Annotated in this window: 45 protein-coding genes (1 of these 45 only partly in view); 31 read left to right on the top strand and 14 right to left on the bottom strand. The window is 48.5% G+C overall.

All coding sequences use genetic code 11. The features are described 5' to 3' along the window. Window positions 1–247 carry the beginning of a glutamate synthase-related protein gene (locus ACYQ2M_RS02420; protein WP_459914717.1) on the bottom strand. 1,388 nt of this gene lie to the left of the window's left edge, so 247 of the gene's 1,635 nt are visible here — the first part of the coding sequence; the start codon lies at window positions 245–247; its stop codon lies beyond the left edge, outside the window. Further along, entirely contained in the window at window positions 211–1,341 is a 1,131-nt protein-coding gene (locus ACYQ2M_RS02415) for a class II glutamine amidotransferase domain-containing protein (RefSeq protein WP_459914716.1), read from the bottom strand. The genes ACYQ2M_RS02420 and ACYQ2M_RS02415 overlap by 37 nt, the downstream gene beginning before the upstream one ends. Window positions 1,342–1,472: 131 nt before the next feature. Between ACYQ2M_RS02415 and glnE the strand changes: the two genes are divergently transcribed. From glnE to gcvT, 17 genes are all read left to right on the top strand, one after another. Beyond that, the gene (gene glnE / locus ACYQ2M_RS02410) at window positions 1,473–4,331 is read left to right on the top strand and encodes a bifunctional [glutamate--ammonia ligase]-adenylyl-L-tyrosine phosphorylase/[glutamate--ammonia-ligase] adenylyltransferase (protein ID WP_459914715.1); all 2,859 of its coding nucleotides are present in this window, start codon (window positions 1,473–1,475) and stop codon (window positions 4,329–4,331) included. A 169-nt stretch (window positions 4,332–4,500) separates the two neighbouring features. After that, window positions 4,501–6,201, top strand: a complete 1,701-nt coding sequence (locus tag ACYQ2M_RS02405; protein WP_459914714.1) for a long-chain-fatty-acid--CoA ligase — start codon at window positions 4,501–4,503, stop codon at window positions 6,199–6,201. A 733-nt stretch (window positions 6,202–6,934) separates the two neighbouring features. Further along, window positions 6,935–8,272: an NAD(P)/FAD-dependent oxidoreductase gene (locus tag ACYQ2M_RS02400; protein WP_459914713.1), complete on the top strand. Its 1,338-nt coding sequence runs from the start codon at window positions 6,935–6,937 to the stop codon at window positions 8,270–8,272. Window positions 8,273–8,373: 101 nt separating this feature from the next. Beyond that, entirely contained in the window at window positions 8,374–9,141 is a 768-nt protein-coding gene (locus tag ACYQ2M_RS02395; RefSeq protein ID WP_459914712.1) for an electron transfer flavoprotein subunit beta/FixA family protein, read from the top strand. 136 nt (window positions 9,142–9,277) lie between these two features. Beyond that, a complete protein-coding gene (locus ACYQ2M_RS02390; RefSeq protein WP_459914711.1) occupies window positions 9,278–10,237 on the top strand; it encodes an electron transfer flavoprotein subunit alpha/FixB family protein in 960 nt (319 codons plus the stop codon). Between the two features lie 22 nt (window positions 10,238–10,259). Continuing rightward, a complete protein-coding gene (locus ACYQ2M_RS02385) occupies window positions 10,260–11,744 on the top strand; it encodes a sigma-54 interaction domain-containing protein (RefSeq protein ID WP_459914710.1) in 1,485 nt (494 codons plus the stop codon). Window positions 11,745–12,411: 667 nt separating this feature from the next. Beyond that, the gene (locus ACYQ2M_RS02380) at window positions 12,412–13,677 is read left to right on the top strand and encodes an ABC transporter substrate-binding protein (RefSeq protein ID WP_459914709.1); all 1,266 of its coding nucleotides are present in this window, start codon (window positions 12,412–12,414) and stop codon (window positions 13,675–13,677) included. 111 nt (window positions 13,678–13,788) lie between these two features. Further along, window positions 13,789–14,523 (top strand): ABC transporter ATP-binding protein, encoded by a 735-nt coding sequence (locus ACYQ2M_RS02375; RefSeq protein WP_459914708.1) that lies wholly within the window; start codon window positions 13,789–13,791, stop codon window positions 14,521–14,523. Between the two features lie 94 nt (window positions 14,524–14,617). After that, window positions 14,618–15,325: an ABC transporter ATP-binding protein gene (locus ACYQ2M_RS02370; protein ID WP_459914707.1), complete on the top strand. Its 708-nt coding sequence runs from the start codon at window positions 14,618–14,620 to the stop codon at window positions 15,323–15,325. 26 nt (window positions 15,326–15,351) lie between these two features. Beyond that, entirely contained in the window at window positions 15,352–16,377 is a 1,026-nt protein-coding gene (locus tag ACYQ2M_RS02365) for a branched-chain amino acid ABC transporter permease (RefSeq protein ID WP_459914706.1), read from the top strand. A gap of 6 nt (window positions 16,378–16,383) precedes the next feature. Continuing rightward, window positions 16,384–17,418: a branched-chain amino acid ABC transporter permease gene (locus ACYQ2M_RS02360; RefSeq protein WP_459914705.1), complete on the top strand. Its 1,035-nt coding sequence runs from the start codon at window positions 16,384–16,386 to the stop codon at window positions 17,416–17,418. 261 nt (window positions 17,419–17,679) lie between these two features. Beyond that, entirely contained in the window at window positions 17,680–20,100 is a 2,421-nt protein-coding gene (locus ACYQ2M_RS02355; RefSeq protein WP_459914704.1) for a GcvT family protein, read from the top strand. Window positions 20,101–20,336: 236 nt separating this feature from the next. Further along, a complete protein-coding gene (locus tag ACYQ2M_RS02350; RefSeq protein WP_459914703.1) occupies window positions 20,337–21,107 on the top strand; it encodes an electron transfer flavoprotein subunit beta/FixA family protein in 771 nt (256 codons plus the stop codon). A 108-nt stretch (window positions 21,108–21,215) separates the two neighbouring features. Further along, window positions 21,216–22,166 carry an electron transfer flavoprotein subunit alpha/FixB family protein gene (locus ACYQ2M_RS02345; protein ID WP_459914702.1) on the top strand — a complete coding sequence of 317 codons (951 nt, stop codon included), beginning with the start codon at window positions 21,216–21,218 and terminating at the stop codon, window positions 22,164–22,166. Between the two features lie 319 nt (window positions 22,167–22,485). Next, the gene (locus ACYQ2M_RS02340; RefSeq protein ID WP_459914701.1) at window positions 22,486–24,492 is read left to right on the top strand and encodes a (Fe-S)-binding protein; all 2,007 of its coding nucleotides are present in this window, start codon (window positions 22,486–22,488) and stop codon (window positions 24,490–24,492) included. 163 nt (window positions 24,493–24,655) lie between these two features. Then, the gene (locus tag ACYQ2M_RS02335) at window positions 24,656–25,051 is read left to right on the top strand and encodes a universal stress protein (protein WP_459914700.1); all 396 of its coding nucleotides are present in this window, start codon (window positions 24,656–24,658) and stop codon (window positions 25,049–25,051) included. A gap of 92 nt (window positions 25,052–25,143) precedes the next feature. Continuing rightward, window positions 25,144–27,813: a glycine cleavage system aminomethyltransferase GcvT gene (gene gcvT, locus ACYQ2M_RS02330; protein ID WP_459914699.1), complete on the top strand. Its 2,670-nt coding sequence runs from the start codon at window positions 25,144–25,146 to the stop codon at window positions 27,811–27,813. Window positions 27,814–28,105: 292 nt separating this feature from the next. On the opposite strand, the gene ACYQ2M_RS02325 is transcribed toward gcvT, so the two are convergent. Further along, window positions 28,106–28,591: a methylated-DNA--[protein]-cysteine S-methyltransferase gene (locus tag ACYQ2M_RS02325; protein WP_459914698.1), complete on the bottom strand. Its 486-nt coding sequence runs from the start codon at window positions 28,589–28,591 to the stop codon at window positions 28,106–28,108. 517 nt (window positions 28,592–29,108) lie between these two features. Between ACYQ2M_RS02325 and hutH the strand changes: the two genes are divergently transcribed. Both hutH and ACYQ2M_RS02315 read left to right on the top strand, forming a co-directional pair. After that, entirely contained in the window at window positions 29,109–30,641 is a 1,533-nt protein-coding gene (gene hutH / locus ACYQ2M_RS02320) for a histidine ammonia-lyase (RefSeq protein ID WP_459914697.1), read from the top strand. 407 nt (window positions 30,642–31,048) lie between these two features. Continuing rightward, window positions 31,049–31,723, top strand: coding sequence for a hypothetical protein (locus tag ACYQ2M_RS02315; RefSeq protein ID WP_459914696.1), 675 nt, complete (start codon window positions 31,049–31,051; stop codon window positions 31,721–31,723). 256 nt (window positions 31,724–31,979) lie between these two features. Here ACYQ2M_RS02315 and ACYQ2M_RS02310 read toward each other — a convergent pair whose 3' ends face one another. From ACYQ2M_RS02310 to ACYQ2M_RS02285, 6 genes are all read right to left on the bottom strand, one after another. Further along, the gene (locus ACYQ2M_RS02310) at window positions 31,980–33,179 is read right to left on the bottom strand and encodes a Wadjet anti-phage system protein JetD domain-containing protein (RefSeq protein WP_459914695.1); all 1,200 of its coding nucleotides are present in this window, start codon (window positions 33,177–33,179) and stop codon (window positions 31,980–31,982) included. Between the two features lie 76 nt (window positions 33,180–33,255). After that, window positions 33,256–36,624: an ATP-binding protein gene (locus ACYQ2M_RS02305; RefSeq protein WP_459914694.1), complete on the bottom strand. Its 3,369-nt coding sequence runs from the start codon at window positions 36,622–36,624 to the stop codon at window positions 33,256–33,258. Next, window positions 36,617–37,243 carry a DUF4194 domain-containing protein gene (locus ACYQ2M_RS02300; RefSeq protein WP_459914693.1) on the bottom strand — a complete coding sequence of 209 codons (627 nt, stop codon included), beginning with the start codon at window positions 37,241–37,243 and terminating at the stop codon, window positions 36,617–36,619. Before ACYQ2M_RS02300 ends, ACYQ2M_RS02305 begins: the two co-directional genes overlap by 8 nt. Before the next feature lie 148 nt (window positions 37,244–37,391). Beyond that, entirely contained in the window at window positions 37,392–38,831 is a 1,440-nt protein-coding gene (locus ACYQ2M_RS02295) for a DUF3375 domain-containing protein (protein ID WP_459914692.1), read from the bottom strand. 1 nt (window position 38,832) lies between these two features. Beyond that, the gene (locus ACYQ2M_RS02290) at window positions 38,833–39,951 is read right to left on the bottom strand and encodes an XRE family transcriptional regulator (RefSeq protein WP_459914691.1); all 1,119 of its coding nucleotides are present in this window, start codon (window positions 39,949–39,951) and stop codon (window positions 38,833–38,835) included. Window positions 39,952–40,171: 220 nt separating this feature from the next. Further along, a complete protein-coding gene (locus ACYQ2M_RS02285) occupies window positions 40,172–40,483 on the bottom strand; it encodes a hypothetical protein (protein ID WP_459914690.1) in 312 nt (103 codons plus the stop codon). Between ACYQ2M_RS02285 and modA the strand changes: the two genes are divergently transcribed. From modA to ACYQ2M_RS02255, 6 genes are all read left to right on the top strand, one after another. Continuing rightward, window positions 40,470–41,258: a molybdate ABC transporter substrate-binding protein gene (gene modA / locus ACYQ2M_RS02280; RefSeq protein WP_459914689.1), complete on the top strand. Its 789-nt coding sequence runs from the start codon at window positions 40,470–40,472 to the stop codon at window positions 41,256–41,258. The genes ACYQ2M_RS02285 and modA overlap by 14 nt on opposite strands. Next, complete coding sequence (gene modB, locus ACYQ2M_RS02275; protein WP_459914688.1) at window positions 41,255–41,956, top strand: molybdate ABC transporter permease subunit; 702 nt, start codon at window positions 41,255–41,257, stop codon at window positions 41,954–41,956. The genes modA and modB overlap by 4 nt, the downstream gene beginning before the upstream one ends. Before the next feature lie 244 nt (window positions 41,957–42,200). Then, the gene (modC, locus tag ACYQ2M_RS02270; protein ID WP_459914687.1) at window positions 42,201–42,917 is read left to right on the top strand and encodes a molybdenum ABC transporter ATP-binding protein; all 717 of its coding nucleotides are present in this window, start codon (window positions 42,201–42,203) and stop codon (window positions 42,915–42,917) included. Window positions 42,918–43,419: 502 nt separating this feature from the next. Further along, window positions 43,420–45,078 carry an AMP-binding protein gene (locus ACYQ2M_RS02265; protein ID WP_459914686.1) on the top strand — a complete coding sequence of 553 codons (1,659 nt, stop codon included), beginning with the start codon at window positions 43,420–43,422 and terminating at the stop codon, window positions 45,076–45,078. A 216-nt stretch (window positions 45,079–45,294) separates the two neighbouring features. Then, window positions 45,295–45,435, top strand: a complete 141-nt coding sequence (locus ACYQ2M_RS02260) for a hypothetical protein (protein ID WP_459914685.1) — start codon at window positions 45,295–45,297, stop codon at window positions 45,433–45,435. 399 nt (window positions 45,436–45,834) lie between these two features. Then, entirely contained in the window at window positions 45,835–46,098 is a 264-nt protein-coding gene (locus ACYQ2M_RS02255) for an NAD-dependent epimerase/dehydratase family protein (protein ID WP_459914684.1), read from the top strand. Window positions 46,099–46,219: 121 nt separating this feature from the next. On the opposite strand, the gene gloA is transcribed toward ACYQ2M_RS02255, so the two are convergent. Next, window positions 46,220–46,603, bottom strand: coding sequence for a lactoylglutathione lyase (gene gloA, locus ACYQ2M_RS02250; protein WP_459914683.1), 384 nt, complete (start codon window positions 46,601–46,603; stop codon window positions 46,220–46,222). A gap of 448 nt (window positions 46,604–47,051) precedes the next feature. On the opposite strand from gloA, the gene ACYQ2M_RS02245 reads away from it, so the two are divergent. The 6 genes from ACYQ2M_RS02245 (at window position 47,052) to hutC (ACYQ2M_RS02220) (ending at window position 51,382) form a co-directional block, all read left to right on the top strand. After that, window positions 47,052–47,399: an ArsR/SmtB family transcription factor gene (locus tag ACYQ2M_RS02245; protein WP_459914682.1), complete on the top strand. Its 348-nt coding sequence runs from the start codon at window positions 47,052–47,054 to the stop codon at window positions 47,397–47,399. A gap of 361 nt (window positions 47,400–47,760) precedes the next feature. Further along, window positions 47,761–48,168, top strand: a complete 408-nt coding sequence (locus tag ACYQ2M_RS02240) for a thioredoxin family protein (protein ID WP_459914681.1) — start codon at window positions 47,761–47,763, stop codon at window positions 48,166–48,168. A gap of 4 nt (window positions 48,169–48,172) precedes the next feature. Beyond that, window positions 48,173–48,874, top strand: coding sequence for a cytochrome c biogenesis CcdA family protein (locus tag ACYQ2M_RS02235; RefSeq protein ID WP_459914680.1), 702 nt, complete (start codon window positions 48,173–48,175; stop codon window positions 48,872–48,874). A 33-nt stretch (window positions 48,875–48,907) separates the two neighbouring features. Beyond that, window positions 48,908–49,282, top strand: coding sequence for a rhodanese-like domain-containing protein (locus tag ACYQ2M_RS02230; protein WP_459914679.1), 375 nt, complete (start codon window positions 48,908–48,910; stop codon window positions 49,280–49,282). 277 nt (window positions 49,283–49,559) lie between these two features. Then, window positions 49,560–50,312, top strand: coding sequence for a sulfite exporter TauE/SafE family protein (locus ACYQ2M_RS02225; RefSeq protein ID WP_459914678.1), 753 nt, complete (start codon window positions 49,560–49,562; stop codon window positions 50,310–50,312). Between the two features lie 293 nt (window positions 50,313–50,605). Next, window positions 50,606–51,382, top strand: a complete 777-nt coding sequence (gene hutC, locus ACYQ2M_RS02220; protein WP_459914677.1) for a histidine utilization transcriptional repressor HutC — start codon at window positions 50,606–50,608, stop codon at window positions 51,380–51,382. A 201-nt stretch (window positions 51,383–51,583) separates the two neighbouring features. On the opposite strand, the gene ftcD is transcribed toward hutC (ACYQ2M_RS02220), so the two are convergent. The 4 genes from ftcD to ACYQ2M_RS02200 form a co-directional block, all read right to left on the bottom strand. After that, window positions 51,584–53,200, bottom strand: a complete 1,617-nt coding sequence (ftcD, locus tag ACYQ2M_RS02215; RefSeq protein WP_459914676.1) for a glutamate formimidoyltransferase — start codon at window positions 53,198–53,200, stop codon at window positions 51,584–51,586. A gap of 102 nt (window positions 53,201–53,302) precedes the next feature. Next, on the bottom strand, window positions 53,303–54,061 hold the full coding sequence (hutC, locus tag ACYQ2M_RS02210; protein WP_459914675.1) for a histidine utilization transcriptional repressor HutC: 759 nt from the start codon (window positions 54,059–54,061) through the stop codon (window positions 53,303–53,305). Continuing rightward, window positions 54,061–55,533: a trimethylamine methyltransferase family protein gene (locus ACYQ2M_RS02205; RefSeq protein ID WP_459914674.1), complete on the bottom strand. Its 1,473-nt coding sequence runs from the start codon at window positions 55,531–55,533 to the stop codon at window positions 54,061–54,063. Before ACYQ2M_RS02205 ends, hutC (ACYQ2M_RS02210) begins: the two co-directional genes overlap by 1 nt. A 266-nt stretch (window positions 55,534–55,799) precedes the next feature. Continuing rightward, window positions 55,800–57,242, bottom strand: a complete 1,443-nt coding sequence (locus ACYQ2M_RS02200; protein WP_459914673.1) for a trimethylamine methyltransferase family protein — start codon at window positions 57,240–57,242, stop codon at window positions 55,800–55,802. Between the last annotated feature and the right edge of the window lie 429 nt (window positions 57,243–57,671).

The following is a 57,671-nucleotide window of genomic DNA, read 5'->3' as shown; positions in this document are numbered from 1 at the left end:
ACGCCTCCTCAATGGAGGTTTTTTGTTTAATACCATACCAGGTTTCAAACCCGGACAATTTTCTTGCAGCCGGGTCCAGGGAGGTATCCAGGTTTCTTTTTCTGAAAACATCAAGCTTTATGGCCTGCACAGGGCAGACAGCGGTACATTGACCGCACAGGGTACACCGGTCCTTTTTCCAGTTGATCCGCCAGGGCAGATCGCTGAGGCTTAGAGAGGAAGGCGTAATGGTTCTGTTTGACGACATATTTTTATCTCCTGACGATCGGGGCCGACAATGGCGGTATCAAGGTGCATGGGTTGAAGGTCTTTACTTTTATCCCGGTCCGGAATCACGGCATCCAGGCCGCAGATTTCCGAAGAAAAGGCAAAGAAACCGGGCCTGCCCCCCACAACACCGGGCCGTAACTTTTTTCTGTCCTGGGCCATAAAAAGGGTGTTGTCGGGCAGTGTTCCGATGACGCAATTGGGGCCATCAATGATCAGCTGTCGGCATGTTTTTTTAAGATGTTTCAAGAACTCCGTGTCGGCATGGGCATCGATGCCTTTGTCCTGCAGGGGCGTAATGACATGCTTGTAGGCATCCAGACCAAGACCAAGACCCTGCATGGTGTAATGAAGGATATGGGCAAACACCTCGGAATCGGACTGATACCCCATGTAGCCGGGGAAATCCCGAGTGGAAAGGAAATCACGGATGGGAATAAAAGCTGTATTTTCACCATTGGTCATAGTGGAAAATCCCTCAATGAAAAAGGGATGACAGGCATAGAGGTTAATGGCGTAATTGGTGTTCTGACGTCCCTGGGCCATGATGGTCCTTGCCTTGAGATCCTTTCTGTCAAGCCCCAGGTACCGGGCGATCTGCATGGGATCACCCAGCTCTTTTATCATGATGGTGTCCGGCCAGAAGGAGTAGACGATCATGTCTTTTCTCTCCTCCCCCATTTCACGGATTTTCAAACGCATGTTCATAAGGCGCAGGGCAAGTTCCGTCTTGTCAAAGAGTTCCCATGATTCAGGATACTCATAGGCCCTGATGAGGTATACCCCCCGTTTCGGGGTTCCCTCAAGGGGTTGTTTGGGGATCTTGATGTTCATCTTGTATTTGGTCATGAACCCATTATCCATCATGAACAAATCCAGCTTTCGTATACCCTCTTCACTGAAAATACCCGACAGGATAGGTGCATCCTTCATCTCTTCAAAAGGGCCCCCAAGATCTCGAAGTAGAATCCCCACGCCTGATCCATCATGCCCCTCTTTCATTACATTAAGGGCTTTTATGGCAACCATGGGAGATACGGGCTCTTTGCTTGTAAGTGCAAACAAACGGCACATTCTCTTTTTCTCCTTGTTATTTTCACATGTTTGAGCGATATATAAGCTGTTAAATATAAGCAATTTTTGATTTTTTTTCAATCAATTTCTTCCCCAACGCTTTCTGTTGGTGAATTTACGTGGGGTCAACCTTGGATTCCTGCATTGAACAGGCAGCTGCTTTAAAACAATCACTTGAGACATCCTTGAAGGCGCATCACCTTGCCCTTCCCGGGGAACCACAGTTTTTAAAGGAGCTGGATACTGTCCTTATGTTCAGCCGCTTCATTGCCACCACCCTAACGCAAACGCCTGCCCTTTTAACGAATCTTTTTCATTCCGGAGACCTTCAGCGCCCCTACCCTGCCAACACATATAATACAAATCTGCGATATGCCATTGAAAATGCAGAAGAATCAGACAGTCTCCAAAGCATTTTAAGCCACCTGAGAATGCGTGAAATGGTACGCATTGCCTGGCGAGACATCAATAACACCGCTGCCTTTGAAGAAACCCTTGCCGATCTTTCCGCCCTTGCCGATGCCTGTGTGCAAAAAGCCATGGATCATTTATATGAAACTCTGTGTGCCATCCATGGCGTTCCTGTGGACAACAACGGTATCCCCCAGAAAATCATCGTCCTTGGCATGGGTAAACTCGGGGCCGGGGAGCTCAATTTTTCTTCGGACATTGATCTGATATTTGCCTTTCCCCAGGAAGGCCGCATGAAAAATGCCGTTAGAATGCAAACCTGTGAACTGTTTTTCACAAAACTGTGCCGAGAGTTCCTGGCAATATTTAACACGGCTGCCAGCGGCCAACCCATTTTCAGAGTGGATACCCGGTTAAGACCCTTTGGGGAAAATGGTCCCCTGGTGATGAACTCTGATGCCATGGAGATCTATTACCAGACCCAGGGCCGGGAGTGGGAACGATATGCCCTGATCAAGGCCCGCCCCATGGCAGGGGATCTTCGTGCAGGGCAGGCACTCCTCAATCGACTGAAACCCTTTGTATTTCGGAGATATCTTGATTATGGCACATTTGATGCTTTCCGGGACATGAAAAGACGAATCACCATGCAGGTCCGGGACAAGCACCTCAAAAACAATATAAAGCTGGGAGCCGGGGGCATAAGGGAAATTGAATTTTTCGGACAGCTCTTTCAGCTTATCCGGGGAGGGGTCGCCCCCCAACTACAGGAAAAAAAGATCTTAAAGGTGCTGGAACTCCTTGTGGAAGAACGTCTCATTGATGACAAAACGGCCCGGGACCTTAAAAGCGCCTACATGTTTTTGCGCACCGTGGAACATAGACTCCAGGAATATGACGACCGCCAGACCCATGACATCCCCGAAGATGAAACCGCAAGATACCGCCTGGCCCGGGCCATGGGTTTTGACATCTGGACAACCTTTAAAGCAGAACTGGACCATCACATGGGCACCGTCCATGTTCATTTCAACCGCCTGCTGGTTTCCAGGGAAAATGGGAAAAAAGAGATCAGGACAGACGATTCCTTTATATATCTGTGGGAAAATATTAATGATCCCCAGTCTGAGATACAACATCATCCCCTGCCGGGATATAACACACCGGAAAAAGTCATTGAGCTGTTAAAATCCCTTGCCGAACACCCCAACACCTGCAAATTGACCCATACCGGAAGACGCAGACTCAATGACCTGATTCCTCTGATCACCCGCATTGCAGGGGAATATCCAAATGGGGAAATCCTCCTTCTCCGGCTCATATCCCTGATCACCGCCATAGAGCGACGCACCTGCTATCTTTCCCTGCTCCTTGAAAATCCATCCGTCATTACCACCCTGGCCACCCTGGCCTCCAAAAGCCCCTGGATCATCTCTTTTCTTTCACGGCATCCGGCCCTGCTCGATGAACTCCTTGATCCCAAAGCACTTTACCGACCACCGGACCGGGAATTTCTGGAAAAAGATCTGGCCCACCGCATGGCCTCAATTCCCCCGGAAGATTTTGAATTTCAACTGGAGGAGCTTTGCATCTTTAAACAGAGCAGCACCCTCAGGGTGGCAGCGGCAGATGTCAGCGGGGACTATCCTTTAATGAAGGTAAGTGATGCCCTCACCGACATTGCTGAAACGGTTCTGAGACGAGTTCTTCTCATTGCCTGGCAACAGACGGCAAAAAGATATGGACATCCATCGGGGATAACCGCTTCCCCGGATTCCACACCGGGATTTGCCGCCATTGCCTATGGAAAGCTGGGGGGAATCGAACTGGGATACAAATCGGATCTTGATATGGTTTTCATTCATGGTGCCTCTGAAGGCAGCACCACAGAGGGGACGCGCAGCATCGAAAACATGCGATTCTACAGCCTGCTGGGCCAGCGAATCATCAATATGCTCACCGTGCATACCCCGGCGGGAACCCTTTATGAGCCTGACATGCGCCTTCGGCCCAGCGGTCAGTCCGGAATGATTGTCAGCCACATTGATTCCTTCCGGGAGTACATGGAAACACAAGCCTGGACCTGGGAACATCAGGCCATTATCCGGGCCCGTCCGGTGGCAGGGGATCCCCTTCTGCAGGAACAGTTCAACAAGATCCGCCAAGGGGTAATCATGCGGCAACGTAACCCCCAAACCCTGCAACAGGAAATCCGGGCCATGCGCCAGCGCATGGCAGCCCAATCCCCCGGTGATTTATCCCGAACCAATGACATTAAACAGGGAAAGGGCGGCATTGTGGACATCGAATTCCTGGTGCAGTTTCTGACCTTGAATCACGCCTGGCAACACCCTGCCCTGACCCGATGGACAGACAATATCCGTTTGATTGAAACCCTTGAAAAAGAACTTATATTGACCGGCGATCAGGCAAAACTGCTGAAAAAAACTTATATTGCCCTTCGCAAAACCCTTCACCGGCTTGACCTCCAAGAAAAAAAGGAGCGGCGCCAGCCCGATGGTCTCCAGTCCCAGGCCCAGGCCGTGTCTGATCTGTTTGAACAATTTCTTCATGATTGATAATAATACCCTTCAGCCCCCGTCACCCCGTGTGAGCAGTGCTTTGACACGCCATGGTCACGTTTTTTTTGGGGTTGGCCATAAAATCGGCCACTCTGGGGATGAGTCATACCCCCATTTTCGTACAACCTGATGGGGTTAGTCATCGAATAACAAGGAGCATTTAAGAATGACCAAAACAACCTGGGATACCCCCTTCTGGCCTAAGGGAGTACCCCATACCATATCTGATTATCACCTGCCTCTATACCGCATTTTGGACCATGCGGCAGTCAAATATCCCCAACATACATTTACCCTGTTCCAGGGAAAGAGCAGAACCTATGCCCAGGTAAAAGACACGGCAAACAGAGTTGCCAATTTTCTGGCCCGGTACGGCATTAAAAAGGCAGATCGCGTCGCACTGTTTCTACCCAATATTCCCCAGTTTCCCGAGATTTTTTTTGGTATACTAAAAGCAGGTGCCGTTTGCGTAAACTGCAACCCCATGTATACGGCATCGGAACTCAACCACCAGCTGAGCGACTCCGGAGCAAGGGTGATCTTCTGTATGGAGCACCCTTCTTTGTATGACAAAACCGTCACGGCCATAGCAGACACAGAGGTTAAAACCATAGTAACATGCAACATCTCTTCTTACCTGCCCGCCGGCCTGGCCTTCATGGGCCGTATGCTTAACAAACTCCCCAGAATAAAACATCTAGCCGGGCATTTAAAATTTGATGACATTGTGGCAGAGGCTGCCCCCACCCCACCGATGGTAACCATCGACCCGGAAAAAGACACAGCGGTAATGCTCTACACCGGCGGCACCACCGGTGTTCCCAAGGCTGCGGAACTGACCCATGCCAATTTGATCTATAACTTAAAGGCGGCCCACGCCTATTTTCGCATGGTGCATGAACCCGGTGAACCCCCGGAACCCTTTCGCCCCGGGGGAGCACATACTACTCTTGGGGTACTGCCTTGGTATCACAGCTTTGGACTGACAGGAGCCCTGCTTTTAACCGCATTCACCGGCAACCGGATCCTGTGCATTCCTGATCCCCGGTCCGGAAAACCGCCCTTCACAGATGTCCTTAAAACCATTGCAAAGTTTAAACCCACTTACATGGCTACAGTTCCCACGTTGTTTGTGGCCTTTAACACCCATCCCCGATTAAAAAAATACGATCTTTCTTCCATCAAAGGATGTCTGTCTGCAGGTGCACCGCTACCCCCCGAGGTATGCCAGCAATTTGAAGAAAAAACCGGTGCCATTATTTTTGAGGCCTATGGACTAACCGAAACCGCCCCTTGTGTCTGTGCCAATCCCTCAATAAAAGAAACCCGGAAAATCGGCACCGTTGGTTTTCCCCTGCCCGGAACCCAGGTTAAAATTGTTGACGTGGATACCGGCACAACGATTCTCCCACCGGGGGAAGAAGGAGAGCTTGCCGTGTGTGGTCCACAGGTAATGAAAGGATACTGGAAAAAGCCCCAGGCCGATGCCGAAGCTTTCAGAATTTTGGATGGTAAAAAATTTTTTCTCACCGGTGACATCGCAGAAATTGACCAAGAGGGTTATCTTTCCATAACCGATCGCAAAAAAGACATGATTCTTGTCAGTGGATTCAATGTCTACCCAAGAGAAGTAGAGGATATTCTTTACACCCATCCTGCTGTGGCCCTTGTTGCAGTGGTGGGTATTCCCGACGAAACCAGAGGAACAACGGTGAAGGCATTTATTAAACTCAAACCGGATCACCCCCTTACCGAAAAAGACGTCATCGCATTTTGCAGGGAAAAAATGACCGGATATAAAAGGCCCAGAAGAGTTGAATTCGTTGAAGAAATCCCGATATCCAGTGTGGGAAAAGTACTGAGATGAGTACTGCGGAATGAGATGACAAGCCAGAAATCCCAGTAATGGAAAAAACGAGATTGGGGGCGTGATCACAACATAAGGGTGGGGTCAGGCTTGCGTTATTGACACTTTTGTTGGAATATGCCTTGAAACACAAATAATTGTCAAAAACACAAATCTGACCCCGTCGACCCGCCAACAATGACGAGTAGCCCAAGTTATGACCAAGCCCGAGATTGATAACAACCTCGTAAGGGCCAATTCTTATAAACGTTACTATTCGGTGCCGGATGGCCTCGGAATATGTCCGGGGCTGAAAAACATAAAAATCTATGGATTTAAATAAATACTTTCTTTAAATTGCATAATACATTAATTTTAAAAACCCAAATTAACATATTTTCTGTTTTTTTATCTTGACACCCAACTTATCATTAGTATATCTGGTTTCAGATATCCCTATGGAAGCATTCTCAATCCGGGGGGCCAGACCACAAAAAGCTTCAATAAAAATTGGCATAAAATTTGCTTACTAAAATTATAACAATGCTGCCTTTTTTACTATGCGCATCTTTCAACCCTCACCCCATGACCTGCACAGACCATGGGACATGCCAACGGGTGGCCCCGGATGCAATAATGAAAATTCAGCAGAGAATGTGCTTTCTGAATGCGGATACCAAAAGGTATGTAATCCGCCACCCTAATTGGTTAACCGCACTTTTTTAAACGTATTCAGTGTAAGGAGAACAGGAAAATGAACAAAAAGTATGATGCCATAATTATCGGCGCTGGCGTTATTGGATGCCCCATTGCCTATGAGCTTTGCAAAATGGGTTATAAAACCCTTAATGTTGACAAACAGCCCGATGCCGGTGAAGGATCCACGGCGGGTTCATGTGCCATTGTCAGAGCTCACTATTCAACGGCAGATGGCGTGGCCATGGCCTATGAAGGTTTTAAATACTGGCTGGACTGGGAAAATTATCTGGACCACGTAACCGATGAAAAAGGCCTTGCCAGATACATGAACACCGGTTCTCTTCTTTTGAAATCCGAGGGACATGACTGGCAAAAAGTCCAGAAAAATTATGATGAAGTGGGTGTAAAATACGAACCATGGGACAATGAGAAAATAAAAAAAATGATTCCACCCATTGATCTTCATAAATACTGGCCGGTGAGACGTCCGGAAGATCCCAAATTCTACGATGAACCAACAGAAATGCTGAAGGGCGGTATTTTCTGTCCTGAGGGGGGGTATGTGAATGATCCTGCACTGTCAGCCCACAATATCATGAGGGCCGCCGAAGCCAAGGGGGGAACATTCATGTTCAATACAGAAGTTGTGGAAATTCGCAGCGAAAACGGCAAAGTGGCCGGTATCACCTTAAAAGACGGCACAAAAATTGATTCCCCTGTTGTGGTTAATGCAGGTGGGCCTCACTCCTTTAAAGTGACCCAAATGGCAGAAGGTGTGTGGGAAGGTTGCAATATTAAAACCAAGGCCCTTCGCCACGAAGTCATGCATTGCCCGTCTCCGGAAGGGTATGACTACCTCAATGATGGCTATCACATGTCCGATGGGGATATTGGTTGTTACGTCAGACCCGAGGTTGGCAACATGTTCCTCATCGGCAGCGAAGACCCCGACTGTGACCCCCAGGAATGGGTGGATCCGGATGAATTTTACGCTGGTAAAGGCGGACACGGCAGGGACAATCAGTTAACAGACGAACAATGGAAAGCACAGTGCTACCGTTTCGGAAAACGTGTGCCGGAACTTAAAGTGCCCAACCAGCCCAAAGGCGTGTGCGACCTCTATGATGTATCCGACGACTGGATTCCCATCTATGATAAAACCGATCTGGGGGGATTCTACCTGGCAGTGGGTACCAGTGGCAACCAATACAAAAACGCTCCGGTGGTGGGTAGAATGATGGCAGAACTCATTGATGCCTGCGAAAAGGGTCTGGATCATGACAACGAGCCCTTTCAGTTCACCTATCACTACACAGGCAGGACAATGGATGTGGGCTTTTTCTCACGCAAGAGAGATATTAACTACAACTCCAGTTTTTCCGTTAACGGTTAATCCATGTCGCGTTCCGTGATATTAAAATATTGATTTACCCTTGCAAGGGCCTGTTTGTGACAGACAGGCCCTTTTTTTAATTGAAGACAGGAACTTTCACCATGAAAATATATGTATGCGTAAAACCGGTCCCCGATTCTGCGGCTAACATTGTCATAACGGGCGATACCGACATTGATGAAAAAATTTCATTTCTCCTCAATCCATATGATGAACACGCCATCACCGAAGCCACGGCCTTCAGAACGCATCTGGGACAGGGTGAAGTAATCGCCATTTCAGTGGGGCACCGGGACGTGGAAAAAACCCTCCGATCAGCCATGGCCATGGGGGCGGATCGATCTATACATGTGGTGACCCGTAAACACGAAGATAGTATTTTGACGGCCAGGGCTCTCAAAAAAGCCATTGAACAGGATGGTACACCGGGCATCATCTTCACCGGCAGAGAATCCATTGACATGGAAGGCATGCAGACCATGTTTCGCCTGGGGGCCGCCTTTGATTTCCCTGTGGCATCAAACGTGGTCAAATTTACACCAAAAGAGGCATCTGCCCTGGTGGAAATTCAAAGCGAAGGCGGGGGGAAACATGTCTACATGCTTTCCATGCCCTGTGTCCTGGGTGTGGGTAGGGGGATTAACACCCCCTCCTATCCCACCTTCCCGGACGTGGTCAAGGCACGAAAAAAAGAAATAAAGTGCATTGATATTGACACATTAGAAATATGTCAACCTCCTTCCTCCATGACGATTGTCTCCCTGGAACCCTTTGCAAAACACCGGATGGCAAAAGAAATCACAGGCACCCCGGCAGAACAGGTAAAAACCCTTGTGGATATACTCAAAAATGAGGCCAGAGTCCTATGATCCACCCATGACATGGGGGGGGGCACAAGACGGCTCACCTTGCAATACCCGGAGCCAGGGCATCGTCAACACTAAGAATCGAGTTAAGCACACGCAACAGATAAAAAAACGGAATCATGGATTTTAAGGACAAAATATGAAGAAAACAGGTGTTATTATCGAAATCAAATCAGGCAGGATCAAAGATGCCAATTTCGGCATGATTGCCTGTGCCGGAAAAAAAGGTCATGACGTCTATGCTTTTATCATTAATCAAGCAGCAATATCCTTTCGTGAAGCCCTGGAATCCCATGGGGTACATACCATTGTAGAAATAACCACCTCCAGACCGGGACAGGAACAATGGAATCCGGAACAATGCTCCCATGCCATCATTGAGGCAATGAAGGCCCATGACATCAACACTGTGTTTGGCCTGACAACCTCCATGGGACGGGAACTGCTACCCAGGATTGCCGCCCTTCTTGATGCACCTCTGGTCATGGATTGCGTGGATGTGGATTGCGAAAAAGGTATCGCAAAAAAGGCGCTTTTCTCAGGCAAAACCCTTGGTACCATTCAAGTAAAGGGTCGCCATCAGCTCTTTGGAATCAGGCCTAACATTCTTTGTGCCGTCCCCGTAAAAAGCAAGGCGGAAATGATCTCCATGGGCGTTAAAGAACCTTTAACCCGGCGATTGAAAACTGTTGAAATTCAACACACAGACGACTCCCGAATGAGTCTGTCTGAAGCGGACATTATTATTTCCGGTGGTCGGGCACTGCAGAACAAAGAAAATTTTGAGCTGTTGTTCCAATGTGCCGCGGTCATGAATGCCGCCGTGGGTGCATCCAGGGTGGCCGTGGACATGGGATGGGTACCGTACACCATGCAGGTGGGACAGACCGGTGAAAAAGTCAGCCCGCGGGTCTACATCGCCTGCGGTATTTCAGGTTCCATACAGCACTTTGCAGGAATGAAAATGTCTGGTATGATCATCGCTGTAAATACCAACCCCGAAGCAGCCATGGTGTCCCATTGCGATTATTTTATTCAGGGAGATCTTTTTGAAGTCATTCCTTTGCTCATCAAGGAACTTGAAAAACAACAGCCATAAAAGACACACCTAAAGGGAGAGAATGAAAGATCCGGCCATAAAAGACAGCACATATTGTAAACATGCCATTACAGAAGCCGATTTTGTGTCTGTCTTTAACAATTTCAGTGAAGGGATAATCCTCACAGATCTGAAAGGCATAATCCGCTATTACAACCGGGCCATGTCCCGCATTGATGAACTGGCTCCACGGGATGCTCTGAACAAAAAAATAACGGAGGTATATCATCTCACCGACGATGACAGTATCATCATGCAATGCTTGAAAAAAGGCGTTCCCATCATAGATAAACCCATCTATTATCGCACCCGCATGGGAAAAATCGCCAACACCATTCACAGCGCCTTTCCCCTTACACGAAACAGCCAGATGATCGGCGTTATCTGTTTTGTAAGGGACTACAATGTCCTTGCCGCAACCATTGCGGACATGCCGGTTGGTCAACAGGCATTTGACTCCGATATTTTTTTTGATTCCATTATTGGTGAAAATCCTGAACTTGTGAAGGCCATTTCCTCTGCCAAAATGGCTGCCAACACCCCATCGCCGGTGATGCTGTATGGTGAGACTGGCACCGGCAAAGAGCTTTTTGCAAGAGCTATCCATAATCACAGTGCCAGAAGTCGTCAGAAGTACACCCCTGTCAACTGCGCCGCCATCCCTGAAAACCTTTTGGAGGGCATCCTGTTTGGCACCTCAAAGGGCGCCTTCACGGGATCAGTGAACAAGGCGGGGCTATTTGAAAAAACCCATGGAGGAACCATTTTTTTAGATGAACTCAATTCCATGCCCGTGGGACTCCAGAGTAAAATTTTGCGGGTACTCCAGGAGCGCAAAGTGCGAAGGGTGGGTGGATTAAAGGAAATCTCCATTGATATTAAAATCATCAGTTCCGTTAATGTCGATCCCCACGTGGCCATGGGAAATGGTACCCTGCGCTCGGATCTTTTTTACCGTCTGGGGGTCGTTTTTGTTCACATTCCTCCCCTGACCAGAAGAATTGAAGACCTTGACATTCTTGTAAATCACTTCATTCAAAAACACAACAAACTCATGGGAAAAGGCGTTCAGGCAATCTCCAGTAATGTCATGATACGATTCAGGGGATATCACTGGCCCGGAAACGTCAGGGAGCTGGAACACGCCATTGAAGGTGCTATGAACATCGTTGGCACCAGCGATACCATCCAGATCCGCCATCTCCAATCACATTTCTCGAATATTCCACCGGTGCCCACAACCCAAGCGGCCACGCAGACGGACCTTATGCCCCCCAATATCCATCCCCCCCCTGCCCTCCCGATACAGGACGGGCAGACATGCCCCCATGCAAATCTCATTGACAAGAAGAGAATGCAGGAAAAAGAAATGGTCCACAACGCCCTTTCCATCCACACCGGAAACATTGCCAAGGCTGCAGCCAGCCTGGGAATCTCTCGTCAGCTTCTTTATTACAAAATGAAAAAATATAAAATGCAACGAATGGATTACCTTCCCGCGGAGTAATTTTTTTTACTGTAAGTGTAAATTTTTTTACTGTAAAAAGTTTTATTATCCGTGATATCCACCCAAGCATTCCCTCAAATAATAATTTTAATTCAAACATAAAACAAACTTTCACGTTTTCAGTGGATTTTTTTACTGAAGCATTATCGTTGATGGTCTTGCATACCTCCAGCGTTCATTTTTTAGGTACGCCGTGCCGCAGCTGGCATAAATTGCTATAGTCAAATCATATGGCAAAAAAGGGATGCACCAAATCCTTAAAGGTTCATTTCGATTTACTCTGGTATATTTATTGCTGAGAGATACTCTATATGGCCGGCCAGACCATCCTTGTCCGACCTTTCCAATTCGTATGCTGCTTCAGTTATGATGTTAACAAAAATAGGATTTGGACCTGATCCCCCCCGGCCACTCTTGACACAAGATGTGGCAACGATGTCCGGCTTGTCTTAATTGGAGATTGAAATTTTTATCAGTCACCATGCTTTTGGCAACGTTTTGAACATAAAAATTGAAATCTGTAAAACCGACAACAACGCACTTCTGAACCCCCAAAATGGTCGGTGTTTTGATCAAGCCTTAAGGTTTCTTGTCCACATTCCGTATATTGTTCAACAGAACTGACTCAGTACAAATCTAAGAACGTTTAAGTTTTGGAGGCACGAGTATGAGAAACAGGAACAGCGTACTTTTCACCGTTTTAACCTTTGCCATATTCATGATTGCGGGCACCCTTACTGCCTTTGCCGCAGACAAAAGTGTTGCCGTGGGTGTTCTAGGCCCCTTCACCGGACCCTCTGCCCAGACCGGCGAAGAGTTTAAGGCATCTGTGCAAATGGCCATGGAAGCCATTGATTATAAAGTGGGAGATTACAAAATCGACATCGTGTGGGTAGATTCCCAGTCCGATCCGGCCAAGGCTGCCGGTGCCTATGCAGAGGCCGTTGAAGGCAAGGGGATTCAGGCCGGCGTGTTGAACTGGCACTCCTCTGTTGCCATCTCCGTCATGGATGTGGCTGCCCAATACAAGGTTCCCCACATGTTCGGCTTTGGTGCCAGTGAGGTGGTCAATGAAAAATGGCGGGCCAATCCGGAGAAATACAGCTACTGGGGCGGCAAGGGATGGCCGGTACCTGCCAAGCTTGAAAAAAACTACGTGGAAGCCTTGAATAACGCCATCAACGCGGGCACCTGGAAACCTGAAAAAAAGCTTGCCGCCATCTACGGCGAGGACACAGACTGGGGCCGCAGCGCTGGTGCATCTTATAAACAAGCCCTGGAAGCCAGTGGATGGAAAATCTTTGGAGAAGAGTATTTCCCCGCCACACAGACCGATTTTTATCCCCTTTTAAGCAAATTCAAAAAAGCCGGTGTTGCCGCCGTGTTTGGGACATCCACATTCCCTGCTGCCCTCACGGCCTTTGTGAAACAGTTCTCCGAAGTAGGCCTTAAGAGCGTTCTGGTGGCCTCGGGCCTTGGATGGATCGGCGACTGGTATAAAATGACGGGCCCTTCTTCTGACTACGTGCTGGATTCAATTCCCCAGCTCACCACCCCCGAAGCCCGACAGTGGGCACTTGATGTTAAGGCAAAAGTGGGCTTCAACCCCAGCCCATCGGCTGGAGGTCTCTCTTATGACGGCATTCGCATGTTCATCAAAATACTCAACAGAACCTTTGAAAAATATGGGGTACTCGATAAGGAATCCATCCACAAAATCATGGTAGACGAGGTCAACACCGGCCAACTCACCTATGGCAGGAAAGATGGTGCCATCATCATGAACGAGTACAAATACACCGCGGAAACCATGCCGGATATGGTGGTGTCAAGCGACGCCTATTTCTTCCCCATTCTGCAGTACAAGGCAGGCAAAGGCAGTATCATTTTTCCGGACGCGTGGAAGGTAAAGGAGTTTGAATCAAAGAAATAAAGCCGGAAAGCGCGCTTTTTAAAAAAGGGTTCCGGCGTTTTTGTCGGAGCCCTGAAAAGAACCGCTTTTTGTATTTCTCACCGTCAACTCTTTAAGGAAGAACTACCTATCATGATCGTACTGGAAACCCATAATCTGACCAAACAATTTGGTGGACTCACCGCCGTCAATGACGTATCCATGACCATCTACCAGGGCGATATTGTGGGACTTATCGGTCCCAACGGTGCGGGTAAAACAACCTTTGTAAATGCCATTTCGGGGCTTAATCCCCCCACCTCCGGCAAGGTGGTCCTGTTCGGAGAAGAAACCACCGGGCTGACCCCGGAAAAAATGTGCCGAAAAGGCCTATCCCGTACTTTTCAGATTCCCAGCCCCTTTCCCAAAATGACAGCCATCGAAAGTGTCATGACCGCTTCCATTTTCGGCAATAATCCCGGGGTTGTGAAAGATCCCATGCAACACAGCCGGGAAATGCTTGATTTTGTAGAGTTCCCCATGGCCGAAAACGTGCTGTCCGAACAGCTTAACACAGTTCAGTTAAAACGTCTGGATCTTGCCAGGGCACTAGCAAGCCACCCCAGACTGCTGTTCATGGACGAGCTTGCCTCGGGGCTCAGTGAAGGCGAACTCACCGACATCATGCGCATCATTGGAAAAATCAGCGCCAAGGGCATCTCCATCCTCATGATCGAGCATATCATGCAATTAATCATGGCGGTGTGCAACCGCCTGTTGTGCATTCAATTCGGCACCAAAATCGCAGAAGGTACCACTGAAGAGGTGGCCAATGATCCCCGGGTGACCCGGGCCTATCTGGGAAGTGCAGGCGATGATCATCAATAAATAAGGCTCTGATTTAATTTCACCCGGATTGTGAGTACGTCCGCCACATTTCCGGATATCCTTGATCAGAACCAGGCAAAAAAATGGAGAACTCATGCTGCTACAAGTAAAAGAACTGGATGCCGGATATGGATACCTGCAAATCCTGAGAAAGGTGAGCCTCAACGTGGACAAGGGCGAATATGTCTGCATTGTAGGGCCAAACGGTGCCGGTAAAAGCACCACAATGAAGACCATTGCAGGCTTGATCCCCCCCATGGGGGGAACCATTCTGTTTAATGGAGAAGATATCACAGCACTGCCCGCCTACCAAATCACCCAACGGGGTATAGCCTTTGTTTCCGAAGAAATGAACCTGTTTGTGAACATGTCGGTGCAGGAAAACCTGTTGATGGGGGCCTATATTATTCGTGACAAGAATGTCCAGAAAAAACGCCTGAAATTTGTATTTGATCTGTTTCCCCGACTGGCAGAACGAAAAAATCAGCTAGCCGGTACCATGAGCGGTGGTGAGCGAAAAATGCTGGCCATCGGTCGTGGCATGATGTCCGACCCAACCCTGATGCTAGTGGATGAGCCCTCCTTTGGACTGGCTCCCCAGCTCACGGCCAGTGTATTTCAGTCCCTTGAAGTCCTGAGAGAAAACGGAGTCACCATCATGCTGGTGGAGCAGAACGTCACCACCACATTATCGGTGACCAACCGGGGGTATGTCCTGGAAAACGGCAAAGTGGGCCTGGAAGGCAAAAGTTCGGATCTTCTCAACGATACCTATGTAAAAAAAGTATTTCTTGGCGTTTAATCCCCAATAGAATCTGGAGAAACTGTATGTCTGACAACCTTAAGGATAGCATTGCCTGGATGAAATCAGCCAAGGGCATCACCATCCTTGGCTCCATTTTGCTGGCCATTTATGCCACCATCAACAGTGGCCCCTATGTTCTTGCCAATACCATCATCACCGGCGGTATGCTGGCCCTTGTGTCCACTGGACTAACCCTGATGCTGGGGGTGTTGAACATTGCCATGTTTGCCCATGGTGAATTTTTCATGATCGGCTCCCTGGCCGCCTATTATGTCTTTACCCCCATCAGCAACTACACCACACTGCACCCCGATTCCCTTTTGGTAATCTGGGGCCCCATTGTGGCAATCATCGTCTCCATGCTGGTGGGTGCCGTGGCCGGAATGATTTCAGAATTTCTGGTGTTCCGTCCTTTGCGGAAACGGGCCTCGGACAACTGGGTAATGAACTCGTTTCTGCTCACCGTGGGATTAAGCGTGCTCCTTGTAAATTTGCACCAACTGATCTTTGGTGCCGATTTCAAGGGCATCGTCAAATATTGGGGCGGCATGCCTTTTTCCATGGCTGAAGTGTTCATCTCAAGGGACCGGGTGTATGCCTTTGGAATTTCAATATTCATCGTCTTTTTGTTCTGGCTCTTCATGACCTACACCCGCACCGGCCGGGCCATCCGAGCAGTATCACAGGATGCTGTAGGTGCCCAGATTGTGGGTATCAACATTGAGACAATTGTTTTAATGACCATCTCGTTAAGCTGCGCACTTGCCGGTGTTGCCGGCGGCAGCCTTCTGTTCATGTATCCCTCCTACCCCACCATGGGACTGGAACCCCTTTACATGGCCTGGTTCGTGGTCATCCTCTCTGGTCTTGGAAACATTTTAGGTGCCGTGGCCGGCGCCTTCATGGTGGCCCTTTTAAAGGTAGTCACCGTGGAATATATCGGGGCCGGATGGGACTTTGTGGTTCCCTCCATTCTGATAATGCTAATTCTCATCTTTAAGCCCAGCGGAATATTCGGCTCTGAAGTCCGTGGGGTTCTAGATACATAGGAGATAATGATGGAAACAACAAACACCGTTCAAGCACGACCTGAATCGGTACCCCTGCTTGGACAAATCGGCTTCAATCCCGCAGGCATCCTGTGTGTCCTGCTCTTGATGGCGCTGCCCTTTATACCGCCCTTCAACCAGGAATACCTGCTGCGATGGCTAATCTATGCCGCATTTATTGCCACCCTGTCCGTGGGCTTTGACTTTACTGCGGGCTACATCAATATCGTCAACTTCGGCTATGCAGCCGTGGCCGGATATGGAGGATACACTTCGGCTCTGCTGGCTGTTAATTTCGGTATCTCCCCCTGGATAGGCATTTTCCTTGGCGGGGCCAATGCCGCCATCCTGGGACTGATCATCGGCATGATTTCCCTGCGATTGCGGGGGATTTTTGCCGCATGCCTCTCCTGGTTTTTCGGTCTGGCCATCATGGGGCTTGCCACTAAACTGGTGTGGCTGACCAGGGGCCCCCTGGGGCTTCGGACTCCCCGGATGTTTGCAACCGAATCTAATGTCCCCTTTTATTATCTCATCATCGTGCTTTTAATCCTAACCTACATCATCTGCCGCATGGTGGTCAACTCCAAGGTGGGTCTGGCCTTCAAGGCCATCGGACAGAACATGGATGCTGCCCGCACATCGGGCATAAATCCCGTTTTTTACCGGGTGTTCAACTTCACCCTGTCCTGCGCCCTTGCCGGAGTTCTTGGGGGATTCTACGGCCATTACTACGGCATACTCACCCCAGAAGTCATGCACACCACCAAAACCGTCGAAGTGCTCGCAGTGGCCTACATCGGTGGTAGGGGAAGCCTCTGGGGCGGAGCGGTGGTGGCTTTTCCGTTTATCTTTTTAATGGAAATCATCCGATCCACCCTTTCCAACCTACCCGGATTAAACCTCATTATATACGCCCTGCTGCTCATTGTGGTAATGATTTACTATCCAGGTGGATTTTCTCACTTTTTTGATGTTCATCTCCGTAATTCAAAAAACAGGGTATTGAGACTATTGTTAAACGAAAAATACATATTGTGAGTTGAGACATCTTAAAACAGACCGATGTTATGAACAGGCCCATTGACCTCGTTATCACACCGATTGTTAACTGTGGTCGATGCTGCCAGCAAATTCCAAAATTTAAAATCATCATTATTCATCAATCATGGCTTAAAAATTGCAAAAAAAAACAGAAATAACCTTTTACTGGCCCTCCCTTGTTCCGCAGAAAGCCATTCTCCCCTGCAGGAAACAAAGCAAAGGGTCCCCATATCTAATTAACAAAAGGAGAGCTTTTACATGAAAACAAATGCAAGAGCAGTGGTTATCGGCGGTGGTGCCATAGGAGTAAGTGTTGCTTATCATCTGGCAAAATATGGCTGGGGCAACGATGTGGTCCTTCTTGAAAAACATGAACTCACATCGGGATCAACCTGGATGGCCGCCGGAAATGTCTCCTTTTTCCATTCAAGTTTCTATGGTACCCAGGTAAACATGAAGAGCATTGAAATCTTCAAGCAACTAGAAAAAGAAACCGGCCAGAACACCGGGTGGCACACCACAGGCTCCATCCGCACCGCAGACAACCGGGACCGCATGGATGAACTGGGATATTTTTATTCCATGAGCAAATGTCTAGGACTTGATGTGGACTGGGTCACCCCGGAAAAAATGAAACAACTTCATCCGCTGATGAATGTGGAAGGCTTGCTGGGCGGCCTCTACTGGCCCGATGACGGTGATGTGGATCCCAACAGTCTGACCCAGGCACTTGCCATGGGTGCCAGAAAATACGGAGCTGAAATCAACCTTCACACCATGGTCACCGCCATTGAAAAGCTGCCCTCCGGCGAATGGCTGATAAAAACAGACAAGGGAGACATCACCTGCGAACATGTCGTCAACGCCGCAGGCCTCTGGGCACCGGAAGTGGCCAAAATGGTGGGCCTTGAAATCCCCTCCATCGCCATTGCCCATACCCACATTCTGTATGAAAAAATCAATGCCGTTGATGAGCGTGAAACCATGCTTCCACTGGTGCGGGACCCCGATCGTTCCATTTATCTACGCCAGGAAATGGACAGCCTGATCTTAGGAATGTATGAAAAATATGGTCAACAATGGAAAGCAAAGGGTGTACCCTGGGACTATGCACAGACCGAATTAAATGCCGATATTGACAACATTGCAGAAAATATCGAACACGGCATGTTTCGTTTCCCCGTTCTGGGTGATACAGGCTTTAAACACGTCACGGCTGGCCCCATCACCTATACCCCCAACGGCGACCCCTTGGTGGGTCCCGCCTCACCCCTTAAAAATTTCTACCACGCATGCGGATACAGTTTCGGCATCACCCAAGCAGGCGGCATCGGCCATTTCCTTGCTGGCTGGATCATGAACGGAGAACCTGAAATTGATCTGTGGGACATGGACAGCCGCCGATACGGCAGCCATGCGAACTGGGCCTACAATCACGAAAAAATTGCCGACACCTATCCCCGCCTCTACTCCATTATTTATCCCAATGAATGGCGGGATGCCGCCCGCCCCAACCGCACAAGCCCCATCTATGCATACCAGAAAGCGGCCAATGCATCCTTTGGCGATTACTTTGGATGGGAATGCCCCAACTATTTTGCCCCTGAAGGTGAAGACAACCACGAAACGCCCTCCTGGCGGCGCAACAACTCCTTTGACAATGTAAAGGCTGAATGCAAGCATGTCATGGAAAAAGTAGGTCTCCTGGATCTTACTCGCTTTGCCAAAACCCGCATTTCAGGCCCCGGTGCTGAAGCATGGCTAAACAAACTCACCTGTCAAAAGATTCCCACAACGGATGGAGCCCTGTCCTTGACCCCCTGCCTTGACCATGACGGCATGTTCAAAACCGACATGACCGTGTCCCGCACTGCCAAAAATGATTACTTGTGCGTCACAGCAAGTGTTGGCAAAAAACATGATCAGCATTGGATGATACAGACTCTTCCCGAAGACGGTTCTGTCACCATGGAGGATCTTACATACAAAATGGGTTGTCTGGTCCTTGCCGGCCCCAAAAGTCGAGAAGTGCTTGCCAAAGCCTGCTATGACGATGTTTCCGATGAAAATTTCAAATTCAGCACCACCAGAGAGCTCCATGTGGGTCGGGTGAAATGCCGGGTAAACCGCATGAATTATGTGGGAGAGCTGGGATTCGAGATTTTTCATCCCATGGAGCAACAAATCTCACTTTTCAACCACCTCATGGCTGTGGGCGCTGAATTTGAGTTGAAAATGTTCGGCATGTACGCCATGGATTCCATGCGTCTTGAAAAAGGATATCTGGCATGGAAATGTGAAATGAACCGCCATCATCATCCCCTTGAAACCAACGTCTCCTGGACAGTGAAATGGGATAAGGATTTCATTGGCAAAAAGGCCCTGGCTGAAAAGAAAGCAGCCGGTATAACCCAGAAACTGATCTGCATGGTGGTCGATGCCACGGATTCCGACCCCTATGGCTATAATGGTATCTACAAAGATGGAGAACGAGTGGGAATCACCTCCTCAGGCGGATATGGTCACCGCGTTGACAAAAGCATTGCTCTGGGATATGTCACCCCTGAACTGGCCGTTCCAGGGACAAAACTTGAAGTTGAAATTCTGGGAAAAATGCGAACCGCAGAGGTGGTGGCCATGCCTTTGTATGATCCTGAAAATAAAAAAATTAAAGCCTAAAACGAATCCATAATGGGGAAAAGGTCAGGCTTGCGTTATGAGCATTATCGATTACGTTCCGGGTTTACACCGGCTGTGGACGATAATGCCAATAACGCAGGCCTGACCCCATTTTTCCCAAACCTGCAAAAACTCTTGTACATGGAGTACAAGAAGACGGATACGCTGATCTCCATGGTTTGATGGACGAAGTTTCACAAACAAAAGCTTAAAGACGAATCAAAGGATATGTTGTTATGAAAATTTTTGTATGCATCAAGCATGTTCCAGACACAGCCGCGAGCATAAAGCTGAATGGAAACAACGCATTTGAAGACGCTGAATGCAAGTTTATTATAAATCCCTACGATGAATATGGTCTGGAAGAGGCCGTAAGCCTGGTTGAAAAACAAGGAGGCGAAGTGGTGGTCGTCACTGTGGGTAAAGGGGCCGCCACGGCCACCCTTCGAAGTGCCATGGCCATGGGCGCTCACCGGGCCATCCATGTTAAAACCCAGGGCCAGTTTCTGGACAGCACGCTGACAGCCAAGGCATTGAAGGCAGCCATCGAACAGGATGGTGATGCAGATCTTATTTTTACCGGAAAGGGTTCAGTGGACACGGAAGGGACCCAGACCCAATACCGCCTGGCTGCAGCCCTGGGGCTGCCCGTTGTAAATGAAGTGTCAAGACTAACTATTAACGATAACAAAGCCACTGTTGAAAAAGAAATCGGCGGCGGAGAAAGAGAAGTGCTTGAAATCAGCCTTCCGGGAATCATCGGCGCCACCAAAGGCCTCAACGAGCCCCGCTATCCCAAGTTCCCGGATATCATGAAGGCCAAGAAAAAGAAAATTAATGAAATGGCCATTGCCGATCTCAATATTGATGAAAATGCCGGCGCATCAAGTTTGGTTCAACTTGATGCAGCGCCTGAACGATCCGGCGCAAAAATGATCCAAGGATCTGTCCAGGAACAGATAACCGAGCTTATAAGAGTGCTCAGGGAAGACGAAAAGATCATATAAAAAAAATGCGGGCTTGATCACAACCTGGGCCACTTTTTGGAGGGATGCCCAAACCGTTCAGAGCGGTCGAGTTTATGATCAAGCCTTTAAAGTCAAAGGAGAACAGATATGACAAGGACAGGTGTTTTAATAGAAACGGATGCAGGTAAAATAAAAGAAATCAATTTTGGGGTTCTCACGGCCGCCCGGGGCGCCGCAGGAGACAATGAGGTCTATGCCCTGCTGCTGGACGGTGATGCCGAAGCCGTAAAGGCAGAACTCGCCGCATATGGTGTCAGCAAAATCATTCAAATCTTTGCTGATGCCGGAGATCTTGCAAACAGCCCAGACCTCCAGGCAGCCGCCCTTGCTGAAGTCGCAAAAGCCCATGAACTCAAGGCCCTTCTGGGGATTGCAAGCGCCATCGGTCGGGATCTTTTTGCCAGGGTCGCCGCCCTGATGGACCTGCCACTGATATCGGACTGCATATCTGTGAATATTGATGAGAAATCCGGGGTGAAATCTCACTTTTCCGGAAAAACATTTGCCACCGTCAAGGTGGAGGCAGATCTGATGTTGTGCACCGTCAGGCCCAATGCCATTGAAGCGGTTAAAACCTCTACGGAGGCCCAAGTGCTTTCGTTCACTGCAACGGTTACCGATCCAGGCGGGGTCAAAATTATTGAAAGAAAAAAAGGGGCTTCGGGTAAAGTTGATCTCACGGAGGCACCGGTGGTGATTACCGGAGGCCGGGCCATCAAGTCTGCTGAAAACTTTAAAATACTCGAAGATTGTGCCCAACTTCTGGGAGCGGCGGTGGGTGCTTCCCGGGCCGCCGTGGATGCCGGGTATGCCGGCCATGCCATGCAGGTGGGGCAAACGGGAAAAACCGTGGCCCCAAAACTCTATCTGGCATGTGGCGTCTCCGGTGCGGTTCAGCACTTTGCCGGGATGAAAACATCCAAGGTTATCGTGGCCATCAACACCGACAAGGATGCCCCCATTTTTGGCAAGTGTGATTACGGCATCATCGGCGATATCTTCGAGGTTGTCCCTGCATTAACCAACGCCTTGAAATGAAATCGTAAATATTCGGCTGGCACCCCATCTTCACCCATTTTCGAATGCTCACATAGCATTCGTATGCCACGCAATCCCAAATAGGTGAATATAGAGAACGGCATAACAGCCGTGGGAAAAAGGGGGCTTGGTCACAACATGGGTCAGGCTTGCGTTATTGACACTTTTGCTTAGATTTTCATTGGAAATACAAAATGTTGTCAAAAGCACAAGAACACAAGCCTAACCCCATCGGCCCGCCAATTATGACAGGTGGCCCATGTTGTGACCAAGCCCGGAAAAGGATATCGAGTTGTAAGAACTAAGGGAAAAAGTCTGCATGGAAAATTATTTAATCATCAAATCAATTATTATGTTTGTGGCACTGGTTACAGCCTTTGGATACTTTTTTATCAAGGTGAAACGCCTCTACCAGATCATGATGTCCGTGGACGGAACCGTTGAAAAACCCATTGATCGCATCGGTGAACGGATCAAGGTATTGTTCACCGATGTTCTGGGACAATCCAATGTCAGAAGAAAATTGATGCCAGGCCTATCCCACTCCCTGATATTTTTTGGATTCCTGGCCATCCAGGTCCACTCCCTGGAACTTATGATCCGGGGGGTTTTTCCCTCCTTTGACCTGCTTACTTTCACACCATTTATTTACAGTATTTATCTTTTTGTGGCAGACCTTCTGGCATTTTTCGTTCTGGTAGGATTTGCCTATGCCCTGTACCGACGCACCATTATTAAACCGGACTACCTCACCATGGGCCGGGATGCCAACCTCATCATCCTTTTTACCTGTGTGATTATCCTCTCTTTTCACTTCATCAATGCCTTCCAGACACTCTTGCCGGTGGATACGGGTGCCGTTTCCTACAAGGACATATTTCCGATATCAGGCCTTCTGGTCTCCCTGCTTGGGCTTTCCGGCCTTTCCCATGGCCAGGTGATATTTGGGTATGAACTTAGTTATTTCATTCACATCGGCACTATACTGGGATTTCTTGTCTATATCCCTGGCTCCAAACATCTGCATCTGCTGGCTGCGGCTCCCAACGTTTTTCTCAAACCACTGGAGACGGAAAAGGCCATCTTTAAAACCGACATTGAAGATGAGGACGCAGAAACCTTCGGGCTTGGGAGATGCAGTGAATTTAACTGGCACAATGTATTGAATCTGTATGCCTGCACCGAGTGCGGTCGCTGCGAAGAACTGTGCCCGGCATCTGGTACCAGCAAACCCCTGTCACCCAAAAAAATCATCCATGACTTCAAGATCGACCTGTTTGACCAGGCGGACAAACTGTTAAACCATAACAAAGAATCCATTGAACCGCTGATGCGGGAGGGATCCCCCATCACAGATGACGTGCTCTGGTCTTGCACCACCTGCCGGGCCTGTGAAGACATCTGCCCGGTGAACAACCAGCACCTGGATTTTATCATTGAGATGCGCAAACACCAGGTTCTCATGGAGGCCAACTTTCCCACGGAAATGCAGGATACCTTCACCAACATTGAAAACCAGGGAAATCCATGGGGTTTCAGCGCCGACACCAGGGCTGACTGGTGCAAAGGTATGAATGTTTCTCTGATGTCCGACAGACCAGATGCCGATGTACTCTATTTTGTGGGATGTGCAGGTTCCTTTGACGACCGAGGGAAAAAAATCGCCAGCGCAACGGCAAGGGTGCTTCAAAAAGCAGATGTCAACTTTGCCATACTTGGCCCCGAAGAAAGCTGCAATGGGGATATGGCACGCCGGGCCGGGAATGAATACCTGGCCCAGATGCTTATTCAACAGAACGCGGAGGTGTTCAATCAGTACAAGCCAAAACTGATCCTCACCGGCTGCCCCCACTGCTATAATGTCATAAAAAATGAATATCCCCAGTTCGGTGCCGCCTATCCGGTGGTGCACCACACCCAATATATGCTGGACCTTATCAACCAGGGACGTCTTACTCTTAACAATAAAAATCTCGGGGATATTACCTTCCACGACTCCTGCTATCTGGGACGATGGAACAACATCTATCAGGCTCCAAGGGAGCTGTTGACCCGGGCAAACCATGGCGGTAGACTGGTGGAAATGGATAAAAATCTCTCCCGGGGCATGTGCTGCGGAGCGGGGGGAGCCAGGATGTTCATGGAAGAAACCATCGGACAGCGCATCAACAATGTCCGGGCAGAAGAGGCGGTTGCCACTGGTGCAAAAACCGTGTGTGCCGCATGTCCCTTCTGCGCCACCATGCTCCATGATGGCATCATGGAAACAGATACCGGCATACCGGTTAAGGACATTGCTGAAATTGTTGATGAAGCCACGGTTTAATCAAATGGGAAAATCCACAGACCAGATTCTCAGACATCTCATGAAGAAACTACTTTTTTAATCGTTTTCAACATGATAATATTTTCAGATGTTTGAATTAAAAAAACTCAAGTCTCAGTCTTGATGAAAAACAAACTAGATCCATCATCACAGGAGAAGGAAAATGAAAATATTAGTCAGCTACGATAAAAATCTGAAAACTAATACAGTAATGGAGCTTGCAGCCCGGAGAGCAAAAGAGGCCAATGCCTCGGTTTATCTGGTCAAAACCTGTTCCTCGGATGCCACACCGGAACGCATAAGCGAAATTGAACAGAAATTAAATTTCATCAAGGAATATCTTGATAAACAAGGCGTAAAAACCGAAGTTCACGTCCTGATCCGGGGACTGGCACCTGGGGATGACATTGTTCGATTTGCCATAGATTATGAAATTGATGAAATTATTTTCGGCATGAAAAAAGAGTCCCGGGTGGGGAAACTGGTATTTGGTTCCACTGTGCAGTTTATTATCCTGGAAGCCCACTGTCCTGTGACCACCATAAAGGTCATCAGTTGATATCATTCCATACCCCCATAAGGCAATAAAAATAAGGCGAAACGATTCATCCTCGATTCGCCTTTTTTATTTAAAAATAACAGGTGAAACCCATGACTCTGAAAAATAAGTGCAGAAGAACCCCTCTTTACCAATGGCACAAGGACAATGGCGGGCAGATGGTTGACTTCGCAGGATGGGAAATGCCGGTACAATATGCCTCCGGTGTAATCCAGGAACATCTTGCCACCCGAAAATACGGCGGCCTGTTTGATGTCAGCCACATGGGCCGATTTCGCATCAAGGGCAATGATAAAATCGCATTTCTTCAGAAAGCCCTCACTGGCAATGCCCAGGCCTTGCAGCCCTGGGAGGCCCACTACACCATCATATCAGATGAAAACGGCCATGCTGTGGATGATGCTTTTTTATACCGGTTTGATCAGGAGGATTATCTGCTGGTAGTCAATGCGGGAAACGCCCAGAAAGACTGGGATCATCTCATGGCCATTGCCAAAACCTTCAGGGATGCCCGCCTGGAAAATCATACCGAAACCCTATCTCTTGTGGCCCTGCAGGGTCCGATGACCAAGGATCTGCTCCTTGAGGTGGCAGGGCAGGGCAGTCTTCCCGAACCCAGCCAGAACTGCCTGTCCCGGATGGAACTGTTCGGAGTTTCATGCCTCATTTCCCGCACCGGATACACCGGTGAACCCAACAGCTTTGAAATCTTTGTCCCCACAGATCAATTGCTGTTTCTCTGGGAATCACTGATGGCTGCGGGCAGTAAACTGAATATGGTCCAGGTGGGACTGGGGGCAAGGGATACCCTTCGCCTGGAAGCGGGCATGCCCCTTTATGGTCATGAACTGGGCCTGGGCCCCGATGGAAAGGATATTCCCATTTTTGCCATTCCCCTGGCCACCGTTGCCGTAAGTTTAAGTGACTTAAAGGGCGATTTTGTGGGAAAAGAGGCATTAACATCCCAGTGGAAAACTCTTGAAAGTCAGCGACATGGTATATTTGAAAAAAACAGCTGCCTTCAAAAACGCATCAAATGCCTGGCCCTGACGGATAAAGGGGTGGCAAGGCAGGGGGCGGAGGTATTCATAAATGACCGTAAAGTGGGAGATATCACCAGTGGCACCTCTGTTCCCTACTGGCAAACCCAAGGAGAGGGCACGGCCATGTACCCCACAGAGATCACCGGCAAACGATCCATTGTGCTAGCCTACCTTAAGGCAGACATTCAGCCCGGAGAAATCGTACAGATAAAGGTAAGAAAACGAACCATCAACGCCGTGGTGGTGAAGACCCATGGCCGTTCCGATGCCCCTCCCTATTTTCGGCCGCTATTGGAAAAATATGAACCCCCGGAAATGGATGACAATAAAACCCAGGGGCTTTCACGCCTTAAAACGGTTCTTTTAAAAACCATGGATAACCATGAATGGCGTCAGAAAAAATGTATCAATCTCATTCCATCGGAGATGTCCCCTTCTGCCCTGACCCGACTGACCCAGGTAAGTGATCCCGTGGGACGCTATGCCGAGCATAAAGAACTGGCCGCCGCCTATGACCAGGAGGTTTTTTACTACCAGGGTTGCGATTTTATTGCCTGGGTAGAGGAGGCGCTGACCCGGGAAATGGCAAGATTTCTTGGGTGTCCCCTGGTGGAATGCCGTTCGGTGAGCGGCCAGATGGCAAACATGACGGTGTTCAGCGCCATGGTCCAATGGCGTAACCGGGGAAATCTGAAAAAAGAACCCGGCCGCATCGAGTGTGCCGTCACCAATCACATCGGCAGGGGAGGTCACCTGTCTGCCCAGCCCATGGGGGCTCTGCGGGACTATATTGCCAAAAACCCCGTGACGGAAAAATTCAGTGTCTTTAATTTTCCCGTACTCAAGGATAATCCCTATCAGATGGACCTGAATGCCCTGGAAGCCCTACTGGCATCCATTGACCCTGAGCTGATGGTTTTCGGTAAATCCATGGTATTGCACACTGAACCGGTGGCCCAGGTCAAGGCTCTTCTGGAGTCCATGAACAAACGCCCCATTTTAATGTATGACATGGCCCATGTGCTGGGCCTCATCGGTCCCCATTTCCAGGACCCCTTTAAAGAAGGAGCAGACCTTGTCACCGGCTCCACCCATAAAACCTTTTTCGGCACCCAGCGGGGGGTGGTGGGGTGCGCCTTTGAACAGGAAAATACACCGGAACACGAGCTGTGGCAGGCCATCCGCAAACGGGCCTTCCCCGGTATGGTTTCCAACCACCACCTGGGCAGCCTTCTGGGACTTCTGATTGCTGCCATTGAAATGAACACCTTCAAAGATGATTACCAGCGCCAGGTGATAGCCAATGCTAAGGCCTTTGCAAGGGCTCTAAAAAAACAGGGGCTGGATGTCCAGGGAGATGAAACAATTGATTTCACCCAAACCCACCAGGTCATCGTGGGGGTAGGGTACGCAAAGGGTATAGCGGCAGCCCAGGCCCTGGAAAAAAGCAATATTATCTGTAATTACCAGGCCATTCCCAGTGATGAAGGGTTTACGGCAAGCTCGGGCATTCGCCTGGGGGTCAGTGAAATGACCCGATTCGGTATGAAAGAGACTGACTTTCAAACCCTGGCCGATATCATGGCCGACGTCATCCGCAACAAGGTGGATGCCTCCATGGATGTGGAACAGCTGCGCCAGGGATTTCTTGACATGCACTATTGCTTTGATGACGATGAAATCCTGGCCTTGAAGGAAAATTTTCTAAAAACCTTCTGAGCCGTGGATAATATGCCCCCCTAATACTACAGCGACGTTTTTCTTGTTTCACGAACAATCGACTGTCGAAAGGTTGGAAAACACGCTTTAGAATCCCTTTTAGACAAGGTGGATCATGAAAATGTCGCTGTAGTGCTAACGAAGCATAAAAATGCCATGATATCGCCCCCACGGGTACCCGATCCGGCCCCGGCGGAGCATCTGCGGTCATTTTGCCCTGCCAGCCTGGGCTTCGTTACAATCGGCTTGGCAAAAAGACTGATCGCCTTTGGGGCCTGACAGCTTGATCCAGTTATTTTGGGTATACAATATATGCGGATTCCAGAGCCAACAGCTTCTTCTTGATGGAAAGTCCACTGCTGTACCCCACCAGTTTCCCATCAGCCCCGATGATCCTGTGGCAGGGAATAATAATCGGAATGGGATTATTACCATTGGCACCTCCCACGGCCCGACAGGCTTTGGGATTGCCGATGGCCACGGCAATGTCCCGGTAGGAGGCCGTGTGCCCATAGGGGACGTCAAGCAGAGCGGACCACACTGATTTTTGAAACCGGCTTCCCATGGGTGCCAGGGCAAGATCAAAGCAGGTCAGGGCACCCCGTAAATAGGCATGAATCTGATCAAACACCGGTGCCAGAAAGCGTGGATTTTTTTCCCATACTTCGGGAATATCCATGGGATGGGTTCCCTGCTGAAAACGGATATATCTTAATCCCTCATGATCCGCCACAGCCAGAATGGGGCCGATGTCTGTATCCTGAATATCATATTTCATTCTGTCTTCCTTTCATCATCATCAACAAGATTTTTCTCTTTCTGTATTTTATTATAATGTGATTGCTCAGTTCGTAGCCCCCTGAACAATGCAAGATCTATTTCTCAATCGGTTGTCATGATCACCATTTTTTAATATGAAAAGTCAATCCGATTTCCAGCCCGATCAAATAGTAACAAACCAGATCCACAAGATTTTGCAATACCATTACTACGCTTATCAGACAGAACAGACCCATGGCAATGGATATTGCAGTATCTCACTATTTCGGTGATAGCATATATCCACGAACCCTCAATAGCATGATGTACAGGGTTTTGCTGGGCTTGCTCATAAGATGGACCATCCAGGGGGAGCTATAGGCGTTAAATTCAGTAATTATCCCGGACGAGATAATTACTGAATTTAAATTGACATGTGTTGTGTATACAGGTAGAAACAATAAGATTCAACCTTCTTTTAAAATAACAAAAAGGGTACAACAGCCCGACATCCCAACCAAACGGAGGCAAGCAATATGTTTGAACTTATAATAGATCCGGGCAAATTGACCCTGAATCAGCTGCGGCAGGTCATAGATCAGCCGGTAAAGGTAAGCCTGGCACCCCACTGCATTCCTGCCATTGAAGAGTCCGTTAAAACCGTTAAAGACGTGGTGGACCAGGGCAGGGTGATTTACGGCATTAACACGGGCTTTGGACTGCTTGCCAAAACGCTTATTCCCCACGACGAGCTGGAGCACCTGCAGCGCTCCATCGTCCTTTCCCATGCCGCCGGTATTGGCGACTACATGAAGGATGCCACCGTGCGCCTGATGATGGTACTGAAAATAAACAGTCTGGCCCGGGGATATTCCGGTATTCGCCTGACGGTGATCAATGCCCTCATTGAGCTGATAAACCATGAAGTATACCCCTGCGTTCCCCGGAAAGGGTCTGTGGGGGCCTCGGGAGATCTGGCTCCCCTGGCCCACATGAGTGCCGTACTTATTGGGGAAGGGGAGGCCTTTCATAAGGGAAAACAAATTTCCGGAAAAGAAGGGCTCAAAATCGCCGGGCTTGACCCCATTGCCCTGGGTCCCAAGGAAGGGCTGGCCCTGCTCAACGGTACCCAGGCATCCACGGCATTTGGCCTTAAGGGGCTCTTTGCCACGGAAAATCTCTTTGCCGCAGCTCTGGTCACAGGCAGCCTCAGTGTGGAGGCAGCCCTTGGCAGTCGCCGCCCCTTTGAGCCCATGATCCACAAAGTGCGTGGCCATGCCGGGCAGATGGACACCGCCGCCAATTATCTGCGTCTGCTGGATACAAGTGAAATAGGCACCTCTCATGTCAACTGCGAAAGCGTCCAGGATCCCTATTCATTAAGATGTCAACCCCAGGTGATGGGGGCCTGCCTGGATCAGATCCGTCATTCTGCAGGTATTCTGGCCATTGAGGCCAATGCCGTTTCCGACAATCCCCTGGTGTTCAGCGATACCTGTGACATCATCTCCGGCGGCAATTTTCATGCCGAACCCGTGGCCATGGCCGCCGACAATCTGGCGTTGGCCATTGCCGAAATCGGGGCACTTTCCGAACGACGACTGGCGCTGCTCATTGATACTCACATGAGCAAACTGCCGCCGTTTCTAGTGGAAAAGGGGGGGCTCAACTCCGGTTTCATGATCGCCCAGGTCACAGCGGCGGCCCTGGCCAGCGAAAACAAATCCCATGCCCACCCTGCGTGCGTTGACAGCCTGCCCACATCTGCCAACCAGGAGGACCATGTTTCCATGGCCGCCTTTGCCGCAAGACGATTGGCTGATATGGCTGAAAACAGCGTGGGTGTCGTGGCCATTGAACTCCTTGCCGCCTGCCAGGGCATTGATTTCCGAGCACCTCTGAAAACATCCAGGCTGCTTGAACGGGCCAAAGCCATGTTGCGTAAAGAGGTACGCTTTTACGATCAGGACCGGTACTTTGCACCGGATATCAAGAAATCTGCGGATCTGGTGGCATCCGGCAACTTTAACCCCCTGGTCACCAAGGATCTGCTACCCAGTTTTAAATAAGCTGCATGGCAGTAAGCACCTGCCACAACAAAAGTTAAAACTCTCATCATTGGAGCACCTTGGACGGATTTTCATATAACGGGCATATCCTGGCGGACACAACGACGATAAAAAATGGCATTATGCCGCCCCTCCCCTGACGGGCAATGGTCCCGGACCGGAACTGTAGACAGCTCGATTGTCCGGTTCCTATTGCCCATCGGGGGAGGGGCTCTGCTGAGGTAGACTTGAAGGCACCTTTTCATATAAAAAAAATTAGAAACAAGCACCTCTGTTTCATGTGGAACATTCAAACAAAGTCCTCCAACATGAAGACATTCCGAGCCTTTTTATCGACACGATGAGAAGTTAAATTGTGATTATCCAATGCAAGGTTATCCATAAATTTTATAGAAAAGGAAGATAAAATGGCACGCGGACCACAATCAAAAGGAAAATGTGTTTATTGCAGTCGAGAAATGACCAGAGGAGGTCTTTCCAAGCACTTTCAATCCTGCATGGAAAGGAAGAAAAAACTCTCTGTCGCCAATGAATCCCTTAAAAAAGAAATTATTTATCATCTACTGGCTCAGGATAACTGGGACACCGATTACTGGATGCATCTGGAAATGCCGGGAAATGCAATCCTTAAAGATCTGGATGACTATCTCAGGGCTATATGGCTCGAATGTTGTGGGCACATGAGCCAATTCTCCATTGGCAGACGAGGGGAGGAGATTTCCATGGACACGCACATCAGCCAGACATTTGAAAAAGGCCTTGAATTACTCCACATCTATGATTTTGGCACATCCTCAGAAACGAAAATAACGTGCGTCTCAACAAGGAACGGCAAAAAAGCCACACCTCATCCCGTTTTCCTTATGGCTCGGAACAATCCTCCGGAAGTATATTGCAGCGAGTGTGAGAAACCAGCCACAATGCTATGTCTGGATTGCTTGTATAATGGTGAAGAATGGGCTTTATGTGATGAACATGCAAAGGCGCATTCACATGATGAATATGGAGGACCGATTCCAATTGTCAACTCTCCACGATTGGGCATGTGTGGTTATACTGGACCGGCAACCCCACCTTATTAAGCCTCATCACGGATTTGTGAACAACTTCAGGATAATTTTCTATCCGGACATTCTCTTTGGTACATCATCACAACATCGGCCACTTTAGATTCTTATCTCTGATTTTCGTGTTATTCTGGCAAGAGAATTACAAAACTTTTTTTGTTCTGGCTTGTCCAGGTTAGGTTGAGGAGAAACGCATAGCGACTGCCAAAAACCTCAATGGCAAACGAACACGGCTCATCTATGAATGCGAAAGACATCCTGGCAGGGCAGCTCAGCGCAGCTCTGCCAGGCATCTTTTAACATAAGCATGGGAGATGCGCTCCTGTTCAAGGCGTACACGTTGCCCATGAACATCTTCCAGCAGATCCCGGTAGAGTGCGTGTTCGTCCCGTGTAAGGAGGGATAAATCTGCACAGGATCGCTTTTCTTTCTCCTCTTTTATCCACAGCGACTTAAAATCAAACAGGGTATTTCTGTCCATGAGAAAAGACCGGATGTCCGGGAAATAGTGCCGCACCATGGACAGAATGGCAAAACCATGGGTATCAATGTCCCCCCAGTAAAAAATCTCTTTTGTACCAAGCCAGCCAACCTCCTTGAGAGACTGGATGCCGTAGCCCATTCCAAAAATCACCATAGCATCCGGCTCCATAGGAAAGCTTAATCCGTTGATCTTGTTTTCGGTGATAAAAACTTTCTTTACGGGCAGATCAAGGCAGGCAAATTCTGCAAGAGGGGTGCTGACATCCTGGAGTCCCAGGGTGGCGATAAGGCCGGTATCCAACAACCGAAACCGGATAAGGGGCATGTCATATTTCAGATAAAATCGTTTTTCAAAGCCGTGGTTGGCCACATTTACAAAATCTTCATTTATGGCATGGGCGGGCAGCAATAGATCCAGCATCTGTTTTAAAATGGGCCGGTGGCCTTCAATGAATTTCGTGTCCACCCCGGGAATATCCAGCTCCCGGATATATGTATTCGGTTTCGGGTACTCCTTGAAGAATTGACAGACCGCAATGAGAGCGGGCAGAACCGCATAATAGGTCAACAACACCAGGGGCTTTTGTTCCACAAGGGGAAGAATCTCTGGTAAATCGGCCCTCAATCGAGCAAGGGCTGTTTGAAACAGGATTGCCTCTTTTTCCTTTTTAATCAGAAACAGAAAGTCCGCCCGGGTGGAAATATGTATTCTGGCTGGCAGTTTCTGGATGCCAAGTCGCCTGTGATTCACCTGTTTATATTCGATGTCATAACCAAACCCCAGAGAGGCTTTACTTTTTTCCTGAAGTGTTTTGACACTGCTCTGCACCATGGAAAAGTGTGCCAGCATATCTTTGGCACAAACGCTTCCTGCAGATATTTCCAGGGGAAAAAAAGGGATTCCTGTGATTTCACTTTTTAGAAACGCCTGGTTGTTCCACAGGGTCTCTGATTTTTTTTGGATGAGCTCCGGGGTGATTAAGGGCATCACCGCACTCCCCTCAACCCGGGCACAGCAAAATAACCCGATATGGGCAGTAGCCAAAGGTCAATGCTCATGGGGCTCATACACTCTGTCTTTCAAGAAAGGTCTGTTTTTCCTCCCGGTATTCATCCACGGTGAGGTTTTTTAAAACCGAGCGTTTGCCCCCTTCATTGTGAACAAAGTGCACCGAGTTGATATAATCTTCAATGATGTTGATCTTCTGCATCGGCGTGACAATGAGCAGCTGAAGATTGAGTTTTTTAAACAGTTCCAGACCATACCGGGTACTCTCGTCGGAACCCCGGCCAAAGGCCTCGTCAATGACCACAAACCGAAAGGTTCTGGATTTCTTTTCGCCCCACTCAAGGCCGAACTGATAGGCAAGGGCCGATGCCAGGATGGTGTATGCAAGCTTTTCCTTCTGTCCACCGGATTTACCCGAAGAATCGGAGTAATATTCCCTGTCCTCGCCGGTCTCCGTCCATATTTCCACAGCGGAAAACACAAACCAGTTTCTCACATCGGTAACCTTGTCGGTCCACCGGCGATCCAGATCGGCATGGGCCTCCCTGCCGTTGAAACGGTCCAGAATCTTTTTCACCTCAAGGAATTTCTTTTCATTGTAGATATCTTCACCGTCCAGGGTGTGGGAAAGGCATTGCTTAAGATCCGTCTGAAAATCCCGGATTTCGCTGTCCTGGGTGGATGAAATGATCAACTTGATAAAGGTACCGGGGCTGTACGCCACCTTATTCAGGGAGGTGTTGATAAGGTTGATCTTCTTTTCGATCTCCCGGCGCTTTTTATCCAGCTGATTCTGGAACAGGGCAATACTGTTGATGGTGCCGGTGTTTAAAAGGGTTTTAAATTTTTCCTCATGGCGGGGTAGATCCTGGGTGATAAGCTGGGCCAGCATCTCATCAAATTCATCCAGGGATTCAATGGCCGCATCCACCTCACTGCTCTTCTGGGGATAACGGTTTTTAAAATTCTGCATCTCCCGGATGATATTGTTGTTCAGGGTGGTTAACCGCTTCTGGATGGTTCCTATTTTATTCTGGATATGTTCCCGCACGGCGGTACGGCAAAGCCCAAAGTTGTTCAAGTTCACCGATTTTTTCTTGAGGGCTTCGGCGGTGAACCCCTTCAGTGCGTTAAACAGTGATTCCATCTCCTTTGAATCAATCTGCTTTACCTCCTGTTTGGCCTCCAAGAACTCTTTTTTCCGGTCGGCATGCTGCTGCTGAACCCGCCCCAGAGAGCGTGCCTGCACCGCCTTTTCCTTCTCCTGGAGTTCAATGTCTGTTTCAACGACCTTAAGCTGTTTTTTCAGGGTTTTGAGAATATCAGAACTCTCTTCGATCTTTTTCTTTTCCTGTTCAAGGGCCTGGATCTTTGTGGCTGTCTCCTGCCACAAAATCTCTTCATAGCGGGTGAATTTAAGCAGCTGACGGCAATTATCCGCCAGGAGTGTGGCACGATCCTGCTGGGCCACAAGGGTTTTCAGGCGGTCAAACAACCTGGCGCCTTCCCGTTGATATGTTGTTTTTATGCCCTCCAGGGTTTTGATCTTCTCCTTGTTCTGCCACCCAAGAATATAACGGCTCCGGTCATGGATGGCGTACCGATCGTCCTTTTCATGGCGCTGCCCGCCTGTTTTCATCTGGCCTTTCCGGGTGATGGCCCGGGGAAACTGTTTAAACCCGGCCAGGGTATCACAACAGACATAATCAAACCGTTTCACCAGTTCATTGAAAAGCCACCCGTAGTGGGGGGTATCGGGCTTGATGCGAATCTTGTGTACCAAAGAATTTTCATGGGCCTCCGATCCCCGGGCCATGGGTTTTGGAACATCCGGTACCCTGAAATAAACCAGACGACCGGCCAAGTGGGTTTTATCCACATATTGACTCACATGATCATAGCATTGTTTCGGTACGAGAAGGCTCAACCCCCAGTTGTGCAGCAGCCGTTCCAGGGCTCCCTCCCACAGGCTCTCTTCTTCATCCACCCGGATCAACTCCCCCACAAAGGGCATTGCCTCCTCATCCACCCCCAGCACCCGGGCCATTTTTTCCCTCAGGGCCAGGTTGCGAAAGGGAATATTGCTTTTGCGGCTTTTAAGCGAGACAAGCTCCTCGTCAATGGCCTTGATCTTCTCTTGAAGATCGTTCATGGCAATGCGGGTGGTGACCTGCAGATCCTGGATCTCCTTCAGATGCTTCTCCTCCTGCTTCAGGATCTTTTCTGCCTGTTTCCGATTATCCCAGAAGGCTTCCACCCTGTGCACCGCCACAAGCCCAAGAACCTCTATAACCCCAAGATAATCCTGTTCCCGCTGCTTCTTCTGATCCCGCTCTCTTTCCAGAAAACGTACCTCTTTTGCAATATCCTGAATGCGCCTGCCACCGTTATCGTCGATGTCGTTTTGCAGGGTATGGTATTTTTGACGCAGACCGGTAAGGGTGTTATCCATGACCTGAAGATTATGCTGAAGTTTATTGCTGTCTCGCTGGAGCTGCTCAATCTTCCGAGTCAACAGCTTGATCTGCATATAGGCAAAATAGGGGTTCAGGGCGTTTCGACAGGCATGGAGATGTTTCTGTTGGTCTTCCTCCCGGGCATGGGTTTTGCCATATTGGGAAATGGGCGTTAACGCCGCCACCTGCTCCTTGGCCTGGATCACCGCCTCATAGGCTTTATTGAGGTTATCAAAATTTTTGCGGATATCCTGGATGCGGGTGGCCACATCGGTTCTTTCCAGCATGTGAATGCGGATAAAATCGGTGAGATTTCCCACGGATTTCATGGAAACCGTCTGGTGGAAGAGATCCAGTGCCTGGGGGTCTTTAATGCCGAACAGCCGACGAAATTTACTGCTGTAGGATTTAAACTGATCCAGCACCTGAACCCGGGGTTGTTTTTTCAGACGTTTTTTCAAATCCAGAATGTTATCGCCAAAATCAGTGAAATGGTCGGTGATGGACAACTGTGATTCTGCGATGACAAAAAACCGTTCGGGCTGGGTGCGATTGTCTTTCAGCCAGAACACCTGGGCCAGGGTGATGCCGGTGTCAAAGGCCTGGTTGTAAAAATATCCCAGCAGAATGGTACAGGCATTTTCATCGCGCAGGGCCACGGGTTTACCGGTCTGTTCATAGTCATACTTGACATTTTTGTATTCCCCCCGGATATAGGAGTAAAGGGATCGCTCTTTGGCACCGGCACCGGCCGCCTTGTTGAACACGATGCGGTGGTGGGGCACAAGAAGGGTGGTTACGGCATCCACAAGGGTGGACTTACCCGAGCCGATATCTCCGGTTAAAAGGCTGTTTCTGCCACCGGGATCAATGTGCCACACATCATTATGAAAGGTTCCCCAGTTGTACAGCTCCAGACAATGGAGGCGAAATCCGGCCAGATCAGGGGTATCAATGAATTCAGTCATTTCTGTTGGCATATTCCATGTATTCGTTAAGCAGTGTGTCCAGTTTCTTTAACCAGTCGGCATCCACCAGTGCTTTGATGATGCGTCCCACTTCATACTGTTGTCCATCACTGCCAAATTTTTTTAAAAATCCCAGATCCATGGTTTTCTTGATGGTGGTATTAATGACATCCACGGTGCGGGCTTCATTTTTCTGGGGAGGCATGTAGACATGCATCATCTCCACAATCTGAGACTGGCTCAGAACCAGGCGGGTGGCACCGCCCCTGGCATCAAATTCTGCCAATTTTTTGCGCAGCAGCACGCACAAAAGACTTAACGGGTATCCCATGGGTCGACGGGAAACAAGCCGGGGCAGGGCAGCCTCAACCTCTGTTTCTTCCCCGTTGGATGTGGCTTCGGCCTGGCGCAGAAAGGCAAATCCTTCGCCTTCATCCAAAAGCAGTTCAAGTCCGATGACACTGAAATAGTTGCGTATCTGCCCCTGGAAGGTCAGAAGATCCTGCCACAGGGCAGGGTAGCGCTCCTGGTAGACCACTCCCTTTAAAAGCTGAATCAGAACCGGGGGAACCTGGCCCCCCGGGGTCGGCAGCATTATTTCATCATTCAAGTTCAACACCCTTTCTGTCAGTGGTTGATCCGATTTTTACCCAGCCCTTTAATTGACACAACAAGGTCATCTCCGGACGTGGTCACAAGCCTGACCCCGTTGGCCCCTCAATGGTGACCGGTGGTCCATATTATGACCAGGCCCCCATCTTCTGTCATCATCGTGTAAAAATCACCTGGGGCATGGTGGCTGTCCGGCATCGTCCCGTCCTGGTCATGTAATCAACCACCTGGGTTTCTTCATCATTGACCATGGCCTTTTTACCATTAAATGCCAGATTTAAATAGGCCAGAAGCTCGGCCAGTCCGTTTTTCACCGGGAACGCCTCCACAAGATCACAAAGAGATATCTGGGAACGGGTCTCCAGGGCTTTTTGAATGTTCAACTCCAACACCCTCACATCAATGTAAATCTGGCCGTAGAGGAGATCCAGATCCAGGGGAACCTTCCCCTCTTTGAGGTCAGACACATTAATCTTCGGGGTTCTGGGCGGTACAAACAGGCGACGGCTGATGGTAAAATCAATGTCGGGTTTCACCCCGTCCATGGTAATGAATTCGTTGTCAACCGGGGAATTATCCCTGATATCAATGGCTTTTTTCTCAATCTTCCGGATCAGATCCATGATCCTGCGATTTTCCAGATAGGTCTGTTCATCCAGATACCGGCCCAACTGCTCGGTCAAAAGGGCGCTGGTGTTGTGAACACTTTCTCCCGCGTCCAGCAGGTGGTACTGGATATCAAACAAAAAGGGGTCGGGGTTAATCTCCTGAACCTCTTTCAAGTCTTTTATCTTTTCAAGGAGAAACCGCAGCTGTTTCTGGCTCACCGTTGACATGAGAAATTCCCAGAAGGCTTTGAAGCTTTTTCCCTGATCAGAGTCCCAGATCACATCCTGATCATGGAAAATTTCATCCAACAGGGCGCCTTTGGTTTTGTCGCTTTTGGCAATGCGCTCCCTTGTCATGCGGTCCAGCTCCCGGAAATTGTGCTCCACCTGACGGAAATCAGACAGTAGTTTCCGGGCGGTCTCCTCCACCTGAAAAAAACGCTCCTTCACCTGTGTGGAATCATAGGGCAGCACCCCCTGGTGTCTTATTTTCTCAATCTCCAGATCAATCTCTTTTTTCCGGTCTTCCAACTCCCGAATCCGGCTTTCAGGGTCTTCGTCGGTTTTAAACACAATGTCTTTTAAAAGCTCAAAAACTGTTAACAGCCGGGATTCCGTACCCACAAACTGCTGCTGACGTAATCCCTGGAGCCACTCCACCACTTTTTCCACCGCCGGGGTGAGATCCATCAAGGCATCATCACCGGTATCCGAGTAATATTTGCGTAAAAAGGCGTTGTCGCCAGAGGACCATTCTTCAAGGTATTGTCTGGCAGATCGGGGGTATCTTTCTTCACCCACCTCTTCTTTTAAATGAAACATATAGTCATCCAGGAGGGTGCAAAGCTCGGCCATGGCAATGGAGCGCTGATTGGGAACAATAAAGGTTCGATGAAAAAAGCTGATCATCAGAGGCATGTGATCGGCATTAAGCAGCTTCAGTGCTGTGTGTCGCTTCTTCAGATTTTCCAGTGTTGCATGGTCCATATTAAACCTTAGCGATGATCTTTCCTGTCATACGGGTTTCATAACCGGGTATGGCCATCAGTTCCTGTCTGAAGGAGCGGGACTGCAGGACATCCAGCATCACCTTCACCGTGGCAAGCTCCATCATATCCGATGGAATGACCAGATCGCAGCGAACGGCATCCAGGGTCACAAAATCCATGTTAAAGGCATGGGCAATAACCCTCAAGCCCAGGGCAGCATCTGCCAGATTATAACTCACGGCCCGGGCACCCTGGGTATGGCTGTATGCCAGGTTATCATACCCATTAATTGCGGTTATCGGAATCCCGGCTCGCTGGAGCAGATCATCAAAGAGCACTCTCAAAGCCGCCCCGGAATCCCGGTTGATAAACCGAACATCGGACCGGGCAAGATCCTTCAGCCCCTTTATTTTAAGGGGGTTGCCCCGGGCCACCATCAACCCTTCTTCTATGAATGAGAACCCCACCACAACGCCACCGGTACCAGTACCGGAAAGCGCTTCTGATGCCTTGGAAACATTGGATTCGTTGATGTCACGATTGTGCAGATGGGTTCCGGCAATGTGGGTATAACCCTGCCCCAGGCGTTCCAGTGCCAGATGACTGGTGGCAAAACGGCATTGGAGCCGGGCATCGGGTGTCATGCGTGCCACATGGGCACTCAGGATATCAAAAGCGGGATCACATCCCATGAGAAGAATCGTCCTTTCCAGGTAATCCGGAGGACACAACAGTTCTGCAAGGGACCCATCGTCTGATAAAATAGCATCGGCTGAGGTGAAGGTGTTCACCATGGTTCCGGGACCATCCAGGGGAAATCCCACCAGCCTCCCTCGGACCCTGGCTGCAGCAATCCGCTGTGAGTTAGGTTTTTCCACCATTAAAACGGCTTCCTTTTCCCCGGGGGCCTCGTCCACAAAAAGATCTTCCACGCGGCAGCCAAAATGCCTGGCAAGTTTCAGAGCAACGGCCGTATTGGGTAGATAACGCCCGGACTCTATGTCATAAATGGCCTGTCTTTTTACACCGATCCTGTCCGCCAGTTCCGACTGGGACCACCCCTTTGACTGGCGGTGGTTCTTCACATGGCAGGTTATCTTAGGTTTTGTGCTGGACATATTGTGTGCACTCCATGGCATTTTTCGGGATTGTGGTAACTGTTATTATCTTCTTTAGAACAAATTTCCATATCCCGGGTGAAGTGTTCGGCCTGCCACAAAAAACAGTGACATTCATCAACCCGGAATTTTACCATGATAATGAAAATCAATATTTTTTGCAAACAGATCACACCACGTATGACTCGATGCCACCGTATTTTCCACTACCGGATATAGCTCAAGCTATCCGATCCCTATCCAGAAAGGCCGGAATCAAAACAATTTTATTTTTTTTGTTCCCAAATAAGACGAATCCTTTAGATATGAATTCAGTAAAATTTACAATATCCATCAAGACCGACATAAACGGGGTGCCATCTGTAACCTGCAAACTGTGGAGGGGAGCAAATATAATCAAAGCAATGCTTAAAAAAAAGCTTGACCAACCACATGCAATGTGCAACTTAAAAACGTCAATATATATTTTGAACATACGCAAACAATGATAATTAACCCAAAAACTTAAGGCAGTAAAAATGAAATCTTTCAAAAATGCAATCTCCAATTGGACATGGCTCTTTTCTGTTCTGATCATCCTTGTGGCATCTTCACCGGCCATCTCCCAGGAAAATTCCGTCATTATTTTCAGTGCAGGCTCAACCACCAATGCCGTCACCGACATAGCAGCTCTGTTTTCACAGACAAAGGGTATCAAGGCCGTCACCTCCTTTGCCTCATCATCCACCCTTGCAAGGCAAATTGATAAAGGCGCACCGGCCCAGGTCTACATCTCCGCCAACAAAAAATGGATGGATTACCTGGAAGAAAAAAATTTAATAGAGCCCGGAACTCGCTTTAATCTTTTAAGCAACCGTCTTGTGCTCATCGCTCCCCATGACAGCCCGCTGTCCACCATCACCATTGAAAAGGATTTTCACCTTGTCACTCTCATTGATAACGGTCACATGGCCATGGGAGATCCCGACCATGTTCCCTCGGGCATTTACGGCAAAAAGGCCATGGAGAACCTGGGGGTCTGGGAAAGCGTCAAAGACAAAATCGTCCGATCCAAGGATGTCAGGGCAGCCCTGGCACTGGTGGCCCGGGGGGAGGTACCGGTGGGGCAGGTATATGCCACCGATGCCGCCATCTCTGACAAGGTGAAAGTCATCGCCACCTTTCCGGCGGACAGCCATCCTGCCATTGTTTATCCGGCGGCCATTATTGCCGGTCAAAAGACCCCGGAAGCCCAAGCCTTTCTTTCGTTCCTGACCTCCCCGGAAGCCAGAAATATTTTTGAAAAATACGGCTTCAGCGTCAAATGATCTCTTTTTTTCATCTGACGGACATTGAACTTGAGGCCCTGCGACTGAGCCTTTGCATATCCGGGTGGGCAGTGCTGTGCAGCCTGCCCCCCGGCATTGCAGCCGCATGGGTGCTGGCTCGACTGAAGTTTCCCGGCAAAAGCATTCTGGATGGATTGCTCCACCTGCCCCTGGTGCTGCCCCCGGTGGTAACGGGATATATACTTCTGGTGCTGTTCGGACGAAGGGGGGTGGTGGGGGCCTTTCTACACAAATACACGGGACTTACCTTTGCCTTTAACTGGAAGGGGGCAGCCATTGCCGCTGCGGTGATGGCCTTTCCGCTGCTGGTCCGTTCGGTGCGCCTCTCCATTGAGGGGATGGACCAGGGACTGGAATTTGCAGCCAGAACACTGGGGGCAGGGCAGATGAGAGTTTTTTTCACCATCACTCTGCCGTTGATGGTACCGGGTATCATCACGGGACTGATCCTGGCCTTTGCCAGAAGCCTGGGGGAGTTTGGAGCCACCATCACCTTTGTCTCCAATATTCCGGGGGAGACCCAGACCCTGCCCCTGGCACTTTATACCCTGACCCAGATGCCTGGAGGAGAGAACGGGGCCATGCGGCTTTGCGTTCTATCCATCGCCATTGCCATGGTGGCACTTGTTTTTTCTGAGATAATGGCAAAGCGTTTTGCCCGGTACATAAAAGGGTAGGATAGGGTGGAAAATTCTTGCGGCCACAGCGAAAAATGGGTCATAGACGCAGAACCAAATGGTAATATGCCGCCGCCCCCCCGCCGGGCAATGGGCCCGGACCGGAACTGTAGATAGCTCGATTGTCCGGTTCCTATTGCCCATCGGGGAGGCGGCTCTGCTGAGGTAAACTTGAAGACTACCTTTTCATATAAAAAAAACATGGCCGAATGCGCTGCCAAAACGAAGAAGGAAAAAAATATCCATGATTGACATCAGCATCCAGCGACGGCAGGGCGATTTTCAGGTCAATGCACAATTTACAGGAGAAACTTCGGGGGTTACCGCGTTGTTTGGAGCCTCAGGGGCAGGAAAAACCTCCATCGTCAACATGGTGGCAGGACTCACCACACCCGATGCAGGACACATTGTCATCAATGACCACCGGTTGTTTGACTCAAGTAAAAAAATCAACCTGGCACCGGAAAAACGCCGCATCGGCTATATTTTCCAGGATGGACGGCTCTTTCCCCATCTATCGGTTAAGAGCAACTTAATCTATGGAATGAAACGGGTAGCGGTAGCCCAGCGATATGTCAAGTTTGATGCCGTTGTGGAACTCCTCGGCATTGCCCATCTGCTGGAACGACGACCGGCAAAACTCTCCGGGGGAGAAAAACAGCGGGTGGCCATCGGCAGGGGACTTTTAACAAGCCCTGCCATGTTGCTCATGGATGAACCCCTTGCCTCCCTGGATTACGATCGTAAACAGGAGGTGCTGCCGTTTATCCGGCGAATGTGTCGCGAATTTTCCCTGCCCATTCTCTATGTCAGCCACTCCCGGGATGAAATTCTTACGCTGGCTTCCCGTGTGATTCTTTTGACGGCGGGCCATGCTGTTGAGGCCGGAAGCTATGGTGGCAACGTGGAAGATTTTTTAAAACCTCAAGGAGTCTCCCCCCGGCTGTGTGTAAACGAGTAGGCACACCTCTGAGCAAAAGACGCAGAGGGTTCCTTACCTGATTTTTATAAACACAAAACGCCTGCAGGCAAGTTGGGATGATATTTATCCCCATGGATGTTTCCAGCATTCCAGCAGGGAACGGAACCGATACCCGTCCCAGCGCAACCGGCAGACGAAAAAAAACATCTCCCTCCCCCTGAACCAACCGGATACAACTTTAATCTTTTAAGAATTCTTTGTATTTTTGTTGACAAAAAGCCCGCGCCTATCCTAAAAAGTGACAAGAGCGTCACTGAATCCGTTGATCAAATTCCAAAAGATATTGGCACCAACGGGTTTCCCATCCGAACAAATATTAAAAAATTTGCACCATTGCAGCGCAGTCGTGACCGCCATTTATTTGGTGGCACGGATACGTCTGGCATTGATGGACCCAATTGTCGGAGGTACTGTTGGTTATGGTGTAATTTCTCCCCCCCCAAAAAACTGCTGCACAATGAGTGGACAAAAAGGAGACTGCATGGAAAAAATATGGTTAAAGAATTATCAAGACGGTATCCCTGCCGAGATAGATCCCTCAATATACACGTCAATCCCCAACCTCATGGGCGAATCCTTTCAAAAGTTTGCAGATCTTCCCTCATTTCACAACATGGGGAAAACCTATACATTCAGGGAATTGGAAACTGAAGTAAAAAAGTTTGCCTCCTATCTGCAAAACAATCTTGGATTGGAAAAGGGTGATCGGGTGGCCATAATGCTGCCCAATGTTCTGCAATATCCCATCTGTTTTTATGGGATTCTCTTTGCCGGAATGGTGGTGGTGAATGTAAACCCCCTGTACACAGCTCGTGAGCTGGCGCATCAGCTAAAGGATTCCGGTGCACAAACCATTATTATTTTTGAAAACTCTGCCCATATACTGGAATCCGTTCTGGATAATACAGAAATTAAAAATATACTGGTCACCGGAATCGGGGATTTGCTGGGATTTCCCAAGGCCCAACTGGTCAACTTTGTTTTAAAATATGTAAAGAAAATGGTGCCGCCCTGGCATATTCCAGCAGCAAAAAAGTTTACCCAGGCCCTGTCCAATGGAGATGCTGCAAAATTTAAGGCACCGGAACTGACCTTGTCCGATATAGCCTGCCTGCAATATACCGGAGGAACAACCGGTGTGTCCAAGGGTGCCATTTTAACCCATCGCAATATTGTGGCCAATGTTCTCCAGGCTAAGGCCTGGATCAGTTCTTCCCTGGAGGAAGGAAAAGAGATCATCATCACGCCGCTTCCCCTTTATCATATCTTTTCACTCACTGCCAATTGCCTGACCTTTGCTGTGGTGGGAGGGTTGAATGTGCTTATAACGAACCCAAGAGATATTCCAGGCTTTATAAAAATTTTGCAGGAATGGAAATTCACAGCCATAACCGGTGTAAATACATTGTTCAATGCCTTGGTCAACCATCCCGACTTTGCCGCCCTGGATTTTTCCTCCCTGAAACTTTCGTTGGCCGGGGGGATGGCCGTGCAGGGGGTTGTGGCGAAAAAATGGAAAAAAATCACCCATACCACATTGATTGAAGCCTATGGATTGACAGAAACCAGCCCGGCTGCTTGTATGAATCCCATGAACCTGGAAGAATACAACGGGTTTATCGGCCTGCCCATTTCTTCCACAGAGGTGGTAATCAAGGATAATGAAAACAGGAATCTGGGATTAAATGAAGTCGGTGAAGTCTGCGTTCTTGGACCCCAGGTCATGGATGGATACTGGCAGCGCCCGGAAGATACTGCCAGCGTAATGACCGAAGATGGATTCTTTAAAACGGGCGACATGGGATTTATGACCGAAGACGGGTTTGTGAAAATTGTGGATCGCAAGAAAGATATGATCAATGTTTCAGGGTTTAATGTCTACCCCAATGAGATTGAAGATATTGTCGCAACCCATCCAAAGGTGCTGGAATGTGCGGCAATCGGAATTCCGGATGAAAAAAGCGGAGAGGCTGTAAAATTATTTGCAGTGAAAAAAGATCCATCCCTTACCGCAGATGAATTAAAGGCCCATTGCAAGGAAAGATTAACCGGATACAAGGTGCCCAAAGTTTATGAATTTCGGGATAATCTTCCCAAGACAAATGTCGGTAAAATCCTGAGAAAAGATTTACGAGAATAACGACCGTGATGATTTTAATCCAGGATACTTGAATGATAGTATTTACCTATCATAATGCCCTTCTTTCTCACGCATTGCGCCATCCGGTATGGATGCATATATTATTTCCAACAAAGAGAAAATGCAGAATGATTTTAGAAACTGCACAGCCGGTAAAAAACACACCGGCACCTGAAAATAAAAAATTCACATTGAATATATATTTGGAGGCGCATTATGGAAAACAAAGAAAGAAATTACATCGAGTCAGATCTGGAAAGAGAAGAAGGCCACGTTGATACTCGTCACCACAACTTTGAGTGCAGCAACCCCGATGAGCACTTGGGATGTGACCCTGGCATTGATGTCGCCGGATAAAAATACTTTCATGGGGAAGGAAACCGACACTCCAAGCAGATATAATAATACCTTCAACCTGCACCTGATATGAAAGCCCTGGACCACGTCCTCATTTGATATCCTGATACCGCGCTGGTATTCTCATTCCTCCCATGATCTTGCACAAGGCAGACAGCTAAACGCTGTCTGCCTTTTTTGTATTTACAGGTATTGGCCCATGATGGCATTTTTTTATCAATAGCGCTCTCATTTTAATCCGGTATACCATAAAACAACCTCAATGCTCTCCGTTTTAATTTTTCAATTAAGACGTCACCGATTGAACTGTCATTGTTTAATTTCAGGGGTAGCGATAAAATCGACAGTACGGCTTTCATATCTTGGTCCGCAGCCTTAACACATAAAAAGGAGTTCATTATGGGAAAAACAGCCATTGTTATCGGCGCAACCGGTCTTGTGGGCCGGGCATTGACAGATCAACTCGCAGATGCCCCACATATAAGCCATGTTGTTACCCTTACCCGCCGCCTGTCCCCTCATTCCAGCGTGAAAGTCTTCAATAATGTTATAAATTTTGACCGTTTGAAAGCCCATGCCTCGTTGTTTGAGGCAGATATCATGTTTTCATGCCTGAAAAAAACAAATCTAAAATCACCTTTGAAAAACAAGCTGTTACCATAGATAAACACATCGTCCTTTTAAAGCGTAGAAGATGAAGCTGAACTTGATGCGACTTTACCCCGCTTGTCTCCATGATAAATAATGCCCCCTGAAAAGAGGGCAGGGGAGTGTTGGACGTCAATCACTTTTTCCGAACCACTTCAATGCGGAACCCATCGGGGTCTGTCACAAAATAGAAACTTGGCTGGCCCGGGGTAAGCCCCTTCATGGGAGTCAAATCAAGCCCCATTTCGGTGTGTCGCTGGTGCGACGCTTCAAGATCCTCCACGGAGACCGCCAGATGGGAGTATCCATTGCCGATGACATAGGGCTCTTTCTGATCATAGTTGTAGGTCAACTCCAGCTCAAAGGGCAGACCGGCAGCGGTCAAGTAACTCAGGGTAAATTTACCCTCTGGAAAATCTTTCTTTCGTGATACTTCAAATCCAAAGGCATCCTGATAAAATTTTTCCGATGCATCCAGGTCCATCACCCTATAACAAATGTGAATCATGGGATAATCCATAAATAACTCCTTTTATTGAACAATAGGTGGGCTTATCTTTGGCTTTAAACACACGAAATGTGATCAAAATCAACGCCAGGCCCGGTTTCATTATTTCTGTAAATATTCGGTTTGCTCATGTAATTGTTTGGACTGTGCCCCATATTCGCCTGTTTGTGGCTGCGTAGCATACGAATGTTATGTGAGCAGGCCAAAACAGGTGAAGATGGGGTGCTGACCGAATATTTACTGGTTTCTTACTTTGAATTCAAACAATAAGGATCATTGTGGGTTATTCAACAAATAAGAAATATCGATATTCTTCTTTCCGTCCCCCCAAAAGTACCCTACACTTTTTTTAAAGTTATTTATCTTGACAATGTGTTTATGTATTGCATATATTCCATTTCAACGATTTGATAAAGATATGAAACAAAAGAAAATCAAGTAGCTTTTCACAAGGAAAATAATGAAAACATTCATCAAGGTCATGAAAGCATTATCAGATCCCAACAGGGTGAAAATAATGAAAATACTCCAATCTCGCCATTTGTGTGTATGTGAGATCAAAGAGGCACTTGGTATTGCCCAGTCCACGGCCAGCAAACATTTAAAAATCCTTGAAGATGCCGAGCTCGTAAGCAGTTTTAAGGAGGGGTTATGGGTCAACTACGCTCTTTCTGACGGCAGTGGGTCCCCATATTCTGCAAGTCTGATAGGGAATCTGAGACACTGGTTAGACAATGACCTGGAGATTGAGAATTTAAATAGAATACTGCCGGATATTGATCGGAAAAATATTGTTGGTAAAGATTAAACTGCCAAAAAAATTATACCAATATATCGTTAAATGCCCATATATAGTCAAAATTATCTAAGCTTAAAATTCAGGGGGCAGGGGCTTGAAAGATAACTTGCAATTCCGGTTGATCCGCCTGAGCCACATAAAAATTTGCAGCCACATTACATGGGAATATATATAACCCACATGGCAGTAATTACCTGCCACAACGAAAAATGAAACTCACATGATTACAAGGCTTTGGACGGAGTTTCATATAAAACTTTCTGCCTTGATCATAAGCTTGCCATTCTGGGGAGGGCTCAGCCAATCATAACAGCTGGCCCTGCTTATGATCAAACCCAAACTTCAAAAGGAAACACAGGAAAAACAAATTATGATGATGGTTAACAACTTTAAAAAATCGATTCTACCGGCCGCAGCATTAATACTGATCCTTTCGTCCGTTGTGTTTTCACAGGACTTTTCAAGGGTTCCGGAAAAAGGCAAAACCACAATGATAGACCTGGGGGCAAAAAAATGTGTCCCCTGTAAAATGATGGCACCGATCATGGCAAAGCTTGAAAAAGCATATGAGGGCAGGGCAGACATTGTCTTTATTGATGTCTGGGAGAATCGCCAGCAGGGCCCCAGGTTTAAAATCAGAGCCATCCCCACCCAGATTTTTTTTAACGAAAAGGGTGAAGAGGTTTACCGTCATGTGGGTTTTCTGGATGAAAAATCCATTATTGACCAGATGACAAAAATGGGGGTTGAAGCACCTGTATTTGAGGATAAAGAATAACGCCATGTTGGATTCTCTGTTTTTGACCGTTAATCAATGGATGACAGGCGGTACAGGCTTTGCTGTTGCCGGATGTTTTCTATGGGGTGTTATCAGCGTATTGTTCAGCCCATGTCATCTTGCATCCATCCCTTTGATCGTGGGATATGTGGGGGGCCAGGAGAAAATGGTCCATCCACGACAGGCAAGCGTATATTCCATCCTGTTCACACTGGGCCTTTTTATCACCATTGCCTTTATTGGTGTGATTTGTGCCCTGCTTGGAAGAATGCTCGGGGATGTAGGAAATTATTGGCAGATCGTCATCGGATTTATTCTGATCTGGGTTGCCCTGGGAATGCTGGGTGTTGAAAAATGCACCTTTTCCGGCGCTCTTTTGTACAAATTAAATCTCAAAGGCAAATTGGGTGCTTTTACACTGGGGCTTGCCTATGGGGTATTGTCCGGATCATGTACCTTTGGATTTATTGCACCGATTCTGGCTATCATCACCGTCCAGGAAAAAGTGGGCACAGGTATTCTTTTCATTATCCTGTTTGCCCTGGGACACTGTCTTCCCATTATCATTGCAGGAAGCTCCACCGCTGCGGTAAAAAAACTGCTTGAAAACAGCAGATGGAATGGGGCAGGGGTATGGTTTAGAAAACTTGCAGGATCAACCATCGTTGCACTGGGGATCTACTTTATCGTGACCCCTTTTTTTTAAATTTTAAATCACCGAAGTCACAAGGAGACTGGCATGAATGAACTGAATCAAGTTCTAACACAGATGGATTTTGAGTTTTTTTCTTCCGGTGAGCACGGCATGAGCATTGAGGGAATGCGCAAGGTGCTTGGAAATGATAATGTTGTTTTTCTGGATATCCGCTCGAACAGGGAAGTGGAATACCTCTCCTTTCCCTTTGCTGTCCACATTCCTTTAAATAAACTGCCGGAACGCCTTGGAGAACTGCCAAAGGAGAAGCTAATCATTACCTTTTGCTCTTCCATATTCAGGGGAGCAGTGGCCTACACTTTTCTCATGGCCAATGGGTTTGAAAATGTCAAGGGTTTGACCGCAACCGTGGAGGAGATGGTCAAGGCATTCAAACCAGGGCCACTTGCCAAAATGTGATGCCATTACGGGCCGAAAGGCCAAAAAATCCGGACGGCCCGGAACATTTCCACAAGAATCCAGGTCACCCTTCAAGCCTATTTTCAGTCTTTAAAACCAATCGGGCGCATTCCCATTTTCCCGGTTTGATCACAATATGGTTTTTTTGTCATAGTTGGGGGGGCCAACGGGGTCAGGCTTATGTTATTGACGTTATCGAGCACAGCCTGTGCAAACGCAAAAACCACCGATAATGCCAATAACGCAAGCCTGACCCCTCTCTGACAGGACAGATACAATGGATCTCAATATACTTATTATCACTTTTCTCTCATTCACTCTCAGTTTTATCTTTGCCCTTGGTGGCGTTGGATCGGCAGTTGTCCTGATTCCGGCCCTGGCCTGGCTGGGAGTTCCCTTTAATCTGGCCCGGCCCACAGGACTCTTTGTCAACTGCGTGAGTATGCTTGGGGCCACCTGGTCAAACTTTAAAGAAAAACGTCTTGATGTCGCCCTGGGGCTTCCCATTATCATTTCATCCATCATCTTGGCACCTGTGGGGGCATGGGCCGGACACCTTTTACCCACCCGGATTCTGCTGTTTGTCTTTATCTGTTTTCTCTTCTTTTCCGGCACAATGATGCTGTTTTTTAAAGGCTCAAAATATGCCGATCAATACCGGGGAGATCGCCCTTTTACAGGCCCATTGATGGTGGGTGTTCTGGCAGGATTTGTTTCCGGCCTTCTGGGCGTTGGGGGCGGTGGTATCATATCACCTCTGATGATTCTACAGGGTTTTAATCCCAAAAAAGTGGCCACTGTCACCGCCCTTGCCATCCCCTTTTCTTCTTTTTCTGCATTTCTGGCATATGCAGCCATGGGATCCGTATCAATGAAAATCCTGGCATTTGCGGGACTGGCTGCCTGGGGTGGGGGATATCTGGGGACAAAGGTTATGCAGAAAAAAATGAGCCCACACACCGTAAAAAAAATATTGGGGGGCGTATTGGTTCTTCTTGGTATAAGACTTCTTTGGACACTACCGTGGTAAACATTCAGGGCTGCCATCGCCCTGTTTGTTATTATAAAGGTTGTGGAGACCCAATATAACTGCGCGGTATGCCTGGTGCTGTTTATCCTGCACTTCGGCCAGGGTCATGCCGCAGTCCACCTTACCCGTTACACAGAAGGGTATATTTAATTGACACCCAGCACACACACATGTATATACAACATACATAAGATTTAAAAATCAGAGGATATGATCCGGTTTTTTCCTGGAAATATCAAGGAGGGGGTAAAAGTGTGTGACACCCCTGTATGTTCATAGATTATGGAGTATGTATGGTTAAAGCACACGCGGGACAATCCATGGTGGCACCCATCTCCCCAAGACCTTTGTACCAGCAGGTTAAAGATTATATCCTGGAAAAAATCCACAAAGGGCACTGGACCCCAGACATGAAAATAGATTCTGAAAACAGCCTGGTGGAGACCATGGGTGTTTCACGCATGACCGTGAATCGAGCCCTTCGTGAATTATCTGCGGAAGGGAAACTGGTCCGTCTCCAAGGGGTGGGGACGTTTGTAGCCCGTCAGAAACCACAATCAGAACTTCTTGAAATAAGATCCATTGACCGGGAGATAAAAAAACAGGGGGGAAAACATTCCTGTGATATTCACGTGTTGCAGCAGGAAAAAGCAAGCCCAGAGGTGGCATCAGATATGGGGATTGAATCAAAAGCGCCTGTTTATCATGCCGTAATGGTGCATAAAAACAATGGGATACCCATTCAACTGGCAGATCGTTATATCAACCCCACCGTTGCCCCCAATTTTTTAAAACAGGATTTTACCCAGATAACGCCCAGTGACTACCTGATGGGAATATCTCCTGCCATGGAGGTGGAACATGTCATTGAAGCGGTTATGCCGGACAATTGGATTCGTGATCTTTTAGAAATTTCCAGGAAAGAACCCTGTCTGATTCTCCATCGCAGAACCTGGGTAAATGGTGTCGTGGCCACAAGAAACAACTTTATATACCCAGGATCACGTCATAAAATAGGTAGTCGATTCATCCCCGCGGGAAATATGGTCACCAAACAGGGCAGGGCATAGTCCGGATAAGTTCCACGTGAAACCAATCCGGACCTTGCCATTTAAAACTCATCCTGTAAAAGTCCCAACCAAGATTTAGTGAGACAGCATATTACTATTTTCGGGCTTGGTCATAAGATGGGCCACACCCCAGCTGACCCCAAATTACGACCAAAGCCCTATTTTTACTCTCAGTTGTGACACGCTGTCTTGTCACCTGGATTATATTTGATCCAGAATTTCCATCACCTCTGCACATTTTTTTCTGGAACGCGCTTCCATGGCCTGGGCTTCTTCAAGAATTTTTACCTTATATGCCTCATCCCGAACATCCTTGATATTTATCAAAACATTCTGGTAAGCCCCCCATATCCCGGTTTCCAAAGCCCTTGCACCCACCTGGGTGTCTGATTTTGATGCTGGATTGCCATACCTTGCCACTTCACACAGGGCATCCCAGGCAGCATCGCCCAGACGCATGGTGCCCAGGGGAATATTAATTGCGGTCTTAAGCCCGGCCTGCATTTTGGCAATGCGTGCCTGTTTTTCGGCATCCGTTGTTCTTGGCATGCGAAGGCCTTCCATGTATTCATTAAAGGCCGAGGTGTCGGCATCGATCATGGGAATCAACTTTCGGGTCAACTCATGCAGTATGGGAATCTGTTTTCGCATATGACCATCCACGGATTCAAATTTTCGAACCCCCTGGGTGAGCTTGGCCACCATGGAACCCAAACCCGTTCCCACCGCAGCCATGGCAGCCGAGGCAGAACCACCGCCCGGTGCAGAAGATCTTGCGGCAATTTCTTCAATAAATCCCCGAACCGTCATGCCAGCCAATGGTTCATTGGGGGGTTCGGCCACAATGTATTCAATAATCCGCTCCCTGGGATTAAAGGTGGCAACGGAATTAAGCCCCAATCTTTCAATGGCCAGTCGGATTTTCTGATCCTCCTGGTAAATAAAAAGATTTTCACGTTCAATATAGTAATCCGCCGCCATGATCAGGGATTCCAGGGGCACAATCCCCACAATTTCAGATCCAGCCACGGCAAGATTCAGCGCAGCGGCTTCTTTTTTCACTTCTTCATACAGTATATGGATGGGGGTGACGGTGTAGTTGTTTAAATTCACAGTCACCTGGGCCATGTTATATTCATCCACATACCACCCCATGCCCTTTACTTGTGTTAAACGCCCGGGTTGATCTTCTCCCCGACCTGCTTCCCGGAGATTCAAGGCAATGCGATGGGCCTGATTGGATGTTCCCAGAATATTCACATTATAGGCAATGAGAAACATTCTGGCACCGGTGGCCGTGGCCCCCCAAGTGGGGACAAATTCAGAGGGACCAAAATCAGGTTTCCATCTGGGATCTTTCAGTCGTTCCTCCAGGGCCTCATATTCCCCCCGGCGGACATCGGGAAGTTTGCGCCGGTAGTCCTGGCTTGCCGCCTCTTCATAAAGGTAAAAAGGAACGTTGAGTTCCTCGGCTGCTCTTTTTCCAAACGCTCTTGCAATGTCGGCGCATTCTTCCATGGTCACCCCAGCAACGGGGATAAAGGGACACACATCCATGGCTCCAAAACGTGGATGCTCACCCTTGTGACAACGCATATCAATTTTTTCTTTAGCCACCCGAGCTGCAGCAAGAGCACCTTCAATGACGCTTTCAGGATCTCCCACAAAGGTATACACCGTACGATGGGTGGATTTGCCGGGGTCCACATCCACAACGCTACAGCCCGGGGTTTTCCGGATGGCATCGGCAATGGCATTAATAACGACTTCATCCCGGCCCTCGGAAAAATTAGGCACACACTCAACTATTTTTTTCATCCTTTTATCCTCTATCCGTTATTATTTTATTCGGGTTTGGTCTCAACATGGGCCACCTGTCACAGCTGACGGATCAATAACACAAGACGGCCCCATACCCATTTATTTTTTTCCGTACTGTTCCACATATCTTTTAAAAAGTGGTTTCAACCGGGCACCCATACGATGGGTTTTTCCGGGATAGGTCATTCGGCTGTGGGTGGCCACCCGCCAGTTATCCCAGGTTTGACGATGCAATATCAGGCAGGGATCATGGGGGGACAATTGCAGCAGTTGCCTTGCCATTTCATCGGGGTGCAATGCTTCAATAATATGTTCCACATCCTTGATCTGAATCGTTTGCAACAGATAACTCACAGGAGAAACCGTGGAAAATTCTTGTTTCAGGAAATCAGGGGCAGACAGAGGGTGTATAAACTGATCCTCCAGCATCACCGGTTTACCACTATTTTTATGGACAATAATGGAATGAAACACCGGGGTACCAATGGCAATTTCCATGGCTGCCGCCAATTCAGGGGAAGCCTTTTCCTCCACACCAAGATGGACCTCACAGGTATAGATTCCTCCCCGTGCAATGATCTCTTCATCAATGGCGGTCATTTCAAACAATGCCATCAACGGCTTGGGATGGGCCACATAGGTACCCACCCCCTGAATCCGCACCAGATCCCCGCTGTCCGTCAACTCCCTCAATGCCCGGTTAACGGTGATACGTGAAACCTTTAAGAGCTTGACCAGTTCATTTTCCGAAGGAATCCGGGCATCGGGCAGCCATACCTGATTTTGAATCTGCTGGAGAATAAACTCCTTTACCTGTTCATACAGGGCTTTTGGGGCACTCTTGGATAAAGGCGACATTATCCTTTTTCCACCTTGCTGCGGATCTCTTTATCTGCCTCCCGTCGCAACCGATCGAGTTCTGCCACCACCTTATCATCCAATGACTCCGGGGTGTGTTTTTCCATGATATCCACAACCTTTTCCCGGACCCGGTCTTCCATGGTTTTTTTCCCGGAAGACTCCCAGGAGGCAATGGGTTTCTGATCCAGCAATTTTGCGTGCCAGAGTTCATTTTTAAAATGATTCATGGTGTGTTTCTGCTGGAGGAAATGCCCCCCAGGTCCCACACTTTCAATCACCTCCCGGGCCAGGGTCTCCCGGTTGACGGTGATCCCCCTGACAAAGCGTTTGGTCATACCGATAATTTCATTACCCATGACCAGCTGTTCAACGGAACAGGCCATGCCCGCCGCCATATACCCCACATCATGGATGAGATTCAGTCCGGCAAGTCCCTGGCTCAAAATTGAAAAAGCAGATTCAAGTCCTGCCTGGGCATCCAGTGCTTTGGAATCCGTGGCACCGGCCAACCCCCAGGTGGGAAGTCCGAAGGACTGGGCCACCTCAGCCTGGGCCGCAAGTCCCAGGCTGTTTTCCGGAACCCCCATGGCCATGAGGGCCGAAGACATGTTTAAAACCCCCACGTTACCGCTCATGGCCACCGGACATCCAGTGCGACGCAGCTGGGCAATGGTGATATGGATAAGGGATTCTGCAGTCATCTGGACAATCATACCGGCCAGGGTCACAGGACCGGTGGCTCCGGGTTGAACGGTGGAGCCCGGCAGCTGGGGCAGATTACGATCGGCGGAAATAAAAATACGCTCAATTATTTCATCTGGGAAGGTTAACGGTGCAATGGCCTCGGGATAGGCAATAATAAAGGGTTTTTCCTGTAAATTTTCCATTCCCCCGGCCACCACCGCTGCCATTTCATACACATACTCACACCCCAGGGGTGAGTAACCGATGAACACCATGGGCTTAATAGTTTTGGCCACCACCACAGGGAACTCGTTGATATCTGCGGTATTGACAGCCACATCCTGTGAAGAGCCCATGGGCATGACAAAATCAATGTGCTCACAGGCATCGGCTACCTTTGCCCCCATGGCAATGTCCGACAAGCGGGTGGGCCGAAATTCACCGGTAAAGGGATCTCTCACATTGGGACTGGCCGTTGATGTCCCATAATGGCTCTTTCTTCCCTCCACCTCCATGGCCCGTTTACCTCGTCTATCATAGATGGTCCAGCCCTTGGGAGCCGTTGCCACACACGCTTCCACAATATACCGGGGAATACGAATACGACCCTCTTTTACAATGGCACCTGCCGCTGCCAGCATTTTTCCGGCACCTTTATGAAGGCATTTAAAACCTACTTTTTCCAGCACATCAAAGGCCGCCTGTTTGATTTCCCAGATCTGGTCCTCGGTGAAAACCTGAAGCCCCCTGACCGCGCTTGATTCAGTTCTTGAAGATTGCAGCATATATTTTTTCCCCTGTTTGTGGTCCGCTCACATGTGGTGTGGCCAAGCTCTTGTTTTTTAACCTCAGGAACAGACATGAATGATTTCAATATAACCGCCACGGGCGGACCGGGATCTTGGACCCGGATTAGCCCACAACGAATCATGAAAGAATGTTATGCATGCCTATACTTTCTTATAACATACATGGCAGTAAACACCTGCCACAACGAAGATTGAAACGCTTATTATTTCAAACATCTGGACGGCGTTTCATATAAAACCTTTTACTTCAAAAAAGCCTCCATCACCGATGCAATATCCGCTTGTTTTTCTGCATCAATGGCCAGTGGTTTATGGGTATTAAGAATTTTATTTAACTTAATTCGTGCCCGGTCAAGCAAAGTGGTACGTCCCTGTTCCACCCACTTGTCATGACCCTGGCGAAAGAAAAGCTCCGGTGTCCACTGCACATTCTTCAAATGTTTGAATGTATGAGGAAGGGAAAGAAATTCACTTCTGGCAAACCCCTGGGGAATGACATCCATGGCAAGGGTATCATCATTGATGGGGATGCCTTTATACATGCGTCTGATCTGATCCACCATTTCGTTGACAATCACGATCATATCCAGACTGCCGGTGAGACCAAAATCCAGATATCCCACATCATGGTTCAGGTTGGAACCTGCAAACACAGACATGAAGGCCTCAAGACCGGCCTCAAAGGATGCCTGCATGTCGGGAACCTGGGCATCACTGGTGCCGCCATATCCCCAGTTGGGAATATCAAGATAATTACTCATCTCCACCATGGCCATGTATGTAAGCATATACTCCGGTGCATTGTAGGAACACTGGCTGCTTTTCATGTCCAACACGGCGGCACCTATCCCCATTAAAAAGGGAGCGCCCGGTGCGGCCAGCTGGTGGATCACCATGCCGGTGAAAGATTCTGCAAGTCCCTGGACAATGTGACCAGCCACGGTCATGGGGGCAGTGGACCCGGCAATGGGGGCAGGTGAATATATAACAGGAGAAGCTGTTTCCGCGCAGAATAACAGTTTATCCACACTGCTGAAAGGATGTTTCAAGGGGCTTATGGGTTCATCATACTGAATCCAGTAAGGTTTTTCCCTTAATTGTTTTTCTCCACCCCGTAAAATTTTAGAAATATTCCACATGGCCTCAAGATCTTTTCGACCATCGGCGGTATTGACAATGGGTTTGGTACAGTTCTGGGCCATGGCATTAAAACTGGCCAGATAGGAAATGGCCGGATTTACTTCATGGGGATGGGCAAAGGACATTATGAAATCAATGTTGGGAAGAGCATCACATACCCTGGCTGCCCGTTTGATATCCTCAAGGGAGGTTCGGTGACGCTGCATATTTTTTGAATCCACCGACCACATCAGATCTGAACCTGTGCCAAAATAGGCCCGCCTTCCCCCAAGGTCCATGGCATGATTTCCCTCTCGGTCATACATGACAATATTATTGGGCACCGTTCTCCTGGCCTGTTCCACCAAGGCTGACGGTATTTTAACCATGCCGTCGGTTCCAACCTTGCAACCGGCTTCTGTCAGAAACTTTAAGGCATCATCGTGCTGTACCTGCATGCCGGTGTTTTCCATGATTTCCAGGGCTGATGTATACAGTTTTTCTTTATTTTCTTCACTTAAAAAGGTGAGCCGTGGCTCAAACCCGATTTCAAAATTTACCATCATAATATCCCCTATTGAGATTGAAACAACTTGTACATACAGGATATATAAATAGTTTAAAGATATGTCAACACCCTTTTGATTCTTCTTCCTGGAATCCTTCATATCAGTTCCACACTATTTGATATTCATGGGGTAATGGATTTTCAGGGCTTGGTCACAGCATGCTCCCCCCGTCACAATTGGTGAACCAACGGGGTCAGGGTTGTGTTATTGTGCTTTTTACAATTATCTGTGTTCCAGCGCCAATAACACAAGCCTGCCCCCCACCCCAAAGTGGCCCATGTTATGAGCAAGCCCGATTTTTATCCCATGAACTGCTACTATTGACACATAACAAGGGCTCATATATTCTTATTCAGACAGGCAAATACCGATCACAACACCGGCAACCATTGACACCAGTTGCGGCTGTGGGGGGCAGGCCTTAAA

The sequence above is a fragment of the Desulfocicer niacini genome (assembly GCF_054657595.1).
Note: the sequence above shows the minus strand (reverse complement) of the source record. Positions and strands in the feature narration are given on the sequence as shown.

Excerpts from the sequence above, each read along its gene's own strand:
- ACYQ2M_RS02415 (WP_459914716.1), bottom strand. The coding sequence starts at position 1,341 with ATGTGCCGTTTGTTTGCACTTACAAGCAAAGAGCCCGTATCTCCCATG.
- ACYQ2M_RS02405 (WP_459914714.1), top strand. The coding sequence starts at position 4,501 with ATGACCAAAACAACCTGGGATACCCCCTTCTGGCCTAAGGGAGTACCC.
- ACYQ2M_RS02400 (WP_459914713.1), top strand. The coding sequence starts at position 6,935 with ATGAACAAAAAGTATGATGCCATAATTATCGGCGCTGGCGTTATTGGA.
- ACYQ2M_RS02395 (WP_459914712.1), top strand. The coding sequence starts at position 8,374 with ATGAAAATATATGTATGCGTAAAACCGGTCCCCGATTCTGCGGCTAAC.
- ACYQ2M_RS02390 (WP_459914711.1), top strand. The coding sequence starts at position 9,278 with ATGAAGAAAACAGGTGTTATTATCGAAATCAAATCAGGCAGGATCAAA.
- ACYQ2M_RS02385 (WP_459914710.1), top strand. The coding sequence starts at position 10,260 with ATGAAAGATCCGGCCATAAAAGACAGCACATATTGTAAACATGCCATT.
- ACYQ2M_RS02380 (WP_459914709.1), top strand. The coding sequence starts at position 12,412 with ATGAGAAACAGGAACAGCGTACTTTTCACCGTTTTAACCTTTGCCATA.
- ACYQ2M_RS02375 (WP_459914708.1), top strand. The coding sequence starts at position 13,789 with ATGATCGTACTGGAAACCCATAATCTGACCAAACAATTTGGTGGACTC.
- ACYQ2M_RS02370 (WP_459914707.1), top strand. The coding sequence starts at position 14,618 with ATGCTGCTACAAGTAAAAGAACTGGATGCCGGATATGGATACCTGCAA.
- ACYQ2M_RS02365 (WP_459914706.1), top strand. The coding sequence starts at position 15,352 with ATGTCTGACAACCTTAAGGATAGCATTGCCTGGATGAAATCAGCCAAG.
- ACYQ2M_RS02360 (WP_459914705.1), top strand. The coding sequence starts at position 16,384 with ATGATGGAAACAACAAACACCGTTCAAGCACGACCTGAATCGGTACCC.
- ACYQ2M_RS02355 (WP_459914704.1), top strand. The coding sequence starts at position 17,680 with ATGAAAACAAATGCAAGAGCAGTGGTTATCGGCGGTGGTGCCATAGGA.
- ACYQ2M_RS02350 (WP_459914703.1), top strand. The coding sequence starts at position 20,337 with ATGAAAATTTTTGTATGCATCAAGCATGTTCCAGACACAGCCGCGAGC.
- ACYQ2M_RS02345 (WP_459914702.1), top strand. The coding sequence starts at position 21,216 with ATGACAAGGACAGGTGTTTTAATAGAAACGGATGCAGGTAAAATAAAA.
- ACYQ2M_RS02340 (WP_459914701.1), top strand. The coding sequence starts at position 22,486 with ATGGAAAATTATTTAATCATCAAATCAATTATTATGTTTGTGGCACTG.
- ACYQ2M_RS02335 (WP_459914700.1), top strand. The coding sequence starts at position 24,656 with ATGAAAATATTAGTCAGCTACGATAAAAATCTGAAAACTAATACAGTA.
- gcvT (WP_459914699.1), top strand. The coding sequence starts at position 25,144 with ATGACTCTGAAAAATAAGTGCAGAAGAACCCCTCTTTACCAATGGCAC.
- ACYQ2M_RS02325 (WP_459914698.1), bottom strand. The coding sequence starts at position 28,591 with ATGAAATATGATATTCAGGATACAGACATCGGCCCCATTCTGGCTGTG.
- hutH (WP_459914697.1), top strand. The coding sequence starts at position 29,109 with ATGTTTGAACTTATAATAGATCCGGGCAAATTGACCCTGAATCAGCTG.
- ACYQ2M_RS02315 (WP_459914696.1), top strand. The coding sequence starts at position 31,049 with ATGGCACGCGGACCACAATCAAAAGGAAAATGTGTTTATTGCAGTCGA.
- ACYQ2M_RS02310 (WP_459914695.1), bottom strand. The coding sequence starts at position 33,179 with ATGCCCTTAATCACCCCGGAGCTCATCCAAAAAAAATCAGAGACCCTG.
- ACYQ2M_RS02305 (WP_459914694.1), bottom strand. The coding sequence starts at position 36,624 with ATGACTGAATTCATTGATACCCCTGATCTGGCCGGATTTCGCCTCCAT.
- ACYQ2M_RS02295 (WP_459914692.1), bottom strand. The coding sequence starts at position 38,831 with ATGGACCATGCAACACTGGAAAATCTGAAGAAGCGACACACAGCACTG.
- ACYQ2M_RS02290 (WP_459914691.1), bottom strand. The coding sequence starts at position 39,951 with ATGTCCAGCACAAAACCTAAGATAACCTGCCATGTGAAGAACCACCGC.
- modA (WP_459914689.1), top strand. The coding sequence starts at position 40,470 with ATGAAATCTTTCAAAAATGCAATCTCCAATTGGACATGGCTCTTTTCT.
- modB (WP_459914688.1), top strand. The coding sequence starts at position 41,255 with ATGATCTCTTTTTTTCATCTGACGGACATTGAACTTGAGGCCCTGCGA.
- modC (WP_459914687.1), top strand. The coding sequence starts at position 42,201 with ATGATTGACATCAGCATCCAGCGACGGCAGGGCGATTTTCAGGTCAAT.
- ACYQ2M_RS02265 (WP_459914686.1), top strand. The coding sequence starts at position 43,420 with ATGGAAAAAATATGGTTAAAGAATTATCAAGACGGTATCCCTGCCGAG.
- ACYQ2M_RS02260 (WP_459914685.1), top strand. The coding sequence starts at position 45,295 with ATGGAAAACAAAGAAAGAAATTACATCGAGTCAGATCTGGAAAGAGAA.
- ACYQ2M_RS02255 (WP_459914684.1), top strand. The coding sequence starts at position 45,835 with ATGGGAAAAACAGCCATTGTTATCGGCGCAACCGGTCTTGTGGGCCGG.
- gloA (WP_459914683.1), bottom strand. The coding sequence starts at position 46,603 with ATGGATTATCCCATGATTCACATTTGTTATAGGGTGATGGACCTGGAT.
- ACYQ2M_RS02245 (WP_459914682.1), top strand. The coding sequence starts at position 47,052 with ATGAAAACATTCATCAAGGTCATGAAAGCATTATCAGATCCCAACAGG.
- ACYQ2M_RS02240 (WP_459914681.1), top strand. The coding sequence starts at position 47,761 with ATGATGATGGTTAACAACTTTAAAAAATCGATTCTACCGGCCGCAGCA.
- ACYQ2M_RS02235 (WP_459914680.1), top strand. The coding sequence starts at position 48,173 with ATGTTGGATTCTCTGTTTTTGACCGTTAATCAATGGATGACAGGCGGT.
- ACYQ2M_RS02230 (WP_459914679.1), top strand. The coding sequence starts at position 48,908 with ATGAATGAACTGAATCAAGTTCTAACACAGATGGATTTTGAGTTTTTT.
- ACYQ2M_RS02225 (WP_459914678.1), top strand. The coding sequence starts at position 49,560 with ATGGATCTCAATATACTTATTATCACTTTTCTCTCATTCACTCTCAGT.
- hutC (WP_459914677.1), top strand. The coding sequence starts at position 50,606 with ATGGTTAAAGCACACGCGGGACAATCCATGGTGGCACCCATCTCCCCA.
- ftcD (WP_459914676.1), bottom strand. The coding sequence starts at position 53,200 with ATGAAAAAAATAGTTGAGTGTGTGCCTAATTTTTCCGAGGGCCGGGAT.
- hutC (WP_459914675.1), bottom strand. The coding sequence starts at position 54,061 with ATGTCGCCTTTATCCAAGAGTGCCCCAAAAGCCCTGTATGAACAGGTA.
- ACYQ2M_RS02205 (WP_459914674.1), bottom strand. The coding sequence starts at position 55,533 with ATGCTGCAATCTTCAAGAACTGAATCAAGCGCGGTCAGGGGGCTTCAG.
- ACYQ2M_RS02200 (WP_459914673.1), bottom strand. The coding sequence starts at position 57,242 with ATGATGGTAAATTTTGAAATCGGGTTTGAGCCACGGCTCACCTTTTTA.